Consider the following 56,584-nt stretch of genomic DNA (forward strand, 5'->3'; position numbering starts at 1 on the left):
GCCTCAGCGAGCGCTTCGATGAGCGCGAACGCGCGGCCCTGGCCTGGGCGGAGTGCCTGACGTACGTGGCCGACAAGGGCGCGCCCGACGAATGCTACGAGCCGTTGAAGGCGCACTTCTCGGACGCGCAGATCAGCGACCTGACCATGGCCGTGTCGCTGATGAACGCCTTCAACCGCCTAGCGGTGGGCATGAAGCTGTAAGCGCCGGTCGGACCGCTCGCCCCTGCAGCCGGTCCGGGCCGTTCAGGGGCGCTGGCCGATTTCCACGCTCTGTGCCGTCCAGCCGGCCACCCGCTCGCTCAGCGACAGGCCCAGGCCGGGGCGGGTAGGCACCAGCATGCGCCCATCACGGGTTTCCAGGCGTTCGTTGAACAGCGGTTCCAGCCATTCGAAGTGTTCCACCCACGGCTCGGTGGGGTAGGTGGCGGCCAGGTGCACGTGCAGCTCCATGGCGAAATGCGGCGCCATCATCAGCCCGGCCTGCTCGGCCATGCCGGCAACCTTGAGGAACGGCGTGATACCGCCGACCCGTGGCGCATCGGGCATCAGGTAGTCGGCGCCGCGCAGCTTGATGAACTCGGCGTGCTCGGCGACGCTGGTGAGCATCTCGCCGGTGGCGATCGGCGTGTCGAACTGGCGGGCCAGTTCGGCATGGCCCTCGGCGTCATAGCAGTCCAGCGGTTCTTCGATCCACACCAGGTTATGCGCTTCGAACTGCCGGCACATGCGCTGCGCGGTGGGGCGGTCCCACTGCTGGTTGGCGTCGACCATCAACGGAAAGTTATCCCCAAGGTGCTGGCGCACCGTGCTGACCCGATGGATATCCACAGCGCAGTCCGGCTGGCCGACCTTGAGCTTGATGCCGCCGATGCCCTTTTCCCGCGACAGATCGGTGTTCTTCAGCAGTTGCTCCAGCGGCGTGTGCAGGAAGCCTCCGGAGGTGTTGTAGCAGCGTACCGAATCGCGCTGCGCGCCGAGCAGCCGCGCCAGTGACAGGTTGGCGCGCTTGGCCTTGAGGTCCCACAGGGCAACGTCGAAGGCGCCGATGGCCTGGGTCGACAGGCCGCTGCGGCCCACCGAGGCACCGGCCCAGCAGAGTTTTGTCCACAGCCTGGCGATGTCGCTGGGGTTCTCGCCGATCAGCGCCGGGGCGATTTCCTGGGCGTGGGCGAACTGGCCGGGGCCGCCGGCACGCTTGGAATAGCTGAAGCCCAGGCCGCTGTGGCCGTCGCGGGTCTGCACCTCGACGAACAGCATGGCGATTTCGGTCATGGGTTTCTGCCGCCCGGTGAGCACCTTGGCGTCACTGATCGGGTTGGCCAGCGGCAGGAACACCGAGGACACCTTGATCCAGGCGATCTGGTCGTGGTCGGCGGACGGGCGGTCTTGTGCTTGTGTGCTCATGTCACTCTCCTAGAGGGTGTGGATGACTTTTCAGGATTTGGCGGGGGCCGGTTCGGCGGCCGGGGCGTCATGCAGGGCTTCATCAAGTTCCATGCGCTTGAGCGGGCCGACGATGAACAGGTAGGCGAAGGCACCCAGCAGGCCCATGGCGGCGACATACACCAGCGCCATGTCGAACGAGCCCTTGCCGACCAGCAGGCCGATGGCGATGGGGGTGACGATGCTGGCGATGTTGCCGCAGAAGTTGAACATCGCGCCGCTGATGCCCATGGCCTGCTTGGGCGAGACGTCGCCGACGATGCACCAGCCCAGGTTGCCGACGCCTTTGGCGAAGAAGGCGATGGACATCACCAGAATCACCAGGGACACCGACTGGGTGTAGTTGGCGACCACGATGCTGCTCGATAGCAGCAGGCCGCAGATGATCGGGGTCTTGCGTGCCGCCGTGAGGCTGAAGCCCTTCTTGAGCATCCAGTCCGACCACAGGCCGCCGACCATGCCGCCGACGAAACCGGCCAGCGGCGGGATGGCGGCCACCAGGCCGACCTTGAGCATGGTCATGCCCTTGGCTTCGACCAGGTAAGTGGGGAACCAGGTGAGGAAGAACCAGGTGATCGAGGTCAGGCAGAACTGCCCCAGGTACACGCCGAGCATCATGCGGTTGGCGCCGATGGCCCGGGCGCGCTGCCAGCTGAACGGGGTCTTGGTATCGCCGATGTTCGGCATGCCGCCACCGCTTTCGATGTATTCGATTTCCGCCGGGTTGACCCGCTTGTCCTTGCGCGGCTCGTGGACCATGCGAAACCACAGCAGGCCGACCAGGATGCCGGCCGCACCGGTCCAGAAGAACACGTGCTGCCAGCCGAAGGCATTGAGCAGCAGCACCATCAGCGGCGTGAAGGCGGCCAGGGCGAAATACTGCGCCGACTGGAAGATCGCCGTGGCCAGGCCGCGTTCGTGGCGCGGGAACCACATCACCGTCAGCCGGTTGTTGGCCGGGAAGGCCGGCGACTCGGCCACGCCCATCAGAAAGCGCAGCACGAACAGCGCCAGGAACGCCGAGCTGAACAGGTCGACGTAGCCCTGCAGGAAGGTCAGGGTCGACCACAGGATCAGGCTGACGCCCAGCACCAGGCGCGAGCCGTAGCGGTCGAGCACGATACCGCCGGGAATCTGCATGCTGGTGTAGGCCCAGCCGAACGCGGAAAAGGCGATGCCCATGGTCACCGCATCGAAGCCCAGGTCGCTGCGCATCGCCGGGGCGGCGATGGACAGGGTGGCGCGGTCGACGTAGTTGAACACGGTGACGATGAAGATCATCGCCAGGATGAGGTAGCGGACGTTGGTCCTGGCTACCGAGGGGTTGGTCTGGCTCACTGTTGTTGTCTTCCTTATGAGTGATCGGTGTCGGGCAACGTGAGCGAAGTGCCCGGCAGCCCGTCCGGGCGAGAAATGATTGCGCAATCATTTCTCGCCCAAAAAAATCAGGCTGGCGGATTACGGCCAAGGCCTGATGAGCTGGATCATACAATGATTGCGCAATCATTCAAGCGCTGAGCTACGTACGGCAGGGGGCGGGGTCAGGTGGTCTGACGGTCGATCAGGGTAAATCCGCTGTCGATGCGCAGGGGTTCGACGCTGTTGTCGGCATGATCGAAGCGCTCCAGTAGCGCTTCGGCGACCTGCAGGCCAATCGCCTGGCCGTTGACGCTGACCGTGGACAGCGCCGGGTAGACCTGGGCGGCGCTGCTCAAGTCGCCAAACCCCATCACCGCCAGATCCTCGGGCACTCGCAGGCCACGGCTGGCGGCTTCGGCCAGCACGCCTTGGGCGATGGTGTCGGAGCTGCACACCACCACCTCGGGTCTGTCGTGCTGCTCCAGCAGTGCCTGCAAGCCGTCTCGCCCGGTCTTGAGAGTGGCCGGTGGGGTCATCACCTGCAGCGGCACCTGGTCGATGCCATGTCGACCCAGCTCGGCGATCAGGCTGTTGCAGCGTCGCAAACCGCGAGGGTCGCCCAGGCTGACGATGGAGAAGCGCCGATAGCCCTTGCCCAGCAGGTGCCGGGCAATGGCTTCGCCGACTTTCTCGTGGGAGAACCCCACCAGCATGTCCAGCGGGTCGTCGGAAAGGTCCCAGGCCTCGACCACCGGAATGCCGGACTGGGCCAGGCGCAGCCGGCTGGACTCGGTGTGCAGCGTGCCGGTCAGCACGATACCGTCGGGGCGGCGGCCGAGGATGGCCTCCAGCAGCTTTTCTTCCTGTTCGGCGGAATAGCCCGTCAATCCCAGCAGGGTCTGGTAACCGGCCTGGGTCAGGCGGTCCATCAGCGCCTGCACGGTGTCGGCGAAGATCGAGTTGGCGATGGTGGGCAGGAAGATCGCCACCAGTCGGCTGCGATTGCTGGCCAGGCTGCCGGCCAGCATGTTGGACACGTAGCCGGTCTGGCGTACGGCTTCGATGACTTTCTGCCGGGTCTTCTCGCTGACCACTTCCGGTCGACTCAAGGCCCGCGACACGGTGATCGGCGACACCCCTGCCACCTTGGCGACATCGATCAGGGTCGGCTGGGTCGGCTTGTGGCCCGACTGCGACAGGGCGGCCTTGGCAGGTTTCTTCGGCATGGGAGTTCCGGGTTACGCGGCGGGCCGCCAATGTATCAATGCCCGTGGCTTCTGCCTACATGGGAGGGTTCGCCTTCCGGGGTCGCCACTGCGCCGGTCACTTCCAGGCGCTCAAGGATCGCGCAGTGGCTCGGGTCGGCGTCGTTGCAACGCTGGCGCAGCTCACGCAGTTGCTGTTGCAGGGCCTGCAGGCTGGCGACTCGCGCATCGACATGGGCGATGTGTTCTTCGATCAGCGCGTTGACGCTTTCGCACTGGTCCTGGGGGCTGTCACGCAGGCTGAGCAGGCGACGGATTTCGTCCAGGGTCATGTCCAGGCTGCGGCAGTTGCGGATGAAGGTCAGGCGTTCGACATGCGCCTGGGTATAGAAGCGGTAGTTGCCTTCGGTGCGCGACGGCGCAGGCAGCAGACCCTCGCGTTCGTAGTAGCGCACGGTTTCGACCTGGGTATCGGTCAGTCTGGCCAGTTCACCAATCTTCATGGCAGTGATTTCCGAGAGGGTGCTTGACCCTATAGTGGCTACAGGGTGTTCACTTGGCAACATCACGACTCGGAGGCTCGACAGATGGGGCAGATCACCCGGCTCACGCCTGTGCAGGACGCACATTCACACGCTCACCCGGCCGCTTCTGGCCACGCGCATGGCCATGGCGGCTGCTGCTCGGCAGGTGCTGCGCCATCGGAGGTGGTTTTTGACCAGGCTGCTTCTGCCGAGGCACGCCTGAGCCAGTTCCGCATCGAAGCCATGGACTGTCCCACCGAGCAAACCCTGATCCAGGACAAGCTCGGCAAGTTGGCCGGTGTGCAAAAGCTGGAGTTCAACCTGATCCAGCGCCGCCTCGGGGTCTGGCACGTGCTGCCCGACACCGCTGCGATTCGTGATGCCATCGGTGCCTTGGGCATGGACGCTCAACCTCTGGACGCCGGTGCCACGCCCGAACCGGCAGCGACGGCGAAGAAGAGTGGCTGGAAGCTGCTGACCCTCTCTGGCCTGACCGCCCTGGGGGCCGAGCTGGTGCATTTCAGCGCCGGTCCCGAGTGGCTGGTGGCGGCGTTGGCGCTGCTGTCGATCCTCAGTTGTGGCCTGGGCACCTACAAGAAGGGCTGGATCGCCCTGCGCAACCGCAACCTGAACATCAACGCGCTGATGAGCATCGCCGTGACCGGCGCGGTGCTGATCGGCCAGTGGCCGGAAGCGGCGATGGTGATGTTCCTGTTCACCGTCGCGGAATTGATCGAAGCCCGGTCCCTGGACCGCGCGCGCAACGCCATCGGTGGGCTGATGCAACTCACCCCTGACCGCGCCACCATACGCCAGGCTGATGGCAGCTGGCTGGAGGTCGAGGCCGAGGCCGTCGAGCCCGGTGCAGTCGTTCGGGTCAGGCCCGGCGAGCGTATTGCCCTGGATGGCGAAGTGCTGAGCGGGCAGTCAACGGTCGACCAGGCGCCGATCACCGGCGAGAGCCTGCCGGTGGAGAAGGGCGTGGGCGACAAGCTGTTCGCTGGCACCATCAACCAGGCCGGTGCCCTGGAGTTCCGCGTCACCGCCGCGGCCAACCAGTCGACCCTGGCGCGCATCATCCATGCCGTCGAAGAGGCCCAGGGCGCTCGCGCACCGACCCAGCGCTTCGTCGACCGCTTCTCGCGCATCTACACCCCGGCGGTGTTCGCCATTGCCCTGGCCGTGGCCGTGGTGGCGCCGCTGTTCTTCGACGGGGCCTGGTTCGACTGGATCTACCGTGCCCTGGTGCTGCTGGTCGTGGCCTGCCCTTGCGCCCTGGTGATTTCCACCCCGGTGACCATCGTCAGTGGCCTGGCGGCGGCAGCGCGCAAGGGCATCTTGGTCAAGGGCGGTGTGTACCTGGAAATGGGCCGCCAGCTCGACTACCTAGCCTTGGACAAGACCGGCACCCTGACCCACGGCAAGCCGGTGCAGACTGACTGCGTGGTGCTGCAGGAACGCCCCGAAGGCGTCGCGGCCCTGGCTGTCAGCCTGGCGGCACGTTCCGATCACCCGGTGTCACTGGCCATCGCCCAGGCCGCCGAGCCCGGCCTGGCCCGCCATGAGGTCAAGGACTTCGAGGCCCTGGGCGGGCGGGGTGTGGCTGGCCGCATCGATGGCCGCCGCTATCATCTGGGTAACCACCGCCTAGTCGAGGAACTGGGGCTGTGCTCGCCAGCGCTGGAGGCCCGGCTCGACGCGCTGGAATCGCAGGGCAAGACCGTGGTCCTGCTGCTCGATGAAAGCGGCCCGCTGGCACTGTTCGCGGTGGCCGATACGGTGAAGGACAGCAGCCGCGAAGCGGTCGCCCAGTTGCATGAGCTGGGCATCAAGACCCTGATGCTGACCGGTGACAACCCGCACACCGCCAGGGCGATTGCCGATCAGGTGGGCATCGATGAAGCGCAGGGCAACCTGCTGCCAGCCGACAAGCTGCAGGCCATCGAAGCGCTGTACGGACGCCAGCATCGCGTCGGTATGGTCGGTGACGGCATCAATGACGCCCCGGCGCTGGCCCGAGCGGAGATCGGGTTCGCCATGGCGGCGGCGGGCACCGATACCGCGATCGAGACCGCCGACGTGGCGCTGATGGACGACGACCTGCGCAAGATTCCGGCGTTCATCCGCCTGTCTCGGCAGACCGCTGCGGTTTTGCGGCAGAACATCGCCCTGGCGCTGCTCACCAAGCTGCTGTTCCTCGGCATTACCTTCGCCGGCATGGCGACCATGTGGATGGCGGTGTTCGCCGACATGGGGGTTAGCCTGCTGGTGGTGTTCAACGGCCTGCGCCTGCTGCGGGCCTGAGCGGACAACCGGGTAGGGCCGGCCGGTCCTTCAGCCTTGCTGCTTGCCCAACCGCGGCTTGACGCCAATCTGGTAGGCCACCACCAGCAGCGCCACCCACACCGCGCCGACGATCAAGGCTGCGCGGCTGTCCGGGAACCAGCCCAGTACCGCGAAGATGAACAGCATGAAGACGATCGCCGCCGCCGGCGCCCACGGCCAGAACGGTACCGGGAACTGCAGCTGGCGCGCCTGCTCGGCGCTCATCTGCCGGCGCATCGCCACTTGGGTGAGCAGAATCATCAGCCAGACCCAGACCGTGGCGAAGGTTGCCAGCGAAGCGATGAGCAGGAATACGTTCTGCGGAATCAGGTAGTTGAGCAGCACGCCCAGCAGCAGGGTCACGCCCATCACCACTACGGTCATCCACGGCACCCCATGGCGGGACAGGCGGGCGAAGGCTTTTGGCGCCTGACCGTCCTGGGCCATGCCATACATCATTCGCCCGGCGCCGAAGATATCGCTGTTGATTGCCGATACCGCCGCCGAGATCACCACGATATTGAGCACCGTGGCGGCCGCCGGCATGCCCAGGTTGCTGAAGATCTGCACGAAGGGGCTGCCCTGGGTGCCGATCTGCGTCCAGGGGAACAGGCACATCACCACGAACAGGGTCAGCACGTAGAACAACAGAATGCGCAGCGGCACGGCATTGATCGCCTGCGGCAGGGTGCGCTTGGGATCCTTGGCCTCGCCGGCGGTGATGCCGATGATCTCGATGCCGCCGAAGGCGAACATCACCACCGCCAGCGAGGCGACCAGGCCGCCGATGCCGTTGGGCATGAAGCCGCCATGCGCCCACAGGTTGCTGATGCCAGAGGTCAACTCGCCGCCGCTGCTGCTGCCGACGCCGAACAGCATGATGGCCGCGCCGCCGATGATCATCGCCACGATGGCACTGACCTTGAGCAGCGACAGCCAGAACTCGGTTTCACCGAAGACCTTGACGTTGCACAGGTTCAGCGCACCGATGAACAGCACGATGGACAGCACCCAGATCCAGCGTGGTGTATCCGGAAACCAGAAGCCCATGTACATGCCGAAGGCCGTGACGTCGGCCAGGCACACGATGATCATCTCGAAGGCGTAGGTCCAGCCCAGGATGAAGCCCGACAACGGGCCCAGGTAGCGGCTGGCGTAATGGCTGAAGGACCCGGCGACCGGATCGTGGACGGCCATTTCGCCGAGGGCGCGCATGACCATGAATACGGCGGCGCCGCCGATCAGGTAGGCCAGCAGCACGGCCGGGCCGGCTTGCTGGATGGCGGCGGCCGAGCCGTAGAACAGGCCTGTGCCGATGGCAGAACCCAGGGCCATGAAACGGATGTGACGGGCCGAGAGCCCGCGTTTCAAACCATCTTTTGACGTCATTACTGGTCCAATCATTACTGGTGTGGCGAATGGCAGTGCGAGCCGGCACGCGACCGGACCTCGCAGGCAAGCCCGCCATTCTACGGCAAGATGTTGCATAGCGTTTCGCGGGATTTCACGAGGGGGGCGGTGGCGACCCTCAGATCACCTTCACGGCGCGACCGATGAACTGGATCGGCCCGGTGGGCTTGCCGGTAGGGGAGCCGCTGGGCGGTTCCAGGGTCAGCTCGAACAGCTGGTTGGGCTGCAGCGGCGGCAGGCGGTCCAGGGGAATCTCGATCACCTGGCCCGGCTTGACCAGGCCCAGGGAGACCGGCGCCTGCCAGTCATCACCCTTGGTCCAGAACTCAAGCGCCTTGTCGGCCGGTACCGAGGTGGTACCCATGGGAATCAGCTGCAGCTGGCGGCTGTCGCGTGCCTGGATCACCCAGCCAGGGGCCCGGTCCTGCGGCGCGACCAGTACCACCAAGTAGCTGGGCGGGGCTGAAGCCGGACCTGTTGCCAGCAGGCTGGCCAGCAGCAGCGAGGCGGCCAGCCCGGCCCCGGCCAGGCCGCGCCACAGGTTCAGGTTGTTCCACCAGCCGCTTCTGGCGGGGGCGGTGGCGCCGAGGCTGCGTTCGATACGCGGCCACAATTGCATCGACGGCTCTACAGCTGCGGCCTGTGCCGTGAGCGGCAGCAGGCGCGCCTCCCAGGCATCCACCGCCGCTTGCAAGGCCGGGTCGTTGACCAGGCGTCGTTCGACCTCCCGCTGCTGCTCGGCAGACAGGGTGCCGAGCACGTATTCACCGGCCAGTTCGTCGCGTTCGGCCTCGCTCAGCGGATTCATCCGATGCACTCCTTGAGGGCCGCCAGGCTGCGCTTGATCCAGGCCTTGACCGTACCCAGTGGCGCGCCGACCTTCTGGGCAATCTGCTGGTGACTGTAGCCGTCCACATAGGCGTGGCAGATGCAATTGCGCCGTACCGGTTCGAGCTGTTCCAGGCACTGATGAATGCGCCCTGGGTGGACCTGCCAGTCGAAACTGTCGATCGTTGCCGTCGTTGCCAGATCGTGCTCGACCAAAGGGGCCTCGCGGGCATGATCGCGCATGTGATTGAGCGCCAGACGGCGGGTGAGGGTGAACACCCAGCCGCGTGCCGAACCGCGCTGCGGATCGAAACGGCTCGCCTGGGTCCAGATTCTGAGAAAGGCGTCGTGCACGATGTCTTCTGCCTGGGCGCGATCACGCACGATGCGCAGGACCACGCCGAGCAGTCGCGCGCTTTCCTGGCGGTAAAGGCCCTGCAGGGCGCCCCGCTCGCCGCGGGCGCAGGCCTGCAAGGCCGTTTCGTAGTCAAACTGCGCTTCGAAGGAGGTCAAGTCGATCCGCCATCCCTGGGTTGTCGCGACCTCGGGCGAGGCTGCCAGTCAGCAGCATAGCTGATTGCCATGCCGTCAGTTGCTGGCCCAGAAAATGTAGTCGGCCTGGTACTTGACCACTTCTTTCCGGCCCTTGCTGGCTTCATCGCAGGTCTTGGCCGGTGCCACGCCACCCTTGAGCGCCACGCGCTGGATATAGCTCACGCCGCTGAGCACGCCCTTGCCTTCGGCCGGGTTGGCCTTGACCAGCTGGTACGGCAGATTGCCCGCGCTGGAAGGCGCCACGGCTACCTGTGTACCGGTGAGTTTCGAACCATCCTTGGCCTCCCAGGTGGCGGGCGGGCCGTAGTAGCTGCCGATGGTGCGACCGCTGCGGTCGTTGAGCTCGGCCTTGGGGCCGATGAAGGTCCATTCCAGCTGGTTTTCGGTGCCGGCCTTGGCCTTGCATTCGTAGGTGATTTCGCCAACCCCGGTGGTTTGCAGGCTGACCTTGTGACCCGCCGGTACCCGCACGCTCTCAGGCAGATCGGCCTGGGCGAAGGCTGTGGTGGCCAGGCAGGTGAATGCCAGGGTGGTTCCGGTCAGGCAGAGCAAGCGTTTTGCGTTCATGCAGACATCTCCAGAAAGTGGAATCGCGCTCAGCAACCCGGTGGCTGCTGTTGGTACTACACGCGAGGTTGGAGTCTGGATGCAGGCTGGATGAAATTTTCTTGTTTGGTGCGGGTTAACGCACCGGCTCGTGAAGGCCGTGTGCTTCTGAAGCATTCCGCCTGGCGGTTCGAGCGTAGAACGCCCAGGCGGTGAACGCCGTGCACCACCAGACGATCAGCCCGGCCCAGAAGGTATGCGACATGTAGTGCCAGCCCTGCAGCACCCGGGTGGTGCCGAACAGCAGCCCCAGACCGAGGGTCAGCCACAGCACCTGACGCGCATGTCGCCATTGGTAGCGCAGAGCGATGAAGTACAGCGCCATGAGGCTGAACGCCCCTGATGCATGGCCGCCCGGCCAGCAGCGCCCGGCACCGGGCTTGCTGAAGGCGTTGAAGTTTTCGAACCAGCGCACGTGCGCCTGGCTGCCGCCGTAGAGCGTGGTTTCCACCGGGCAATACACACTGGTGTGGCTCTTGAGGTAATGCACGGCCGTGGCGCTCAGGGCGAAGGCGACCAGAAAGAACAGCGCGTCGCGCACGTGCCGATGGGCCAGGGCCAGCAGCGGCAGGATGCGCGCCCGCTGCGCCAGGCTGCGCAGTGCTTGCGCGCCGCGCAGTTCCAGCAGCGCGGCTACGCCGGCCAGCATGGCGGTGGCCAGCGCCAGGCTGGTGAACAGGCCGGGGATCATCCGTGCCCACTGATGGGTGACGCGTTCGAACAGCCGGTCATGTTCGAGCACGAAACTCTGAGAGGCCGGGTTGTAGAACAGGTCGCTGATGGCCCGGTCCAGCTCGGTCAGGTCGAAGGTCAGGAAGGTGATGACCGCCAGCAGGCATGAGATGCCCAATGAGCGGCGCAGCAGGGCGTTATCGAGCGCGTTGGGCATGGCGTCATTCCTGGATCTTGTGCCATTGGTCGGCTTTCAGCGAGCCCAGCAGATGCGGCTGGCCCTGGTCGTTCACTGACACCATCACCGCCTCGGCGTAATCGGTCTCGCGCTCGCCAGGCTGCACGTTGAGCTTGCGCAGCAAGTGATCGATGCAGCCGCTGTGGGTGACCAGCACCAGGTTGCGATGCCGCAGCTTGTTGGCCAGCAGGCTGCCGGCGAAGTCGGCGTCGCAACTGCCGGCCCAGGCCGCACTGGCGACTTCCTTGCCGAACACGAAGTTAGCGGTCTGGCGTGTGCGGGTCAGCGGGCTGGCCAGCAGCAGCGCATCGGAAAGTCCCAGTTGCGCCAACCCATCGCCCACACCCTGAGCGACCTGGGTGCCAGCGACGGTAATGCCGTCGGCCGGGCCCAGGCAGGCGTTGCTGGATTGGTCGCAGCGCTCGGCGTGGCGCATCAGCACGATGACGTTGCCCTGCTGCCACTGGGCATAGGCGCCCGATTGCAGCCAGGCGTTGCGCTGGCCCAGGTCCACGACATGGCCGCGGCTGAAGAACCAGGCGGCCGCCAGGGCTGTCAGCAGCAGTACGCCGAAGGCCAGGCCACGCAAGAGCTTGCGCAGCGTGGGGGACGGTCGCAGCACGGGAGTGAATACGGTGTCGAGGGGCAAGGCCACGATAAGGCTCCAGGCGAGGGATCGAAGGGCTGGCTTGAGAGTGATGGCACTTTAGGAACGGGCGAGTCCTGGCCGAGTGAAGCCTTTGTGAAAAAAACATCACTCGGCGCTGCTGCGCCGCATCACAGCTTGCGCAATACGTAGATGCAGCGGCTTGACAGGAACGCCAGCGGTTGCAAGCGCTGCTGGATGCTGAAGCCGGCCGCGACGAACTCGCGCTCGACGCGGCTGCCGGGCAGCGGCAATGGGGCTTGCTGGTCTTGCTCGTGCATCCAGCGTCGGCTCAGGGCCGCCAGGTTGCCGTCGGTGCGCAGCGCGACGATGGCGGTTTCGCGGCTGACGCGATGAAATTCCTGAAGCAGTTCCATGCGCAGCATCGAGTCACGAATGTCCGAGATCAGGTCGAGACTGAAAATGCAGTCCACGCAGTTGTCCGGCAGGTCGATGTCCAGCAGCGTGGTGTGCAGCGGCTGCACGCGGCGGCTGATGGCCGGGTGCTGGAGCGCGCTGGCTTCACGCAGGGCCTCGGCGCTCGGGTCGGCGGCGACGATGATGCGTGACGGCTTTTCCGCCAGCAGCGGCCAGAACCGCCCGTTGCCGCTGGGCAGGTCGAGTACCAGGCCCGGCTCGTCGGCCAGATGCAGGGCCTTGCGCAGGGTCTGTTCTTCGCGCCAGGCCAGCAGGCGGGCTGCCAGGCCAGGCTGGGCAAGGGGCAGGCAGCGCCTGGCCGAAGGCTGTTCGAGAGGTAAGTGGGCGCTCATGACGGTCTCCGCGAGAGGGCATGAGCGCTACATTAGGCAGGCCGCCGTTGCGGCCAGGTCAGGCAATGGTGAAAAGCGTGTCAGTCTGCGGGTTTCGTGGCGCTGCGCAGCAACAGGGCGCCCAGCACCGCCGACAGTCCTGAACCGAGCAGTACGCCGATCTTCACTTCATCCACCAGGTGCGGTGCGCCGGGGAACGCCAGGTTGCCGATGAACAGGCTCATGGTGAAACCGATACCGCAGAGGATCGCCACGCCGTACAGCTGCAGCCAATTGCTGCCCTTGGGCAGTACCGCCAGGCCGGTACGAATGGCCAGTACCGCTGCCAGGAACACGCCAACCTGCTTGCCGACGAACAGTCCCAGGGCGACGCCCAAAGGCACCGGGTCGCTGAGACTGTCGACCGAGATGCCGGCCAGGGATACGCCGGCATTGGCGAAACCGAAGATCGGCACGATGGCGAACGCGACCCAGCCGTGCAGCTTTTCTTCGAGCAACAGCAGCGGTGAAGTGGCCTCGTCTTTCTCGCTGTTGAGCGGGATGCACAGCGCCAGCGCCACGCCGGCCAGGGTCGCATGCACCCCGGACTTGAGCACGAACACCCACAGCAGCGCACCGAGCAGCAGGTAGGGCAGCAGCCGGTTGACCTTGAGGCGGTTCATCAGCACCAGCACCGCGAGGGTGGCAAACGCGGCCAGCAGCATGCTGACGTTCAGGCCCGAGCTGTAGAACAGCGCGATGATGGTCACCGCACCCAGGTCATCGAGAATCGCCAGGGCGGCAAGGAAGACTTTCAGCGAGGTCGGCACGCGCTTGCCCAGCAGTGACAGCACGCCGAGGGCGAAGGCGATGTCGGTGGCTGCCGGGATGGCCCAGCCGCTCTGGGTCTGCGCATGACTCCAGTTCACCGCCAGGTAGATCAGTGCCGGTACCAGCATGCCGCCGAGGGCCGCGAAGCCGGGCAGGGCGCGCTGTTCCCAGCTGGCCAGGCCGCCGGCGAGGACTTCGCGCTTGATTTCCAGGCCGACCATCAGAAAGAAGATCGCCATCAGCCCATCGTTGACCCACAGCTCGACCGAAAGACCCAGCCAGACGGTGTGCAGTCCGGCGAAGTAGGCGTCCGCCAGGGGGCTGTTGGCGACGATCAGGGCGGCCAGGGCGGCGAGCATCAGGACGATGCCGCCGGACGCTTCAGAGGCAAGAAGGTTTTTCAGCAAGGCGACGGCACGGGGGGATTCCTGGCGAGGGAAATGAGTCATGACACTCCTATTTATTCTTCAGGGGGAGCTTCAAGGCTCGCCGCGGGCGGACAGTTCGATCAGGCAGCAGCGGCTGGCGGACGGCGCCTGCAGTTCGATCTCCAGCAGGCCGCCGGGGTTGTCGGTACGCAGGCAGTCGTAGTGACCGAGGATTTCCCACAGCCCTTCGTCGATGCTGACCGCCATCTGCTGAGCGACGCTGAACACCAGCAGCGTGCTGGCCGAACTGAATACCCGCTGCGGCTGGCGCACGTCCAGCCATTGCAGGCGGGCGTCGTAGCACTGTGCGTCGTAGATCAGGTTGAAGTCGCGCACCGGACCGTCGCTGAGGTGGCAGATGACCTCGCTGTCACCGCTGAAGGCCATGGGATCGGAAACCGGGAGTGCGCGGCTGGGCTGGCCGTCGATCTCCAGGGCCATGCCGGCGCCCTGCAGCACGGTGATGATGCGCTGGTAGCCAGTGAACGCGGAAAAGGCCCCGCCTTTCTCTACGTCGACCATCGACAGCCGCCAGCCGAAGTCGTCGAGGGCCTGGCCGGCATCACGGGTGATTTCATGGCTGGTGCCACCGCCGTTCTTCCAGGGCGTGCTGGGGTAGTCGGCGGCGCGGAGCAGGGTGGTACGTTTCATGGGCCGGACATCCTTGAGGGCGTTACAGCGGCAGGGCCGCCGGGGTGCCCGGCATGTTACCAGTTGGCCAGCTACAGCTGAACCGATTCGAGGGAATCAGTCCTGCGCCTTGGCGATCGCCGAGTCTGGTGTACGCCAGATCAACCGGCTGGTGTCATAACCCTGCTGGCGCGCCTTGCCGAGCAGTTCCTGCTTGACCCACTCGGGAACATCCGGGGTGCGCGACAGCAGCCACAGGTACTTGCGGTTCGGGTTGCCGACCACGGCGGTCTTGTAGTGGTCATCCACGTACAGCACCCAGTAGTCGCCCTTGGTGAACCAGGGCAGCAGGCGCGAGAACCAGTTGTCGAAGCGCACCCAGAGCTTGTCGGTCTTGCCGGCTACCTGCGGGGTGGCGGTGCCGGTGGCCTCCTTCCATTCGCCCTCCAGGGTCCGGCAGCGGTTGCTCACCGCGACGCTGCCGTCGTCCTGCAGCAGGTAGCGCGCCTGTGCCTGGGCGCAGTCGCGCTGGAAGTACATCGGCAGGCGGGCCAGCTCGTACCAGGTGCCCTGGTAGCGCTTGAGGTCGACGTTGCCGACGGTCTTGGGGTCAAGGTTGTCGGCCGAGTGGGCGAAGCCAATGGCCAGGAAACCGGCCAGTACGATCAGGGCAAAGCGCAGTAGTCGGATGGCCATGGGTTACTTGAGGCCCTGCCCGGAAAACAGCACCACTTTGTCACCGGCGTACTGCACGCTGATAAAGGCTTTCTCGTTGCCCCAGGTGCAGCTGGACATGCCCAGCGCGCCGGAGCATTCGGTAGGCTTGCCAAGCAGCTCTTCGACCTGCGCCTTCGGCATGCCGGCGGAGAGTTTCGAGTAATTTTCCTGATTGATCTTGTTGCAAGCGCTCAGGAAGACGAGCGACGCCAGTAACGCGATATAACGCAAAGGCATGAATGGGGGCTCCTGGTGTTGATGAAGGCCAGTATTCGAGCGATACCGTACCCTGAGCTTGGATGGGCAAAATTCGATCTGGTTCCCAAGCCCTGAAAGGATTTGTAATGGATATCAGAAGCTTGAGCCGGGTGTTTCGAGAAAGGCGAGTTCTTCGGCCGTGCTGGCGCGGCCCAGGGGCGCATTGCGGTGCGGGAAGCGCCCGAAGCGGGCAATGATGCGCTGGTGGCGTTCGGCGTAGTCGAGGCTGCGCCGCAAGTCGTCGCGCTCGGCATCCGAAGCGGCATCGAGCAGGGCCTTGAAGCGTTCGATGGCGTGGTTCTGGTCGGCGAGGTCTTCGCTGTGCTCCAGCACCAGATAGATGAAGGTGCGCTGCAGTGGCAGCAACTGCAGGTCGCGGCCCTGGGCCAGGCCGTCACGCACCAGGGCCTGGGCGCGGGCATCGCCGCTCCAGGCCTGGGCGGTATCGCGGTGGATCATGCGCGGCAACTGGTCGAGCAACAGCACCAGGGCCAGCCAGCCTTGCGGCTCGACCAGCCAGTCCTGCAGCCCGCCGTGCAGCGCTTGCTGCATCTGTTCGCCGAAGCGCTCGCGGGCCTCGCGGTCATTGGCCGGGTGCTTGCCAAACCACAAGGCGTTCCTGGGCTTGAGCACGCCAGCAGGCGATTCGGCCGGGCCGAACCACCATTCCAGCAATGTCAGCCAGGGGCGCGACACGTTTTACGCCTGGTGGTAGCCGGTGATGCGCTCGACTTCCTGCTTGGAGCCGAGGAATACCGCCACACGCTCGTGCAGACCCTCAGGCTGGATGTCGAGAATGCGCTGCTTGCCGTTGGTGGAGGCGCCGCCAGCCTGCTCGATCAGGAACGACATCGGGTTGGCTTCGTACATCAGGCGCAGCTTGCCCGGCTTGGAAGGCTCGCGGGCGTCGCGTGGATACATGAACAGGCCGCCACGGGTCAGGATGCGGTGCACGTCGGCGACCATCGCAGCCACCCAGCGCATGTTGTAGTTCTTCTGCAGCGGGCCTTCCTCACCGGCCAGCAGTTCGCCCACATAACGCTGCACCGGAGCTTCCCAGTGGCGCTGGTTGGACATGTTGATGGCGAATTCCTGGGTGGTTTCCGGAATGCTGATGTTCTCGTGGGTGAGGACGAAACTGCCCATTTCACGGTCCAGGGTGAAGCCCTTGACGCCGTTGCCCAGGGTCAGGATCAGCATGGTCTGCGGACCATAGATCGCGTAGCCGGCGGCAACCTGCTGCGAACCTGGCTGCAGGAACGCCTTCTCGTTCAGCGCTTCGTTCTGGCTCAGGTACTCGTTCGGGCAACGCAGTACCGAGAAGATGGTGCCCACTGGTGCGTTGATGTCGATGTTCGACGAGCCGTCCAGCGGGTCGAAAACCAGCAGGTAGGCACCCTTGGGGTACTTGCCGGGGATCTGGTAGGCGTTGTCCATTTCTTCGGACGCCATGCCGGCCAGGTGGCCGCCCCATTCGTTGGCTTCGAGCAGGATCTCGTTGGAGATCACGTCGAGCTTCTTCTGCACTTCACCTTGTACGTTCTCGGTGCCCATGCTGCCCAGTACACCACCCAGGGCGCCTTTGGATACCGCGTGGCTGATTTCCTTGCACGCACGCGCCACCACTTCGATCAGGAAACGCAGATCGGCAGGGGTGTTGTTGCTGCGGGTCTGCTCAATCAGAAAGCGACTCAGGGTAACGCGGGACATGGATAGCTCCGAACAAAGGGGGAGTGGAAAACCCGCGCAGTTTAGCGCGAGTCGCAAGGTAATACTGCCCTGTCAGACTGGAACTGCGTCGTCGAGTTCAGGAACGGCCCCCGGCTGGCGGCTCAGAGCCGTCTGCCGCGCGGTTTGGCCGGCGGGGCAGGCGGGTCTGTTCACGTTAGCTGCAAAATCTGCCGGCGGGCTGCCGCAGGTCAGGGTTTCTGCCGTGCGGCGCGCAGCGTGCCCCAGGCCATCCAGGCCAGCAGCAGGGCGCCCAGCACCAGCACCCCCCACAGGCCCAGACGCTTGTAATCCACGCCAGGCTCGGCCGCCGGCAGCGCAGTGGCCAGGCTGGGCACCTGCGGGCTGGCCGGCTGCGCGCGGCCCAGGGTGGTCAGGGTCGTCGGGCCCAGCTCGGGAATCAGGGTGGCCAGCGGCAGGTTGGCGGCTTGCGCGGTGGGGTTGCCCACGGCGAGCACGAACGGCCCCTTGTCACGGGCCAGGAACACCACCTGGGTGGCCTGCACTGCGAAGCGCAGGCGCGGTGCCTGCTGGCCCAGCCCGCCGCCGCGTTCGTCGACTTCCAGCTTCAGTTCGCGCACCACCTGGCCGTCGAGCTGGATCTCGTTCTGCTGCACCTCGCCACCGTTCTGAGTCAGGCGGTAGAGCAGGCCGCTGCCGATGACCTGCCATGGCTGGCGGCTGTCAGTGCGACCATACAGCACGCCGGGCGCCAGGCTGTTGGGTTGTTCGATGACCAGGCTGACGCGCTGCAGCGGCATGCTGACCGGCAACTGCCAGACATAGCGCCCTGGCTGTTCCTGCTGGCCGTTCATTTCCGGCGACCAGGTCAGTGGCAGCGCCGGGCTGTCCGGGCCGGCGCTGAGCACCTGGGCGGCGGTGAGGGTCGGCGCGCCCTGGGGCGACCGCCACAGCAGGCGCAGGTAGCGGGCAGTGAGCCCCGGCAGGCCGACTTCGCGCTGCTCGACCACTTCGTCGGCGAACGACAGGCGTGCCACCTGGCCTTCACCCCAGGGCTGCCAGGTCTGCAGGTCATCGCTGGCTTCGATGGTGAACTGCTGGAAGCCCTCGCGCTCGGTGCTCCAATCGATGATCAGCTGTTCCAGCGGTGCCTTGACCAGGCTGGTGTCGAGCAGCCAGCCGCGCAGTACTTCTTCGCCGGCCTCGATGGCGGCCTGCGGCTGAACTTCCACCAGTGTGCCGTTGCTGGAGCGTTCGATGCGCACCCTCGGCACGCTGTCGTCGGCGTCGGCGGTGCTGTACAGCGGGAACCACTTCACCGCCACCGGCGGCGGATCCTGCTCGGTCACCTGTGGCTCGCGGGCGAAGGCATAGGCCATGGGCTGGCCCTGGGCGTTGAAGATCCGCAGGTCGCCAAGGTCTGCCTGGCGGGCATGCAGCTGCACGGCCAGGGGCAGTTCGAGCCGATACCAGGGCCCTTCGCCGCTCAGGGTCAGCGGAGTCTGGCTGGCGAAGTCGCTTTGGCTGTCTTGCGCCTGGGCAGCCAGGGCTACCCAGGCCATGCCCAGGGCGGCGATTTTCATGATCAGCGGACGACTCAAAAGCAGATTTCCTCAGGATTGGACCGGGGGTTGCACGGGCTCTGCGCCGGGCGTCTGATGGTTCTCTCGGGAACCCGGCTTCGGCGGTAGTGGTGCGAAATATCCTACTACCAATAGCAATATGCCAACACCTATGAACGACACAATGCGCTCCAGCGATCCACGGTCGCTCAGTTCGACGAAGAACAGCTTGACCACCACCACACCGATCAGCGCAGCGCCGGCCAGCCAGATTTCACGCTGCGATTTCAGGTGGCCGCCGATCATCAGCGCCAGGGCCATCAGGGTCCAAACGATGGACAATGCCGCCTGTACGCGCATCGAATCCAGCAACTCCGTGGTGTCCCAGGCCACCCCGGTCCAGTGATGGGCGCTGCGCATGACCATGGCGGTGACCAGCGCGAACAGCGAGGCGCCGGCCATGAGCCGCACCCCTCGTTGCACGTCGGTGGCGCGGAGGCCCAGCGTCGGCAAATGGCGGTGTGCCCATAGCAGCGCGCCGCCCAGTGCCAGCAGCAGGCCCAGTTCCAGCGGGTTGAGCAGCGGCAGGTAGGGCAGGGGCGCGGCGCTGCCATCGCTCAGGGCATTGGCCAGCCAGAACCAGACCAGCATCAGCGCCGCCAGCGGTGCCGCCGCCCACAGGCGATAGGCGGCCGGGCGTTCGGACACCGGCCACGGCCAGTCGCGCTGTGCGGCCATGGCCCAGAGGAACAGGCTTGGCAGCAGCGCCCAGCCCAGCCAGCGCCAGGCATTGTGTTGTTCGGCCAGTTGCATGAGCGCGTAGCGCAGCTCCGCCGCCAGCACGCCGAGGATCACCCAGCAGCCCAGAGCATGCAGGGCATCGAGCACCCAGTTCGGCAACCAGTTGGCCAGGCGGCGCAGGCTCAGCAGGTGTACGCCGACCACCGCCCCCCAGCCCAGCCAGCCGCCTTCGGCCGCCGGGTGATACTGGCTGTCCAGGGCACCGAGCAGCAGCAAGGCAGCGAGCGGCATCAGGGCCCCGCACAGCTGCGCCAGGCCCGGCCAGCGCAGACGCACCGCCACCAGGGTCCACAGCGCCACGCTGGCAGCGGCGGCGAGCAGCGCCCAGGTCAACTGCCAGCTAGGGGGCGCGAAACGGGTGATGACGATGCCCAGCGACCACGCCCACCAGGCACCGCTCCATACCAGCAGGGCCATGCCCTGCGTCTGTTGGTCGACATGCAGTGCGGTGCCCAGGCGGTGTACGCAGAATGCGCTGGTCAGGCCAGCCAGTGCCACGATCATCGGCGTCCAGAAATCCTGCTGCGCCGCCTGGTCGAAGCCGAGCAGCGCATTCAGGCAGGTCAGGCCGGCGGCGATCTGCAACAGCAGCCCGAAGCCGCGGGCCAGTACCCGCTGCTGGCGCAGGCCCAGCCAGAACACTGCGGCACCTTCCACCGCCCAGGCACAACTGGTCCAGCGCGCATCCAGGCCCAGCGGAATGGCCAGCGAGGCGAACACCACGCCCAGTGCCAGGCAGCCTTCCATCAGCAGCCGCGTGCGTTCACTGGCCTGGCTGGCCAGCCCGCGAGCGATGCCCATGTAAATCAGGCCGAGGAACAGGGCACTGAACGCCGCGCCGAACTCCAGGTGCTGGACTACCGCGTATTGCAGGCCGAAGCCCACCAATGGGGTGCCGAACAGCAGCGAGCCGTCCACGTAGTCGCTCTGCCGCACCGACCACAGCAGCCAGGCTGCCTGGCTGTCGTCCTGCGGGCGGCTGGGCGCCTCCTGCAGTTTGCGCCGGGCGAACAGCAGGCCGATGGCCAGGTACATCATGAAGAACGCCACCAGGAACGGCTCGGTGCTCCAGAACAGCTCCGGCGTGTAGCTGTTCAGGCCCCAGGCGCAGCCGATGCCGAAGGTGCCGACGAAGCCGATCAGATTGAGCAGGCGCCAGGCCTTGAACCAGGCGATGGCGAAGATGCCGACGTTGAGCAGCAGGAAGTAGCTGAACAGCGCGACATGGCTGCCTTGTCCGGTGGAGGCCAGGATGGGCGCGGCGAAGCCGCCGAGGGTCGCGGCGCAGGCCAGGGCCAGAGAGTCCTGGGTCACGGCAAGGACCGCCGAACAGGCCATGATGCTCACCAACAGGGCGAAGCCCAGGGTCGGGTCGAGCAGCGGGTGAAGTTTCATCGCCGCGAATACGGTCAGGTACAGCACGCCGATACCGGCGCCCTGCACCATCAGGGCGAAGCCCGGCTTGCGCTCGCGCAGCCACCAGCCCAGGCCCAGCAAGGCCAGGGCGCTGGCCGCGACACCGGCATAGCGGGCTTCGAGGGGAATCACCAGATCTTCCGTGGCGTAGCACAGCAGGAAGGCCAGGCCGAGGAACAGCAGCACCAGGCCCACCCGCAGCACGGTGTTGCCGCCCAGCAGCCAGTCGCGGGCGCCGCCGGCCAGGCGATCGAGCAGGTCCGGCTCGCGCGGGGCGGCCGCTGCCGCTGGCTGGGCGGGTTCGGTGGTTGCCGGCTGAGCCAGCGCGGCGGGCAGATCCCAGGTCAGTTCAGGTTCGGCAGACCGCTGGCCCCAGGCATCGGCTGCCGGCGCGGGGGCCGCTTGCGGTGGCGGCATCGCTGCCGCTGCTGTTTCTGCTGGGGCGGCCTTGGGCAGCACCACCGGCTGCGGACGGTCAGGAGTGGATTCGAGCCGATCCAGGCGTTTTTGCAAGGCCTCGAGCAATCGTTCCTGATCTTGCGCGCGGCGCCCGAGCGACTTGAGCTGCGCGGCCTGGCAGACCAGCCAGACCACCAGCAGGCTGGCAGCCAGACCGACGTCGGATTCGATATAGGGAAAACCCAGAAACAGCCAGAGCAGCACCGCTATTCCGGCAAACAGCGCAAACCATGGCATGGGCCAGCATCCTTCCAGGGGCGGGGGAGAAAGTATTGCAAAAGTATACTGGCCGCTTGGACAGATGCCGCTGGGGATTAGTGTCAGGCTGGTAGGAATTTTTTCACAGGCCGGACACACCCCGGCGGGTGTGCCCGGTGTGAACGGTCAATCCAGGGCTTTCCAGATTTCCGTGGCGTACTCGCGAATGGTGCGGTCCGAAGAGAACCAGCCCATGCGCGCGGTGTTGAGCACCGCCGAGCGCCACCACTTCTTGGAGTCGTGCCAGGTTTCCTCGACCTTCAACTGGGCGTTCCAGTACGAGTCGAAGTCGGCGCAGACCAGGAAGCGGTCATAGGCCAGCAACTGGTCGACCAGGCCCACGTAGCGGTTCGGATCATCCGGCGAGAAAACCCCGCCACGGATCGCCTGCAACACGTCGCCCAGGCGCGGCGAAGCGGCCACGTCGGCGTGGGCGTTGAAGTCGCCGGCGCGCTTGCGGGCCTCGACCTGCTGCGAGGTCATGCCGAAGATGAACATGTTGTCCAGGCCGATGCGTTCGCTCATCTCCACGTTGGCGCCGTCGAGGGTGCCGATGGTCAGGGCGCCGTTGAGGCCGAACTTCATGTTGCTGGTGCCGGAGGCTTCCAGGCCGGCGGTAGAGATCTGCTCGGACAGGTCGGCCGCCGGGATGATGCTCTCGGCGAGGCTGACGTTGTAGTTGGGCAGGAACACCACCTTGAGCAGGCCGCGTACCGTCGGGTCGTTGTTGACCACGCGGGCGATGTCGTTGGCCAACTTGATGATCAGCTTGGCCGAGTGGTAGCTGGCGGCGGCCTTGCCGGCGAAGATCTTCACCCGCGGCACCCAGTCGGTGCCCGGCTCGGCGCGAATCGCCTGGTACAGCGCCACGGTGTGGAACAGGTTGAGCAGCTGGCGCTTGTACTCGTGGATACGCTTGACCTGCACGTCGAACATCGCCGCCGGGTTGACGGTGATGCCCAGGCGGTCCTGGATGATCGCCGCCAGGGCGCGCTTGTTGTGCAGTCGCTGGTCAGCGAACTGCTTGCGCAGCGAACTCTTCTCGGCGAAGGGTTCCAGGTCGGTCAGGCGCGTCTCGGCATTGTCCAGCACGTCCTCGCCCAGGGTCTCGACGAGAATCTGGGTCAGGCGCGGGTTGGCCTGGAACAGCCAGCGGCGGAAGGTGATGCCGTTGGTCTTGTTGTTGATGCGCTCCGGGTAGAGCTTGTGCAGCTCGGCGAACACGGTCTTGCGCATCAGCTGGGTGTGCAGCGCCGATACGCCGTTGACGCTGCTTGAACCCAGGAACGCCAGGTTGCCCATGCGTACCCGGCGACCGTTGTCTTCTTCGATCAGCGACACGGCGCGCAGCACGTCGAAGTCGTGGATGCCCTTGGCGCGCAGGTCGTCGATGTGCTGGGCGTTGATCAGGTAGATGATCTGCATGTGGCGCGGCAGCATGCGCTCCATCAGTCCCACGGACCAGGTTTCCAGCGCTTCTGGCAGCAGGGTGTGGTTGGTGTAGGCCAGGGTGCCGACGGTGATCTTCCAGGCCTGGTCCCATGGAATGCCATGGGTGTCGATGAGCAGGCGCATCAGTTCGGCCACGGCGATCGACGGATGGGTGTCGTTCATCTGGATCGAGGCATGCTCGGGCAGGTCGATCAGCGTGGCATGCATGTTCAGGTGGCGGCGCAACAGGTCCTGCAGCGAGGCGGAAACGAAGAAGTATTCCTGGCGCAGGCGCAGTTCCTGGCCGGCCTCGGTGGCATCGTTGGGGTACAGCACCCGCGAAATGCTCTCGGCACGCACCACCTCGGCCACGGCACCGAAGTGGTCACCGGCATTGAAACGCTCCAGGTGCAGGTCTTCCATGGCCCGGGCGCGCCACAGGCGCAGGGTGTTGACGCTGGCGCCGCGCCAGCCGACTACCGGCGTGTCGTAGGCGATGGCCCGCACGGTCTCGCCGGGGCGCCAGACCTGGTGAGCCTGTCCGGCGTCATCCTGCACGCTTTCGACATAGCCGCCGAAGCCCACCGGGTAGACCACTTCGGGGCGTTCGAACTCCCAGGGATTGCCGAAGTCCAGCCAGTTCTCGGTCTGCTCCTGCTGCCAGCCGTCCACCACGGCCTGGCGGAACAGCCCGTGCTCGTAACGGATGCCATAGCCATGGCCGGCGATGCCCAGGGTCGACATGCTTTCCATGAAGCAGGCGGCCAGGCGCCCCAGGCCGCCGTTGCCCAGCGCGGCGTCCGGCTCCAGCAGGCGGATCCGTTCGATGTCCACGCCCAGCTCGGTCAATGCTTCGCGGGCGATTTCCAGCAGGCCGAGGTTGCTCAGGCTGTCGTACAGCAGGCGGCCGATGAGAAATTCCAGCGACAGGTAGTACACGCGCTTCTGCACCGTGCGGTAGATCTGCCGGGTATGGTCCATCCAGTGCTCGACCATGTGATCACGGGCAGCCAGGGCCACGGCTTCGAACCAGTCATGCTCAAACGCATGGTCAGGGTCCTTGCCCACCGCATAGGTGAGCTTGGCGAGAACGGCGGCACGGAACGCGGCCACCTCTGCGTCACGAACAAGTGGTTCCTGAGACATCGTTACGACCTCAAGTAGTCAGTCGATTGAAGACAAGGTTTATCAGTATCTGCTCCCGTTTCATCACGAAGCGTGACGAAACGGGAGCAGACCTCTGAAACTTTAGGCGTACTGGCAGTTATTTCCTGAAAAAAATCGCAATGGCCCGCCGTCCGTCCCTGCCTGTGACCCGAGGCAGGCGCTCTGGTTCGCTGCTTCTGGTTGGCAGCCGGGGCTGGCGCTAAAGTGCAGCATGCTCATCATCCGTTTCGGGTTTATGATGGCCCTCGGCAATTGATGACGCCCTCGAACCGGACCATGGAGCCGCTATGCAGACTTTGTACCCACAGATCAAACCCTACGCCCGGCACGATCTGGCCGTGGAAGCTCCGCATGTGCTCTATGTCGATGAAAGCGGCTCGCCGGAAGGCCTGCCGGTGGTGTTCATACATGGCGGCCCCGGCGCTGGCTGCGACGCCGCCAGCCGCTGCTACTTCGATCCCACGCTGTACCGCATCATCACCTTCGATCAGCGCGGCTGTGGCCGTTCCACGCCGCATGCGAGCCTGGAAAACAACACCACCTGGCACCTGGTCGAAGACCTGGAGCGCATTCGCGAGCACCTGGGCATCGACAAATGGGTGCTGTTCGGTGGCTCCTGGGGCTCGACCCTGGCCCTGGCCTACGCCCAGACCCACCCCGAAAGAGTGCACGCGATGATCCTGCGTGGCATCTTTTTGTGCCGCCCGCAGGAAATCCAGTGGTTCTACCAGAGTGGCGCCAGCCGTCTGTTCCCCGACTACTGGCAGGATTACCTGGCGCCGATCCCTGCCGAAGAGCGGCACGACCTGCTCGGCGCCTACTACCGGCGCCTGACCGGCAGCGACCAGATCGCCCAGATGCACGCTGCCAAGGCGTGGTCCGGCTGGGAAGGGCGCACCGCCACCCTGAGGCCCAACCCGCAGGTGGTCGAGCGCTTCTGCGAACCCCAGCGTGCGCTGTCGATCGCCCGTATCGAGACGCACTACTTCGTCAACAATGCCTTCCTCGAAGAAAACCAGTTGCTGCGCGACATGCACAAGATCGCTCACGTGCCGGGCATCATCATCCATGGCCGCTACGACGTGATCTGCCCGCTGGACAACGCCTGGGACCTGCACCAGGCCTGGCCGGGCAGTGAACTGCAGATCGTCCGCGAGGCCGGCCACTCGGCGGCCGAGCCGGGGATCGCCGACGCTTTGGTGCGTGCTGCGGCCCAGGTGGCCCGGCAACTGCTTGACCTCGCGCCTGAAGAAGCCTGATCCGGAGAACGGCGGGCTTTTTTGCAGGCCCGCATGACCGGCTTCGGCCGGAAAGCCCTGGGCGGCTGACGTCGCCTCTACCAAGGAGAGTTATGAAAGCATTGCTGCAACGGGTGCGCGGCGCCCGTGTCGAGGTCGGTGGGGAGGTGGTCGGTGCCATCGACCAGGGCCTGTTGGTGCTGGTGGGCGTCGAGCCTCAAGACACCCCGGCCAGTGCCGATAAGTTGCTGCACAAGTTGCTCAATTACCGAGTGTTCAGCGATGCCGAGGGCAAGATGAACCTGTCGTTGCGCGACGTTCAGGGTGGTTTGTTGCTGGTTTCCCAGTTCACCCTGGCGGCCGATACCCGCAGCGGCATGCGGCCGAGTTTCTCCAAAGCCGCGCCGCCGGCGCTGGGCGCCGAACTTTTCGACTATCTTCTGCAACAGGCTAGAACGCTTCACCCGGCAGTAGGTTCAGGGGTTTTCGGGGCTGACATGCAAGTGCATCTAGTGAATGATGGCCCCGTGACGTTTCTGCTTGAAGTCTGACTGTACGGTCACTTCAGCAAGCCTTGTGTAGCGACAGGTATCCGGACGATAAAAACTTTGTCACAGCTGATGCGTTGTTGCGCGCGCTACAGGATAATCGCGCGCTAAATGGCCATCATGGGGTGGCTGGCCGGTGCGGCGGGCAAAAAAACGGTTCGGCAGCGACTTGGGGAATCATTGAGTCCTTTCGGAGTCCGAACAATGCTCGCCAACCGGCACTGGATAGCTGGCCGTTGGTTTTTTCATCTGTTTTCGGCGAGGGTTGCTCGTGATTGTAAGTCCCTGTGATGCTCCAAAGACACCTGTCAAGCGGCTGCGCACTGCGCTGTTGGCAAGCACGGCGATGCTGTGCCTGTTCGGTTCCGGCCAGTTGTGGGCATTCAACCTTGATGATGTAGCGGCCAAAGCCAAGGAATTGGCCGGGCAGAAGTTCGAAGCTCCGAAGAGCAACTTGCCCAGCGAATTCCGTGACATGAAGTTCGCGGACTATCAGAAGATCCGCTTCCGTGAAAGCAAGGCCGAATGGGCGGACGACAAGACCCCGTTCAAGTTGTCCTTCTATCACCAGGGCATGCACTTCGATACGCCGGTGAAGATCAACGAAGTCACCGCCACGACCGTCGAAGAGATCAAGTACGACCCGGCGCGTTTCGATTTCGGCGAACTGAAGTTCGACCCCAAATCCACCGAGAAGCTGGGCTACGCCGGTTTCCGCGTGCTGTACCCGATCAACAAAGACGACAAGCTCGACGAAGTCATGACCATGCTCGGCGCGAGCTACTTCCGCGCCGTCGGCAAGGGCCAGGTCTATGGCCTGTCCGCCCGCGGCCTGGCCATCGATACCGCCGTGTCGTCGGGTGAAGAATTCCCGCGCTTCAAGGAATACTGGATCGAGAAGCCCGGTCCGGATGACAACCACCTGGTGATCTACGCGCTGCTCGACTCGCCGCGTGCGACCGGTGCCTACCAGTTCATCCTGCGCCCGGGCAGCGATACCCGGATCGACGTGCGTTCGCGCGTGTTCCTGCGTGACAAGGTCACCAAGCTCGGCATCGCGCCGCTGACCAGCATGTTCCTGTTCGGCACCCACCAGCCGCCGCGCATGTCCAACTACCGCCGTGAACTGCACGACTCCAGCGGCCTGTCGATCCAGGCAGCCAATGGGGAGTGGGTGTGGCGTCCGCTGAACAACCCGAAACACCTCTCCGTCAGCAGCTTCTCGGTGGAAAACCCGCGCGGTTTCGGCCTGCTGCAACGGGGTCGTGACTTCAGCCAGTACGAAGACCTCGACGATCGCTACGACAAGCGTCCAAGCGCCTGGATCGAGCCTCGCGGTGACTGGGGCAAGGGTGCGGTCGAGCTGGTCGAGATCCCGACTGCGGACGAAACCAACGACAACATCGTCGCCTTCTGGCGTCCGGAAAGTCTGCCAGAACCCGGCCAGCCGCTGGAGTTCAGCTACCGCATTCACTGGACCATGGATGAAAACTCCATCCACTCGCCAGACCTGGGCTGGGTCAAGCAGACCCTGCGCTCCATGGGCGACGTGCGCCAGGCCAACCTGATTCGCCAGCCTGACGGCAGCCTGGCCTTCCAGGTCGACTTCGTCGGCCCGGTACTGGCCGCTCAGCCGGAAGACAAGAGCATCCGCAGCCAGGTGACCACCGACGACAACACCGAGCTGGTCGAAAACAGCCTGCGCTACAACCCGGTGACCAAGGGCTACCGCCTGAGCCTGCGTATCAAGGTCAAGGACGCCAGCAAGCCGGTCGAGATGCGTGCCTACCTGCTGCGTGAAGTACCGGCCGAACCGGGCAAGGAACCTGCACTGCTGGTTTCCGAGAAGGACGAGAAGAAGGCTCCGGCCAAGTCCGCTGCCAAGGAAACGGTCAAGGACGAGAAAGCCGTGGCCAAGGCCGAGGCCGTGAAGAGCGCCGAGACCAAGCCTGAAGCGGCCAAGCCTGAAGCGGCCAAGCCCGAAGTCGCCAAGCAGGAAGCTGGCAAGCCGGAAGCGGGCAAGCCCGAAGCCGCCAAGCCTGAAGCCGGCAAGCCGGAAGTGGCCAAGGCCGAGGCGGGCAAAGACGCCAATGCCGCCGGTAAAGAGACCCAGCAACCAGCAGCCGAGGCTGCGCCCACCCATCCAGAGCCGGCCAAGACCCTGCAAGTCCTGACCGAGACCTGGAGCTACCAGTTGCCAAGCGATGAGTAATTCCGTATCGGTGCCAGAGTCGCTCAACGAGTACCTGGCACATCTGCCCATGAGTGACGAGCAGCGGGCCGAACTGGCCAGCTGCAAGTCTTTCGCCGAACTGCACCAGCGTCTGGCCGCGCATTCGGACGGCGTTTCCAGCGAGGCCGCCCAGGCCTCGGTGGGCACGCGCCTGACGTTGGCGACCGCCGACGAGCTGCGCGAAGCCGAAATGCTCGACGTCGACGCCAACGGGCGCATTCGCCTCAAGGTCGCTCCGCCGATCAACCGTACTCGTGTGGTGCCTGAACCCTGGCGCACCAACATTCTGGTGCGCGGCTGGCGACGCCTGACCGGTCGCAGCAACCCGCCCAAGCCGGACCGTAGCGACCTGCCGCGGGACCTGCCCAAGTCGCGCTGGCGTACTGTCGGCTCGATCCGCCGCTATATCCTGCTGTTGCTGATGCTTGGCCAGACCGCCGTGGCCGGCTGGTACATGAAAGGCATCCTGCCGTATCAGGGCTGGTCGCTGGTTTCGCTGGATGAAATCACCCGCCAGACCTTCGTGCAGACAGCCTGGCAAGTGCTGCCCTATGCACTGCAGACCACCATTCTGCTGATGTTCGGCATTCTGTTCTGCTGGGTATCGGCGGGCTTCTGGACTGCCCTGATGGGCTTTCTGGAGCTGCTCACCGGGCGTGACAAGTACCGCATTTCCGGCGCCAGCGCCGGCAACGAGCCGATCGAGCCGGGTGCCCGCACCGCGCTGGTCATGCCAATCTGCAACGAAGATGTGCCACGGGTGTTCGCCGGTTTGCGGGCCACCTTCGAATCGGTGGCCGCCACGGGCGACCTGGACCGTTTCGACTTCTTCGTGCTCAGTGACACCAACGACACCGACATCGCCGTGGCCGAGCAACAGGCCTGGCTGGACGTGTGCCGTGAGACCAACGGTTTCGGCAAGATCTTCTATCGTCGCCGTCGCCGTCGTGTGAAGCGCAAGAGCGGCAACCTCGATGACTTCTGCCGCCGTTGGGGCAGCGACTACCGCTACATGGTGGTGCTGGACGCCGACAGCGTGATGAGTGGCGAGTGCCTGACCAGCCTGGTGCGCCTGATGGAGGCCACGCCAGACGCCGGGATCATCCAGACCGCGCCCAAGGCGTCGGGCATGGACACGCTTTATGCACGCCTGCAGCAGTTCGCCACCCGTGTCTACGGTCCGTTGTTCACCGCCGGCCTGCACTTCTGGCAGCTGGGGGAATCCCACTACTGGGGGCACAACGCGATCATCCGCATGAAGCCGTTCATCGAGCACTGCGCCCTGGCGCCATTGCCGGGCAAGGGTGCATTCGCCGGTGCAATCCTGTCTCACGACTTCGTCGAAGCCGCGCTGATGCGCCGTGCCGGCTGGGGCGTGTGGATTGCCTACGACCTGCCGGGCAGCTACGAAGAACTGCCGCCGAACCTGCTCGACGAACTCAAGCGTGACCGTCGCTGGTGCCACGGCAACCTGATGAACTTCCGCCTGTTCCTGGTCAAGGGCATGCACCCGGTGCACCGTGCGGTGTTCCTCACCGGGGTCATGTCGTACCTGTCGGCGCCGCTGTGGTTCCTGTTCCTGGTGTTGTCCACCGCGCTGCTGGCGGTCAACACCCTGATGGAGCCGACCTACTTCCTGGAGCCGCGCCAGCTGTATCCGCTGTGGCCGCAGTGGCACCCGGAAAAGGCCATCGCGCTGTTCTCCACCACCATCGTGCTGCTGTTCCTGCCCAAGCTGCTCAGCGTCATCCTGATCTGGGCGCAGGGCGCCAAGTCGTTCGGTGGCAAGTTCAAGGTCACCGTGTCGATGCTCATGGAGATGCTCTTCTCGATGCTGCTGGCACCGGTGCGCATGCTGTTCCACACGCGCTTCGTACTGGCCGCGTTCCTTGGCTGGGCCGCGACCTGGAACTCGCCGCAGCGTGACGACGACTCCACCCCGTGGTCCGAAGCCATCAAGCGCCACGGCCCGCAGACCCTGTTGGGTGTGCTGTGGACCGCCCTGGTAGCCTGGCTGAACCCGAGCTTCCTGTGGTGGCTGGCGCCGATCGTGGTGTCGCTGATGCTGTCCATTCCGGTGTCGGTGATTTCCAGCCGTACCGGCCTGGGGCTCAAGGCGCGTGACGAGAAGCTGTTCCTGATTCCGGAGGAGTACGACACCCCGCAGGAGCTGGTTTCCACCGACCAGTACACCCACGAGAACCGCTGGCATGCGCTCAAGGACGGTTTCGTGCGCGCCGTGGTCGACCCGCAGCAGAACGCCCTGGCCTGCGCCATGGCGACCTCGCGGCATCGCCAGGCCGAGCCTATCGAGGCGCTGCGCGCCGAGCGGGTGGAGCATGCGCTGAAAGTCGGCCCGGACAAGCTGGGTAACCATGAGCGGCTGATGCTGCTCAGCGACCCGGTGGCCCTGTCGCGCCTGCACGAGCAGGTCTGGAACCAGCGGCATCCGGACTGGATGGCGGCCTGGCAGGCTTCGATCAAGGCCGACCCGCATGCGCCGCTGTTGCCGCTGCAACCGGCCAAGGCCGACCCGATACCGCTGCCGGCCTGATGCGTCACCTGAAACGCCCCTGGAGTCGATCCAGGGGCGTTTTGCTTATGGCTGCGCGATTGCCTACACCCGGAAACGCCCCACCAGCTCACGCAGGTGGGTGCTCAGGCGTGCCAGCTCGACGCTCGACGCGGCCGTTTCTTCACTGGCAGTGGCGGTCTGTTCCGAGATTTCGCGAACGTTGACCACGTTGCGGTTGATCTGCTCGGCCACCACGCTCTGCTGCTCGCTGGCCGTGGCGATCTGCCGGTTCATGTCTTGGATGCCATTCACCGTGTGGGTGATGCGCTCCAGGGCCTGGCCGGCCTTGCGGCTCAGCTCCACGCTCTGCTCGGTCAACTGGCGGCTGCTGTCCAGGGTGTTGGCCACCTGCTGGGTGCCGGTCTGCAAGGCGGCGATCAGTTCCTCGATTTCTTCGGTGGATTCCTGGGTGCGTTGCGCCAGGCTGCGCACTTCATCGGCGACTACCGCGAAGCCGCGCCCGGCCTCGCCGGCACGTGCGGCCTCGATGGCGGCATTGAGCGCCAGCAGGTTGGTCTGTTGCGACACCGACTTGATCACGTCCAGTACCCCGACGATCTTCTGGCTTTCCTGTTTCAGGCGCCCCATCGCCGCGCTGGCATTGAGCATTTCCGCCGCCAGGTGTTCGATCTGGGTGATCGCCTCGCCCACCACCTGGTCACCGTTGCGCGCCTGCTGGTCGGCCTCAGTGGCGGCTTGCGAGGCGTCCTGGGCATTGCTGGCGACCTGTTGCACAGTGGTGGCCATTTCATTGATGGCGGTGGCGACCTGATCGGTCTCGACCTTCTGGCTGTTGACCCCGGCGCTGGTCTGCCCGGTGACCGTCGACAGCTGTTCTGCCGCGCTGGCCAGCTGGCTGACGCCGTCGCCGATACCGCTGACCAGGCCGCGCAGGTTCTGGGTCATGGTCTGGATGCTGGCCTGGAGCTGACCCATCTCGTCGCGCCGGGCGGTATCCAGGTCGCGGCTCAGGTCGCCCTGGGCGATGCGCTGTGCCGCTGACAGCGCGTGGCGCAAGGGCAAGAGAATCTGCCGGGTCATGACCCAGGCTGCCAGTAGGCCGAGCAGCATCGCCAGGCCGGCCACGCCGGCCAGCAGGGTGCGTGAAGCGGTGGCCTCGTGGTCGCGCAGGGTGCCTTGCTGACGTACCAGGCTGTCCACCGAATCGAGCATCTGGTCGCCCAGCGCATCCATGTTCTGCCGACTCTGTTCGACCTGCTCCTGTAGGGCGCGAAACTCGCCGAGCAGCGTCTTGTAGTGCTGCAAGGCCGTTTCGGCCGGCTTGAGTGCCTGGATGTTCTCGTCGGCCTGGTCCTGGGAGATCTGCGCGAGTTCCTTGATCGACTCGTCGATGGCCGCCATGGCGGCGACCTCATCCTGCGCCTTGCGGCTCAGGGTGTAGGCCTGGACCTGAAAGCGCGCCAGCTGGATCTGCTGGCGCAACTGGCTGAGGTTGGTCAGCTCTTGCAGGCGCTCGCCGTTGTCCTGCTCTTCGCTGACCGCCTTGAGCACTTCACCTTCGAGCTGCCGCACCGCTTCCAGGGCCTGCACCGACTGCTCCTGCAGGCGCTGCGCACTCTGATCGCGGCTCTCGCGCTGCTTGCCCATCGCCTCGAAGGTCCGGGTCATGTCGCTCAGCAGGCGATTTTGCGTGTTCAGCAGGGTCAGGCTGTCTTCGCTGTCGATCGCCTGGCGCAGCGGGGCCAGTTGGCCTTGCAGCTCGGCCAGGCGCTTTTCGACTTGCCTGGCGGTTTCCGGCGAACTGTTCAGGCGATAGAGAATGCGCTCGCTGCGCAGGTCCTTGGTCAGGCTGCCGAGTCCGGCGATGGACGACATGGATTCCGAGCGTTCGATCATGGTGTCCAGGCCATGCCAGCCGGTGAGGGTAATGGCCAGGGTCAGGCTCAGCACCAGGCCGAAGCCCAGCGACAGTTTGGCTTTGACGCTCAGGTTATCGAGCGAGCGTTGAGGGTGTGAAAACATCGGGATTCTCCTGCTTATGAATGCGTCATGAGCGCATCGGCAGGAGGGGGGAGCGGGTGACCTGAACAGGTCGTAGGGCATTTCCGAACGCGGCGCGAGTGTGATACCGCTCGCGTTATGCCGCCCGGTGGCCCGGGCGGCACGCAGGTTCAGACCTTGAAGCGGCCGACCAGGTTCTGCAGATGGTTGCCCAGGCGCGCCAGCTCGACGCTGGAGGCGGCGGTTTCCTCGCTGGCGGCGGAGGTCTGCTGGGAGATGTCGCGCACGTTGATCACGCTGCGGTTGATCTCTTCGGCGGTCGCGCTCTGCTCTTCAGCCGCGGCGGCAATCTGCTGGTTCATCGACTGGATGGCCGACACGGTGCGGGTGATGTTTTCCAGCGAGGAGCCGACACGGCGGGTCAGTTCAACGCTGCTGCCGGTCAGGCCCAGGCTGCTGTCCATGATGTTGGCCACCTGCTGGGTACCGCTCTGCAGGCCGGCGATCAGGGCTTCGATCTCTTCGGTGGACTTCTGCGTGCGCTGCGCCAGGCTGCGCACCTCGTCGGCCACCACGGCAAAGCCACGCCCGGCTTCGCCGGCCCGCGCCGCCTCGATGGCGGCGTTGAGGGCCAGCAGGTTGGTCTGTTCGGCCACCGACTTGATGACGTCCAGCACGCTGCCGATCTTGTCGCTTTCCTGCTTCAGTTCGCTCATCGCCTGGCTGGAGTTGCCCATGGCCGACGACAGGCGCTCGATCTGGCTGATCGCCTCATTGACCACCCGGTCGCCCTCGCGGGCCTGCTGGTCGGCAGCACCGGCCGCTTCCGAGGCCTCTTCGGCGTTGCGCGCCACTTCCTGAACGGTAGCGGTCATCTCGTGCATGGCGGTGGCCACCTGGTCGGTTTCGACCCGCTGGCTGTTGACCCCGGCGCTGGTCTGTTCAGTGACCGCCGAGAGCTGTTCGGCAGCGCTGGCGATCTGTGTCACGCCATCGCGGATACCGCCCACCAGGTCGCGCAAGCCCAAGGTCATGCGCTGGATGCTGCCCTGCAGCTTGCCCAGTTCATCGCGACGCTCCACTTTCAGGTCGCGGCTGAGGTCGCCGGAGGCCACGCGCTCGACCACTTCCAGGGTGTCTTCCAGGGGCTTGGTGATCTGCCGGGTGATGACCCAGGCGGCGAGGATGCTGAACAGTACGGCCAGGACGGTGGCGATCAGGATCTTGTTCACCGCGTCGGCACTTTCCTGGTCGCGGTTGCGGTTCTGTTCCGCCATCAGTTCGTCGTTGGTCTTGATCAGACGTTCACCCAGTACCGCCATCTTCTCCATGGCCGCCTTGCTCAGGGCCTGGGCGTCACGGTACTGGCCGACGGCGGCACGGTAGCCTTTCAGGCCTTCCAGTGCCTTCTGCAAGGTCGGCAGGAAAGACACCGGAATATCGCCAGCCAGGGTGTTGATGCCGGTCATCGCTTCATCGATGGCGGCATTGGCGTTGGCCTCGAATTCCGCCCGACCGCTGTAGGTGTAGCCGCGCACCTGGAAGCGTGCCTGCTGGATCTGCTTGCTGACGCCAACGATGTTGTTGAACGCCAGGATGTCGAAGTTCTTCAACAGTTCGGCCTCGATCGCGTTGACCTCGGCCACGGCCCTGTCGGCGGCGTCGCCCATCAGGCTGCGCGTGCCTTCGCGGGTCTCGATGGCCTTGCGCATCTCTTCGAAGACCTGGCGGTATTCGACGATGGTCTGCAACTGGGCATCCAGCGCCTTTTGCGGCCCCGGGCTGCGCGCCAGCGAGCGCGACTTCTTCATCGAGTTGTCCATGTCGTTGATGGACGCTTCGACAGCCTTGGCGGCTTCCGGTGTCGCCTGGGTCTCGTAGCGCTGGCGAGCGATGCGCAGCTCCAGGGTACGCTGGTTGACCATGGACATCGCGGCGATGCGCTCGGCGCGCTGGATCAGGGACTGAATGCCCAGCCAGGCGGTCAGGCTGATCGCCAAGGTCATCAGCACGACCAGGCCGAAACCGATGGCCAGCTTCATACGGACACTTGCGTTGGCGAGACTCTCGCTGATCCAGCGTTGCATGGGAACTCCTTGGGCGTAGGCAGGAACGTCTCAGGCCATCGGCCGTTTCCCCGCAAACTGTAGTCTCTCAGTCAATTAAATGACGGCTGGCGCCGTCGAAAAACCGCTGCCGCTCGCTGGCGTGGCGTTGCGCAGGGAGATGGGCGGGCAGGGCACGGGGCATCCGGTTGCAGGGGCCTCAGGCGCGACAAGGTCAGCACTGTCGCCGCCTCTACAGTGGGCATGAGGTGGTCCTGCGGCTCAAGCCGCGCCAGGAACGGCGCTAGAACAGCCGCGACAGCAGGGCGGTCACCGCCGTTTCCACTCGCAGGATGCGTTCACCCATCTGCACCGGCGCCAGACCGGCCTTGCCCAGCAGCTCGACCTCGTAGGGAATCCAGCCGCCTTCGGGGCCGATGGCCAGGGTTACCGGATGTTCCACGGCGCGCGGGCAGACCGGAAAGTCCCCGGGGTGGGCGACCAGGCCCAGGGTGTCGCGGGCCAGGTCGGGCAGGCGGTCTTCGACGAAGGGCTTGAAGCGCTTTTCGATCAGCACTTCGGGCAGCACGCTGTCACGGGCCTGTTCCAGGCCGAGAATCAGGTTTTCGCGAATGCTCTCGGGCTGCAGAAAGGGGGTTTGCCAGAAGCTCTTTTCCACCCGGTAGCTGTTGACCAGGATCAACCGCGGTACGCCCATGGTCGCCACGGTCTGGAACACCCGGCGCAGCATCTTCGGGCGCGGTACGGCCAGTACCAGGGTCAGTGGTAGCTTGGCCGGCGGCGGGTTGCCGAGGGTGACGCGCAGTTCGGCCTCACGCGGTTCCAGGCGCAGCACCTCGGCCTGGCCGAGCAGGCCGCCGATGCGCCCGACACGCAGGCTGTCGCCGACTTCGACGCGCTGCACGTCCTGCATGTGGGTCAGGCGGCGATCACGCAGGATCACCCGGTCGGCCGCGATGAAGTCGGCCTCCTCGAGCAGCAGCAGGTTCACGACAGCGGCGCTGGCGGCTGGTCTTGCTTGGGGTCGTCCGGATGTTCGCCGCGCTTGCTGATCATGCCGCTGCACAGCACGCCCAGCTCGAAGAGCAGCCACATCGGCACCGCCAGCAGGGTCTGGGAGAAGATGTCCGGTGGGGTGAGGATCATGCCGACCACGAAGCAGCCGATGATCACATAGGGGCGGATCTTCTTCAGGTAGATGACGTCGACCACGCCGATCCACACCAGCAGCACCACGGCCACCGGAATCTCGAAGGCCACGCCGAAGGCGAAGAACAGGGTCATGACGAAGTCCAGGTAGCTGGCGATGTCAGTCATCATGGCCACGCCTTCGGGCGTCACACTGGCGAAGAAGTGGAAGATCAGCGGAAACACCAGGAAGTAGGCGAAGGCCATGCCGGTGTAGAACAGGATGATGCTGGAGATCAGCAGCGGTACGGCGATGCGCTTCTCGTGCTTGTACAGCCCCGGCGCGATGAAGCCCCACACCTGATGGAGGATGATCGGCATCGCGGCGAACAGTGCGACCATCATGGTCAGCTTGAACGGGGTCAGGAACGGCGAAGCCACATCGGTGGCGATCATCGTCGCGCCTTCTGGCAGGTAGGCGCGCAGCGGTGCCGACACCAGGGTGTAGATCTTCTGGGCGAAGTAGAACAGGCAGGCGAAGATCAGAAACACGGCCGCGACACAGCGCAGCAGGCGGGTGCGTAGTTCGGTGAGGTGCGAGACCAGCGGCATGGGCTGGTCGTGTTCCGGAATGTCGCTCATGGGGCTCGCGAAGGCTGTGACGATTCGGTGGACGCCGCCGGGGTCGCCGGGCTGATCGGCGCCTGGGGCTTGGGCTGTTTTTCCAGGGTCAGGCGCGGCCTGGCCGGTGCTTCGGGCTCTGCTGCCGGGGTTTGCGGTTGCAGTTCGACCGGTTGCGGGTTCGGCTCGGCGGCGGCAGCGTCACGGTTCAGCGCCTCTTCCTGGGGCGGGTTGAACAGCTTGCGGGCCTCTTCTTCCAGCGACAGGATGTGCTCGTTGTGCAGTTGCCGACGGATCTCGTCGGCGCCGATCTCGCGTTCGACTTCCTGCTTGATGGCGTTGAAGCTACGACGCAGGCGGCCGATCCACAACCCGGCGGTGCGTGCAGCCCCCGGCAGGCGCTCGGGACCCAGCACGAGCAGCGCCACGAGGCCGACCAGCAGCAGTTCGGAGAAGCTGATGCCGAACATGGATCAGACCTGATCCTTGCGCTGCGGCTCCTGAACCCTCTGCGCCTGGGCGTCGATGGTGTGCGGCGGGGTCTGCGGGTTGCCCTGGGGAGCACTTTGCGCCTGCTGTGGCTGGGCGCTGTCCTGGCCAGGCTGTTTCTCTTCGTCGTTCATGGCCTTGCGGAAGCCCTTGATCGACTCGCCCACGTCGGTGCCGAGGTTCTTGAGCTTCTTGGTACCGAACACCAGTACCACGACGATCAGGATGACGAGCCAGTGTTTCCAGTCAAAAATACCCATTTCGAGCAATCCTCTTGAAGTTTCAGACGTCGGCTCAGGCCTGGCCCGTGCCGCGTGCAGCCTTTTCCTCGTGGCCGGACAAGCCGAAGCGGCGGTCCAGTTCGTCGAGTACCGCCTGCGGGTGCTGGCCCAGGGCCGCGAGCATGACCATGCTGTGGAACCACAGGTCGGCGGTTTCATAGATGACATCGCTGCAGTCGCCACTGACGGCGGCATCCTTGGCGGCGATGATGGTTTCGACCGACTCTTCGCCGACCTTCTCCAGAATCTTGTTCAGCCCCTTGTGGTACAGGCTGGCCACGTAGGAGGTGTCGGCTGCCGCGCCCTTGCGCGATTCCAGTACTTCCGCCAGGCGGGACAGGGTATCGGTCATGTTCAGTGTCCAGAGTGATAGATGGCGTCCGGGTCCTTGAGCACCGGGTCGACGGTTTTCCAGTCGCCGTTCTCGAAGACGCGGTAGAAGCAGCTTTCCCGGCCAGTGTGGCAGGCGATGCCGCCCAGTTGCTCGACCATCAGGATGATGACGTCGGCGTCGCAGTCCAGGCGCAGCTCGTGGAGCTTCTGCACATGGCCCGATTCCTCGCCCTTGCGCCACAGTTTGCCGCGCGAACGTGACCAGTAGATGGCGCGGTTCTCGGCGGCGGTGAGGGCCAGCGATTCGCGGTTCATCCAGGCCATCATCAATACACGGCCGGTCTTGTGGTCCTGCGCGATCGCAGGCACCAGGCCATCGCTGTTCCAGTGAATCTCGTCCAGCCAGTCTTTCATATCTACTCCACAGCCGGGCTTGGGGCCCGGCGGATTGAACAGTGTGCCAGCGACAGGCGCGGCTGGCTATCGGCGCACGATCAGATACAGCCCCGCCACCAGCATGATGCCGGCCGGAACGCCGGTCAGCCCTGGCAGTGCCGTGCCGGCCGCACTCAACGCCCAGCTCTGGATCGCGCCACCGGCCAGCAGCGCCGCGCCGAGCAGGCGCAGGGTCCAGCTGTCGCGGCCTTCCTGCCGGGGCGGTGGCGGGTCCTTGGCATGCGGGTGCGACAGGCGTTCGAGCAGGTCGCGGGTCATGTTGGCGATGTGCGGCAGCTGTTCGACCTGCGACTGCAGGTTGCCCAGCAGCGTGCGCGGGCTGACCCGTTCGCGCATCCAGCGCTCCAGGAAAGGCTGTGCGGTGGTCCACAGGTCGAGGTCCGGGTACAGCTGGCGGCCCAGGCCCTCGATGTTCAGCAGGGTCTTCTGCAGCAGCACCAGCTGCGGCTGGACTTCCATGTTGAAGCGCCGGGCCGTCTGGAACAGGCGCATCAGCACCTGGCCGAAGGAAATGTCCTTGAGCGGTTTCTCGAAGATCGGCTCGCACACGGTACGGATCGCCGCCTCGAACTCGTTGAGCTTGGTCTCGGCCGGCACCCAGCCCGAGTCGATGTGCAGCTGCGCCACCCGACGATAATCGCGCTTGAAGAAGGCAAACAGGTTACGGGCCAGATAATCCTGGTCTTCCGGGGTCAGGCTGCCGACGATGCCGCAGTCGATGGCGATGTAGCGCGGGCTCCATGGCGTGACGGTGCTGACGAAGATGTTGCCGGGGTGCATGTCGGCATGGAAGAAGCTGTCGCGGAACACCTGGGTGAAGAAGATCTCCACGCCGCGCTCGGCGAGCAGCTTCATGTCGGTGCGCTGGTCGGCCAGGGTCGCCAGGTCGGTGACCTGCACGCCGTAGATGCGCTCCATCACCAGCACCTTGGGGCGGCACCAGTCCCAGTAGACCTGCGGCACGTAGAGCAGGTCGGAGCCTTCGAAGTTGCGCCGCAGCTGGCTGGCGTTGGCCGCCTCGCGCAGCAGGTCGAGTTCGTCGTAGATGGTCTTTTCGTAGTCGTCGACCACCTGCACCGGATGCAGCAGGCGCGCGTCGGCAGACACGCGCTCGGCGATGCGCGCCAGCAGGAACAGCCAGGCCATATCCTGGCTGATCACCGGGCGCAGGCCCGGGCGTACCACCTTGACCACCACTTCCTCGCCGCTCTTGAGGCGCGCGGCATGCACCTGGGCCACCGAGGCCGAGGCCAGCGGCTCGACATCGAAGCGGCTGAACACTTCGCTGACCTTCGCGCCAAGCTGGGCCTCGATCAGTTGCACGGACAGTTTCGGGTCGAAGGGCGGCACGCGGTCCTGCAGCAGCATCAGCTCGTCGGCGATGTCTTCGGGCAGCAGGTCGCGGCGCGTGGAGAGCAACTGGCCGAACTTGATGAAGATCGGTCCCAGGTCCTGCAGGGCCAGGCGCAGGCGTGCGCCCCGGCTCAGCGCCGAAGCCTTGCGCGGCAGCCAGCGCCACGGCAGCAGGAAGCGTGTAGCCAGTAGCCACCAGGGCAGTGGCAGGGCGTACAGCAGGTCATCGAGGCGGTAGCGGATTACGACACGCTGGATGCGGAACAGGCGGCGGACGGCAAGCAACTTCATGCGTTATCGCTATCGCTGGGGTTTGTGGGGCGAGCGAGACGGGCCACGCGGGCTTCCAGGCGTTCCAGATCCAGCTTGATGCGGTCCAGTTCGCTGAAATGCGCTTCGGCCTCATGCCGACCCACCAGGGTGCGGGATTCTTCGCTCAGGTAATCGGCCAGATTCTGCCCCAGGCTGCCCAGGGCATCGCGGGTCCAGCTGGCCCGGCTGCGCAGGTGGCTGCCCAGCAACTGGCCAGCCACCGGGCCCAGCCAACGTGAGAGTTCATATTCCCAGTCCAGTTCCAGGTCCTGGAGAATCCCGGCCAGTTCCAGCAGTACGCCACTGTCGCCGTCGAGCACTACATCGGGGCCGTGCAGCACGGCGGTCTTGTCGCGGCTCAGGGCCAGGCGCAGCAAACTGGAGGCCGGCGCACGCAGGGTGCAGTCGGCCGGCGCGGCCCAGTCGGCGGCAAGCATCAGCCCTTCGTCACCGGGCAGGATGAACAGCCTGAATGTCGGGTCGCGGCTTTCCACGGCGATCACCGAACCCGCCAGCGCACCAAGGCGCGGCAGGGCGGTGGCGTCGAGACGCAGCACGCGGTTGATGCCGTGCTCGGTGCTGGCCAGCAAGCCTCGCAGCAGCATCAGGGCTTGATGCCCCGGTGCAGCGCGACGATACCGGAGGTCATGTTGTGGTAGGTAACCCGGTCGAAACCGGCCTGGACCATCATGGACTTGAGGGTCTCCTGGTCAGGGTGCATGCGGATCGACTCGGCCAGGTAGCGGTAGCTTTCGGCGTCGTTGGTGACCAGCTTGCCCATCATCGGCATGAAGGCGAAGGAATAGGCGTCATAGGCCTTGGACATCAGCTTGTTGGTCGGCTTGGAGAACTCCAGTACCAGCAGGCGGCCACCCGGCTTGAGCACGCGCAGCATCGAGCGCAGGGCGTCTTCCTTGTGGGTCACGTTGCGCAGGCCGAAGGCGATGGTCACGCAGTCGAAGTGGTTGTCGGGGAAGGGCAGCTTCTCGGCGTCGGCCTGGACGAACTCGATGTTGCCCGACACGCCCTTGTCGAGCAGGCGGTCACGACCGACCTTGAGCATCGAGGCGTTGATGTCGGCCAGTACCACCTGGCCGGTCGGGCCGACCAGTTGCGAGAACTTGCGCGCCAGGTCACCGGTGCCACCGGCGATGTCCAGCACGCGGTTGCCCGGGCGTACACCGGACAGCTCGATGGTGAAGCGCTTCCACAGCCGGTGCATGCCACCGGAGAGAAGGTCGTTCATCAGGTCGTAGCGGGCGGCCACGGAGTGGAAAACCTCAGCGACTTTCTCCGCCTTCTGGCTTTCCGGCACGTTCTGGTAACCGAAGTGGGTGGTGGGTTCGGCATCGCTGCCTTTGCGCTGATCGTTCATATCGCCTCACCGGAATGGAATGCGGCCATTCTAATCATCGGTGCGGGCTTTGTCTTGACGAGCCGCATGCCAGGCGGTCGCCGGCTGCTATAGTGGCGCGACGATTGGTCACCCTGACGAGGAACACCGGCATGTCGAAGATCACCGTGGAACGCGCTCATCACCTGGGCCGCGACAAGGCCCGAGCGCGGGCCGAGCAACTGGTCCAGAAGCTGACCAGCAAGTATGGACTGGAGCATGACTGGGAAGGCGATACCGTGCAGCTCAGCGGCAAGGGCGCCAAGGGCCGCCTGGAAGTGGGCGACGACCTGGTGCGTATCGTGCTGGAGCTGAGTTTCTTCCTGTCGCCGATGAGCGGCGCGATCCAGAGCGAGATCGAGCGGGTGCTGGACCGCGAGCTGGCGGCCTGAAGGCCGATTGCAGGCGTTGTGGCTGTAAGCGGCTTCAGCCGCGACAGCTTCCCGCTGACGCCGGTCCTGCCAGCGCTCTGCTGCCCGTCTCTAGGGTGTGCTTTCTAATTTTTCCGCCTACCGTGGTCCTCATCTTTCCGAAGGATGTTCTCTTCAACCTTTCCAGCGTGAGGTGAACCATGGTCAAAGCAAACCTGAAGAAAAAGATCGAAGACGAAGCCGAAGGCACCTTCACCGAGGTGCGGCGCTATGCCCGCAAGATCTGGCTGGCGGGCCTCGGGGCCTACACCAAGGTCAATCATGAGGGCTCCGAGTATGTGAAGGAGCTGATCCGCACCGGCGAGCGTGCCGAGAAGGATGCCAAGAAGGCCGTCGACGAGACCCTCGATGCCGCCAACAGCGAGATCGACTCGCTCAAGGGCGAGGTGTCGGGTGTGAAGGGACGCATCGAAGCTCAGCTGGATCGCATCGAGGGCGCCTTCGATCGACGTGTGGCACGAGGCCTGAATCGCATCGGCATTCCCTCCCGCCATGACGTCGAGACACTCTCTGCTAAGCTCGATGAACTGACGGCATTGCTCGAACGCGTCGGACCCAAGAAGCTCGAACGCCATGAGCCCAAGCAGCTCGAGCGGGTCGAGTCTGATCAATGAAGGAGAGCGGGATGGCTGGCAAGAAAAAAACCGAGAAAGAAGGCAGCTCCTGGATCGGCGAGATCGAGAAGTACTCGCGACAGATCTGGCTGGCTGGTTTGGGTGCTTACTCCAAGATCAGCAATGACGGCAGCAAGCTGTTCGAAACGCTGGTGAAGGATGGCGAAAAGGCCGAGAAGGAAAGCAAGGCCGAAGTCGAACAGAAACTCGAGAATGCCAAGGGCAGCGTACGCGCCGGCAAGTCCCGGGTCGGTGATGTCAAGGACATGGCCGTTGGCAAGTGGAACGAGCTGGAAGGTGCGTTCGACAAGCGCCTGAACAGCGCCATCTCGCGTCTCGGTGTGCCCAGCCGCCATGAAGTGCAGAGCCTGCACGACAAGGTCGACCAGCTGACCCGGCAGATCGAGCAACTGACCGGTGCCAAGGCCCGCCCGGTGTCCGACAAGGCCGCACCGCGCAGTGTCGCCAAGCCGCTGGTCAAGGCCGCCGCCAAAGGCGTGGCCAAGACCGCCGACAAGGCTGCCGAGAAAACCGCAGCGGCCAAGCCCGCCGTGAAGAAAGCCGCCGCCAAGCCGGTCGAGGCAGCCAGCAAAGCGGCTGCCAGCACCGCGAGCAAGGCCAAGTCGACCGCCGCCAAGGCCTCGACGGCGAAGAAACCGGCGGCGCGCAAGGCGCCTGCCAAGCCTGCGGCGAAGGCCGATGCACAGGACAACAAGGCCGCCAGCACTCCTGCGGCGCCACCGGCACCTGCCACAGGTTCTTCGGCCCCGGCCAGCCAGTCCTGAGTCATGTGGCCCCGACCTGCCTTTCGCAGGTCGGGGCCATGCGGGTCAGCGCTCCAGGTAGTGCATGGCCAGCCGCTCCACGCTCTGTCGTGACCCCGCAACCAGATGCGGGGCGACCAGCATCATGATCTGGTAGACCACCACCCGTACTTCTCCGTCACGCCCCAGAATCCGCTGGTAATCCAGGGAAAACAGCACTGTCAGGGTGATCTGCTCCACTAGGTTGCCGAGTGCCTGGGTATCACTGACCAGCTGTCCTTCGGATTTCAGCCGCGCCAGCAGCGACGCCAGGGTGCGTTTCAGGGCGTTGAGCAGGTTGCGGATTCCACGCGCCAGCTTCGGCAGGCGCCCGGCCAGGTTGGACAGGTCCTGGAACAGGAAGCGGTAGTGGGCCAGCCGTTCGATGATCAGGTGCAGAAACAGCCAGTAATCCTCGGCGTTCAGGCGAGCATCGGCCGGCGGGTCGAGCAGCGGCGCCAGCTCGGCCTGGAAACGCTCGAACAGGCCAAGTACCAGCGGCTCCTTGCCGTGGAAGTGGTAATACAGGTTGCCGGGGCTGATCCCCAGTTCGTTGGCGATTTCCAGTGTCGAGACATTCGGTTCGCCGTTGCGGTTGAACAGCGCCAAGGCGCATTCGAGTATGCGGTCGCGGGTTTTCATCCGGTCTACTTGTTCGGGTCGTTTTTCTGGCCGGGACGGCTTCTGCTTCAGCGCACATGCACATAGGTACCGGGCGCGGCTTCCATCGGGGGATAGCGGTCGCTGCCCAGGGTCATGCTGGTTTCGCGTTGGGTGCCCGAACGCTCCTGGACCCAGGCCAGCCAGGTCGGCCACCAGCTACCGTCATGATGCTGGGCGTCGTAGTACCAGGCGCGTGGGTCACCGCTGAGGCTGCTGCCCTCGATGAAGCTGGACTTGGGATTGCCCGGCGGGTTGAGGATGCTCTGCACATGGCCGCTGGTCGACAGCAGGAAGCGCCGGTCGCCGCCCAGCAGCAGCGTGGAGCGGTACACCGCATCCCAGGGCGTGATGTGGTCGTTGATACCGGCCACGCTGAAACTGTCGACCGTGACCTTTTGCAGGTCGATGGGCGTTCCGCACACTTCCAGGCCGCCGGGGTGGTTGAGCGGGTTGTGCTTGAAGAAGTCCAGCAGGTCGCCGTGCAAAGCAGCCGGTAGGCGCGTGGTGTCGTTGTTCCAGTACAGAATGTCGAAGGGCGGCGGTGTCTTGCCCAGCAGGTAGTTGTTGATCCAGTAGGTCCAGATCAGGTCGTTGGGGCGCATCCAGGCGAACACCCGGCTCATTTCGCTGCCATCCAGTACGCCGCGCTGGTAGGAGCGCCGCTTGGCCGCCTCCAGGGCTTCTTCGTCGATGAACAGCGTAGCCGGGCTGTCGATCTGGCTGTCGAGCAGGCTCACCATGTAGGTGGCGCTCGCCACCCGGCGCATCTGCCGCTTGGCCTGCAGGTGACCTTGCAGCGCAGCGATGGTCAGGCCGCCGGCGCAGGCGCCGACCAGGTTGACCTCGCGGGCGCCGGTAATGGCCCGGCATACGTTCAGCGCCTCCTCGGTGGCCTCCACATAGCTGGACAGGCCCCATTCCCGGTGCCGCACGTCGGGGTTGCGCCAACTGATCGCGAACGTCTGCAGGCCATTCTTCAGCGCGTACTGCACGAAGCTGTTGGTCGGGCTGAGGTCGAAGACATAGAACTTGTTGATCTGCGGCGGCACGATCAGCAGCGGGCGGGCGTACTGCTTTTCGCTCATCGGCTTGTACTGGATCAGCTCCAGCAGTTCATTGCGAAACACTACCGCACCGGTGGTGGTGGCCAGGGTCCGGCCGATCTCGAAGGCATCCTTGGTGGTCTGGCTGGGCAAGCCGTTGTTGTGCAGCAGGTCGTTGGCCATGTGGCTCAGGCCCTTGAGCACACTGCTGCCACCGGTGTTGAACAGCTCCTTGACCGCCAGCGGGTTGAGCAGGGTGTTGGAGGGCGACAGGGCATCGTTGATCAGGCTGAACAGAAAATGCGCACGGGCCCGGTCGTCGCTGTGCAGGTCGCTGTCGTCGATCCAGTGCCGGACCTGCTGCTGCCAGCTCAGGTAGGCCTGCAGGCCGCGGCGGTAGAAGGGGTTGAGGCTCCAGGTCGGGTCACTGAAGCGGCTGTCCTTGGGGTTGTGGGCGTGCGGGGTGTCACCCAGCAGCATGATTCGCCCCAACTGGTTGCCCAGGGCTACGGCGTGGCGCGCGCTGCGCCACGGGTGCCGCCAGCCCTGCGCTGCCACGCTGCGCAGGGTGGACAGCAGGTCCCTGCCGCGCATGCCGGTAATCGCGCTTTGTGCATTGATGTAGGTTGCCGGAGTGCTCTCGGCAATCTTCGCTGGTTTTTCTCGCATGAGGGCAACACTCCTTCGTCAAGCCTTCAGTGGATGGGCGGCGCGCGCATGCGGCGCCGGCCTGTGCCGGTCGACGGTCCTGTCAGGGCACACGGCGGGTAAGACGGGTCTGGCGGCGCGCGCGTCGCCGCTGGCTCAGTGCGTGTCGGGTGTGGGGTGCGGATGCATGACCGCACGCTGACGTTCCTGCTGCAGAAAACTCATGATGATGGGGGCAACGGCTTCAGCCCGGGTGATCAGGAACAAATGACCGTCATCAATTATGTGTAGCTGGGCATTGGGTATACGCCAGGCCAGCAGCCGCATATTTACCAGCGGGATCAACGGGTCGTCGTCGCCGGCCAGTACCAGTGTCGGCTGGCGGATCTTGTGCAGCCAGTGGAAGCTGGTCCAGCCCATGCCGGCGAACAGCTGCCAGTAGTAACCCAGTTTGCCGGACGAGCGGACCTTGGCTGCGTGGCTGGCTGCCAGGTGCGGATCACGGCGAAACGCCCCGCCGTAGATTTCCGGGGCGATACGGATGACGTGCGAGGGCTGGATGTAGCGTCGCGGGCTGGCCATCAGCATCAGCACCCGCGGCTTGCCCGGGACCATCACCATGCCCGCCGCAGTGGCCGCCAGCACCAGTTTCTTGCAGCGCTCCGGGTAGTCGTGGGCGAACTGCTGGGCCAGCGCGCCGCCCCACGACACGCCGATGGCATTGACCTGCCCGTAGTCGAGGTAGTCGAGCATGCGCGCCGCCAGCTTGGCCAGGCCGGGAAAGCGATAGGGGCGGCTGGGTGTCGACGAGCCGCCGACACCCGGCACGTCGAAGGCGATGACTTCCATGTCCGGGTCCAGCGCCGCGACGAACGGAAAGACCAGCTCCAGGTTGGCGCCGATGCCGTTGAAGATCAGCAAGGGCGTCATATGGCGCTTGCCGGGCCGCACGGCGGTACGGATCGTATGGCCGTCCAGGTCGATCGAGCGGAATACAAAGGGTTGTGGCATGCCGGAGCCCTGTTGGTTAATGCGCTGGAAAGCCGCGCTGCGCGTTTCCCAGACTGACCGAGGCCTAGCCTCTGGCGTGCGACTGACATTCATGGCGCGAACCGCACGCCGGCGGTGACCCGGCGGCGGCCCTTGCATTCAAGTCTAGCGTTCGTGGACGTATGTGCCCGGCGATGCCTCGCCGGCCGGATAAGCCTTGCTACCCAGGCTGGCCGGGGCTTTCTTCAGCTCGCCGGAGCGTTCGCCCAGCCATTTCTGCCAGTGCAGCCACCATGAATCGGTGTGCTTGGTGGCATTTTCCTGCCAGGCGACCGGGTCCAGCGGCAGTTCCTCGTTGGTCATGTAGCGCGCCTTGGGGTTGCCGGGCGGGTTGAGGATGCTCTGGATGTGTCCGCTGCTGGACAGTACGAACTCGGTCTTGCCGCCGAACAGCCGCGCCGAGCGGTAGCAGGATTGCCAGGGGGTGATGTGATCGTTGGTACCGGCCAGGCAGAAGATGTCGTTGTCCACCTGTTTGAGGTCGATGGGTGTGCCGCACACTTCCAGGGCGTTGGGCCGGGTCAGCGGGTTGTTCTTGAACATTTCGATCAGGTCGCCGTGGAAGGCGGCCGGCAGGCGCGTGGTGTCGTTGTTCCAGAACAGGATGTCGAAGGCTGGCGGTTCGTTGCCCAGCAGGTAGTTGTTGACCCAGTAGTTCCAGATCAGGTCATTGGGGCGCATCCAGGCGAATACCTTGGCCATGTCGCGACCTTCCAGCACGCCGGACTGGTAGGAGTGGCGCTTGGCGGCTTCGAGGGTCTGCTCGTCGACGAACAGCGCCACGTCGTTCTCCAGGGTGGTGTCCAGCACGCTGACCATCAGGGTCATGGCGTTGATCTTGCGGTCGCCCAGTGCCGCGTAGTGGCCCAGCAATGCTGTGCAGGTAATACCGCCCGAACAGGCCCCCAGCATGTTGATGTCCGGGCTGCCGGTGATGGCGGTGATGACCTCCACGGCTTCCTTCAGCGCCTCGATGTAAGTGGACAGCCCCCACTCGCGCTGCGCCTTGGTGGGGTTGCGCCAGCTGATGATGAAGGTCTGCACCTTGCTGCTCAGGCAGAAGCGCGCCAGGCTCTTGTCCGGGCTGAGGTCGAACACGTAGAACTTGTTGATCTGCGGCGGAATGACCAGCAGCGGCCGTTCGTGGGTCTGTTCGGTGATGGGCTTGTACTGGATCAGTTCCAGCACCTCGTTGCGAAACACCACGGCGCCTTCGGTGGTGCCGAGGTTCTTGCCCACTTCGAAGGCATCCATGTTGACCTGGCTGGGCATGCCGCCGTTGTGCACCAGGTCCTTGGCCAGGTGCGACAGGCCGTCGAGCAGGCTCTTGCCGCCGGTCTCGAAGAAGCGCTTGACCGCCGCCGGGTTGGCGGCGGTGTTGGTGGGTGCCATGGCTTCGGTCATCAGGTTGACGACGAAGTGCCCGCGGCTGATGTCCAGCGGCGTCATGCTGCTGCCGTCGATCCAGTCGTGCAGCTCCTTGCGCCAGGCCAGGTAGACCCCCAGGTAGCGGCGGTACAGCGGGTTCTGGCTCCAGGCGGGGTCCTGGAAGCGCCGGTCGTCCGGAGTCGGTTGCAGGCTGGAACGGCCGAGCATCACGTTTTTCAGTTCCAGGCCCAGGTGGGCGACATGCTTGAGGCTGTGGACCGGCTGCCGCAGTGCCAGGCGCATGACCATGCGCGCGGTGCTCAGCAGGTCCTTGCGACGCAGGCCCACCACCGGGTTCAGACCCAGCGTGTGTTCAGAAGCCTGACGCGGCAGGTCATCGTTGCTCTTGTTACTCATCTACGACGCTCCGTTGTCCTGAGACGAGCATCGGCGTGGCTGTGGGGCACAGGCACGAAGCCGATACTGCTGCTCTTGTGACCGATGATGGCTGGTGTGCCGAATGCCGATGGGCATGCCGAACGACACGAAGGCGTCTGAACTGCTGCACTCCGTGCCACTGCAGTATTGGCTTCCCTCTTCCCGCTGCGTCGAAACGATGCAGTGAACGTGCCGAAAATCATGGTTACGCGAGATTGCATGGTGGCGAGCGGCCCATGCGTGGGCCGCTGCGCGGCACATTCAAGCAAAACAAGTTAGAAACCGCTTACTAATACGGCAAACGGTGGAAGGAAGGATAGACGCAGATTATGAAAGTGCGTGGTCAGCGCCAGGGGATCAAAGCATCAGCCGGACGGCCTGCTCGTTCGGGTCGCGGCTCTTGCCGGCGCGGTTCAGTTCCTGCAGGTAGTCGTCCCACAGCTCGGCCTGGCGCTGGCCCAGCTGGTAGAGGTAATCCCAGGTGAACAGACCGCTGTCGTGGCCATCGTCGAAGGTCAGCTTGAGGGCGTAGTTGCCAGCGGGTTCGACCTTGGTCAGGCCGACCCCCAGCTTGCCGAACTGCAGTACCGGCTTGCCGTGGCCTTGGACCTCGGCGGAGGGGGAGTGCACACGCAGGAATTCGGCGGGCAGGTCGAATTGCTCGCCGCTGGCGTATTTGAGCGTCAACGTTCTGGACGCCTTGTGCAGCTGGATGGCGGTGGGGATCTTGGTCATGGCGCCAGCTTAAGCGGGGCAGTCAGAAGCGACAAGCCTCAAGCGGCAGGAAGATCCGCTTGAGGCTTGAGGCTGGCCATCTGAGGCTGTGTCAGAGGATATAGCGCGACAGGTCTTCGTCGTTGGCCAGTTCGCCCAGATGGCTGTTGACGTACTCGGCGTCGATGGCGATCGGCGCGGCGTCCGGGCTGCTGGCCAGGTCGCCGGCGCTGAACGACAGCTCTTCGAGCAGGCGTTCGAGCAGGGTGTGCAGGCGGCGCGCACCGATGTTCTCGGTCTTCTCGTTGACCTGCCAGGCGATTTCCGCCAGGCGCTTGATGCCCTCGGGCTTGAACTCGATGTTCAGGCCTTCGGTCTTGAGCAGCTCGCGATATTGCTCGGTCAGCGAGGCGTGTGGCTCGCTGAGGATGCGCTCGAAGTCCTGTGGCGACAGCGCCTTGAGTTCCACGCGGATCGGCAGACGGCCCTGCAGCTCGGGGACCAGGTCGCTCGGCTTGCTCAGATGGAAGGCACCGGAGGCGATGAACAGGATGTGGTCGGTCTTGACCATGCCCAGCTTGGTGTTCACCGTGCAGCCTTCGATCAGCGGCAGCAGGTCGCGCTGCACGCCCTCGCGGGACACATCGGCACCGCCGACGTTGCCGCGCTTGGCAACCTTGTCGATCTCGTCGATGAACACGATACCGTGCTGCTCGACCGCTTCGAGGGCCTTGGCCTTGAGTTCGTCGTCGTTGACCAGGCGGCTGGCTTCTTCATCGCGGACCATCTTCAGCGCTTCGCGGACCTTGAGCTTGCGGGTCTTGCGGCGGCCCTTGCCCATGTTGGCGAACAGGTTCTGCAGCTGGCTGGTCATTTCTTCCATGCCCGGCGGTGCGGAAATGTCGACGCCCACCGACTCGCTGACTTCGATCTCGATTTCCTTGTCGTCCAGCTGGCCTTCGCGCAGGCGCTTGCGGAACAGCTGGCGGGTGTTGGAATCGCTGGTCGATGCCGCCTCTTCGGCGAAACCGGTGCGTGCCTGGGGCAGCAGAGCGTCGAGAATGCGGTCTTCGGCGGCGTCTTCGGCGCGGTGGCGAACCTTGATGATCTCCTGCTCGCGCAGCAGCTTCATGGCCGCATCGGCCAGGTCGCGGATGATCGATTCGACGTCACGGCCGACATAGCCGACCTCGGTGAACTTGGTCGCCTCGACCTTGATGAACGGCGCGTTGGCCAGTTTGGCCAGGCGACGGGCGATTTCGGTCTTGCCGACGCCAGTCGGGCCGATCATCAGGATGTTCTTGGGGGTCACTTCGACACGCAGCTCTTCAGGCAGCTGCATGCGCCGCCAGCGGTTGCGCAGGGCAATGGCCACGGCGCGCTTGGCGTCGTCCTGGCCGATGATGTGGCGGTTGAGTTCGTGGACGATTTCGCGGGGAGTCATGGACATGGTGGTAATGGGTCCTCAGGCGGAGATGGCCGGCAAGGCTCACTCGGCGAGGTCCTGCTCCTCAATGGTGATGTTGTGGTTGGTGAACACGCAAATATCGCCAGCGATGTGCAATGCGGTTTCGGTAATCTCGCGGGCCGACAGTTCGGTCTTCTGCAGCAGGGCGCGGGCGGCGGCCTGGGCGAAGGCGCCGCCGGAACCCATGGCGATCAGGCCGTCTTCGGGTTCGACCACGTCGCCGTTACCGGTGATGATCAGCGAGGCGTCCTTGTTGGCCACCGCCAGCATGGCTTCCAGACGGCTCAGCGAGCGGTCGGTCCGCCAGTCCTTGGCCAGCTCGACGGCGGCGCGGATCAGGTGGCCCTGGTGTTTTTCCAGCTGGGCTTCGAAGCGTTCGAACAGCGTGAAGGCGTCGGCGGTGGCACCGGCGAAACCGGCGATGACCTGACCGTGGTACAGGCGGCGCACTTTCTTGGCGTTGCCTTTCATCACGGTGTTGCCCAGGGAAACCTGGCCGTCACCGGCCATGACGACTTTGCCGTGGCGGCGTACTGAAACGATGGTGGTCAAGGGGAAAGTCTCCACGCAGCGGGGCGAAAATGCCCAGATGGAAACTGATATGGGGGTGGTGACGGTGATTTCAACCGTAGGTCCTTGCTTGCGAATGGCGTGCTATCTGGACCGAGTACACCCGTCACAGCATCAGTGCATTTGAGTCACCTTTCCGCCCTGACGGCGGGTTACTTTTGGTTTCCAGGTGCCCTGCGCGCCAAAATTAACCAAAAGGCATTGCTCCTGGCTTGGGTCTGCCCTGCGGGCAGACTTCCCTCCTTCCGGCGCCATTCCAGGGGGCCGGCGCAATGGGCCGTCCCTGGCCCAGTGCGCCTAAGCCGGCTTCCCTGCCGGCTTACCCCCTTCCATGACACCTGCACTCGGCCTGCACCGAAGTCGCTTTTGGCGGCGTCTGTAAGTTCTGTGCTTGAAAAGCCAAAGCGACGCCAGATCAGATTGCTCTGATATAAAAGATCAGTATTGCGGCTGAAGCCGGTCCTACAGGCCCAAGCCGCTCCACCGGATTGGAAGCGGCTTGGCCGGACAGTGTCGCCGGTGCCTCAGGTTCAGCGGCTCTGGCTCTGGCGCTGTTGCAGCAGCAGGTTGCTGAAGCCGCCACCGGCCAGCTGCTTCTGCGCGGTGGTCAGCTGGTCGCGGTTGCTGAACGGGCCGACCAGCACGCGGTACCAGGTCTCTTCCTTGACCGTGCCGGACTCCACGGTAGCCGCCTGGCCCAGCAGGATGATCTGCGCACGCACCTTCTCGGCATCTGCCTGCTTGCGGAACGAACCGGCCTGCAGGAAGAACTGCGTCACCGGTGCCGGCTTGGCAGTGGCGACCGGCGGCGCGGGCGGCGGGGTCAGGCCACTGAGCGCGGCCTGGGCGCGGGCGGTGTCGATCTTCGCCGCCTGTTCAGGGCTGACCGGGGTCATGGGTGCCACCGCAGGCGCTGGCGGAGTCTTCTCCGGCACGGCTTCCTTGGGCACGATGACTTCCGATTCCGGCAGCAGCGTGTAGAAGTCGTACTTGGGCTTGACCACGGCCGGGCTGGGTGGGGTCTTGTTGGCTTCGGCGATCTTCGCGGCGGCCTTGGCCTCGGCCTTCTCGCGCTTGATCTCGCTGCCACCGGGTTCCAGTTTCATCAGGAACACGATGAAAGCGCCGACCGTCAGGCCGACGGCCAGCCATACCCATCCAGGGATCGGCTTCTTCGCAGGTGCTTCGTAACGGCTGGCACCGCGCTTGGGAGGCGCCTTCTTTTTTGCAACGGCCAACTTACATTCGCTCCAGAGTTTCCAGGCCCAGCAGGTCCAGGCCTTGCTTGAGGGTGCGACCGGTCAGGGCCGCCAGGCGCAGGCGGCTCTGTTGTTGTTCCGGATTCTGTGCACCGAGGATCGGGCAGTTCTCGTAGAAACTGGAGAACAGGCCCGCCAGATCGTAAAGGTAGGCACACAGTACGTGCGGCGTACCTTTGTCGGCAACATTGTTGAGGGTTTCGCCGAACTGCGCGAGTTTCGCCGCCAGTTCCTGCTCCTGCGGCGCCTCCAGGACGATACGGCCCTGGCTGGCGTCGAACGGCGTGCCCAGCTTGCGGAATACTCCGGCCACGCGGGTGTAGGCGTACAGCAGGTAGGGCGCGGTGTTGCCTTCGAAGCTGAGCATCAGGTCGAAGTTGAAGCTGTAGTCGCTGGTGCGGTGCTTGGACAGGTCGGCGTATTTCACCGCGCTGATACCCACCGCCTTGGCGATGCGGCGCAGCTCGCTCTCTTCCAGGCTCGGGTTCTTGTCCTTGACCAGTGCGTAGGCGCGCTGTTCGGCTTCGTCGAGCAGGTCGATCAGCTTCACGGTGCCGCCGTCACGGGTCTTGAACGGCCGGCCATCGGCGCCGTTCATGGTGCCGAAGCCCATGTGCTCGAGCTGCATGCCGTCATGGGTGAAACCGGCGCGCCGCGCCACTTCGAAGACCTGCTGGAAGTGCAGGGCCTGGCGCTGGTCGACGAAGTACAGCACGCGGTCGGCGTGCAGCACCTTGCTGCGGTAGCGCACCGCAGCCAGGTCGGTGGTGGCGTACAGGTAGCCGCCGCCGGCCTTCTGTACGATCACCGGCAGCGGGGTGTCGTCGGCGGTACGGAATTCTTCGAGGAACACGCACTGCGCGCCTTCGCTCTCGACCAGCAGGCCGGCGCTGCGCAGATCGCTGACCACATTGGCCAGGTCGTCGTTGTAGGCGCTTTCGCCTTTCACGTCGGCTGGGGTCAGGTTGACGTTCAGGCGCTCGTAGGTCTTCTGGCAATGCGACAGCGAGATGTCGTTGAAGCGTTGCCACAGGGTCAGGCACTCGGCATCGCCGGCCTGCAGCTTGACCACCAGGGCGCGGGCGCGGTCAGCGAACTCCTCGGACTCGTCGAAGCGCTTCTTGGCCGCACGGTAGAACTCTTCCAGGTCGGACAGCTCGTCACTGGTAGCGGGCTTTTCCTGCAGGTAGGCCAGCAGCATGCCGAACTGGGTGCCCCAGTCGCCGACGTGGTTCTGGCGGATCACGGTGTCGCCCAGGTAACCCAGAACGTTGGCCACCGCGTCGCCGATGATGGTCGAGCGCAGGTGGCCGACGTGCATTTCCTTGGCCAGGTTCGGGGCCGAAAGATCGACCACCACGCGCTGTGCCGGGCCGGCCTTGCGTACCGACAACCGCTCGTCGGACAACGCGGCGTCCAGGCGCCCGGCCAGGGCCTGGGTGTTCTGGAAGAAGTTCAGGAATCCGGGACCGGCGATCTCCACCTTGCTCACCTGTTCGTCGGCGGGCAGGGCGGCGACCAGCTTCTCGGCCAGTTCGCGCGGCTTCAGGCCGGCCGGCTTGGCCAGCATCATGGCGATGTTGCTGGCGAAGTCGCCGTGGGTCTTGTCCCTGGCGTTCTCCACCTGGATCGCCGGCGTCAGCCCGGCTGGCAAGACGCCCTCGCTTTCGAGGCGGGTCAGGGCTTGTTGGATCAGCTGGCGAATGGTGTCTTTCATGAGGTTCTCTTCAACAACCGCAAGCGCGGCAGCGCCTGGATGCGCGGGTGGAAAAACTGCACATTATCCGTGGCCCGGGCAAGCTTGCCAACCTTGGCGCATGCCCGCAGTGGGCGCCTATCAATAGAGGTCGACCGGGTCGACGTCCAGCGACCAGCGCACCTGGCGCCCGCCGGGCATCTGCTCCAGTAGCGGGAGCCAGGCGTGCAACAGCTTGTGCAACGGTGCCCGTGCACTGGATTGCAGCAGCAGTTGCGCACGAAAGCGCCCGGCGCGGCGCTCCATGGGAGCCGGAACCGGGCCCAGAAGTTCGATGCCGCCGGCATCGAGTGCTGCGATCAACTGCTCGGCCTCGCTGCACGCCTGGTCGAGAAATTCCTCGGCCTGCCCCGGCTTGTGCGCTTCGGCACGCAGCAGCGCCAGGTGCGAGAACGGCGGCAGGCCGGCGGCGCGGCGCTCGCTCAGGGCCTGTTCGGCGAAGGCGAAGTAGCCCTGCTCGGTAAGCTGGATCAGCAGCGGGTGCTCGGCCAAATGGGTCTGGATGATCACCTTGCCGGGCTCTTCGGCCCGTCCGGCCCGCCCGGCAACCTGCACGATCAGCTGCGCCATGCGTTCGCTGGCGCGGAAGTCGCCGGAGAACAGCCCGCCATCGGCGTCGAGGATCGCCACCAGGGTCACCCGTGGGAAATGATGCCCCTTGGCGAGCATCTGGGTGCCGACCAGGATGCACGGCTGGCCGCGCTGGATGGTCGCAAACAGCTGGTTCATGGCGTCCTTGCGCGAGGTGCTGTCGCGGTCGACGCGCAGCACCGGGTAGTCCGGGAACAGAATCGCCAGGCGTTCCTCGGCGCGCTCGGTGCCGGCGCCGATGGGTCGCAGGTCGACCTTCGAGCACGACGGGCACTGGTGCGGCACGCGCTCGACGTGCCCGCAATGGTGGCAGCGCAGTTCGCCGGAACGTTGGTGCACGGTCATCCGTGCGTCGCAGCGCGGGCAGCCCGACAGCCAGCCGCAGTCGTGGCACAGCAGCGTCGGGGCGAAGCCGCGGCGATTGAGGAACACCAGCACCTGTTGCCCGGCCGCCAGGGTCTGGCCGATGGCTTGCTGCATGGGGCCGGAGATGCCGCTGTCCAGGGGCCGGCTCTTCACGTCCAGGCGCAAAAAGCGCGGTTGCTGAGCGCCGCCGGCGCGCTGGGTGAGGCGCAGCAGGCCGTAGCGGCCGCTGTGGGCGTTGTGCAGGCTTTCCATCGATGGGGTGGCCGAGCCCAGCACGATGGGCACGTTTTCCTGGCGTGCGCGTACCACGGCCAGGTCGCGGGCGTGATAGCGCAGGCCTTCCTGCTGTTTATAGGAGCCGTCGTGCTCTTCGTCGATGATGATCAGCCCGGGGTTCTTCATGGGCGTGAACAGCGCCGAGCGGGTGCCGATGATGATGTCGGCATCGCCATCCCGGGCGGCCAGCCAATGGTCAAGGCGCTCGCGGTCGTTGACCGCGGAGTGCAGCAGGGCGATGCGCGCATTGAAGCGCTGCTCGAAGCGCGCCAGGGTCTGCGGGCCGAGGTTGATCTCGGGAATCAGCACCAGTGCCTGCTTGCCGGCCTCCAGGGTCTGGCGGATCAGTTGCAGGTAGACCTCGGTCTTGCCGCTGCCGGTGACGCCGGCCAGCAGAAAGGCATGGAAGCTGCCGAAACCGGCACGCACCGCCTCGCAGGCGGCGCGCTGCTCGGCATTGAGCGGCAGTTCCGGTTGCGCCAGCCAGTGCTCATGGCGGGCACTGGGGGCATGGCTGCGTACTTCGACCTCTACCAGCCCCTTGGCCAGCAGCAGGTTGAGGCTGTCGCGGTTGAGTTCTAGGCTGCCGAGCAGTTGATGGGCCACGCCATGCGGATGTTGGGCCAGGGTCGCCAGGGCTTCGCGCTGCTTGGGCGCGCGGGCGATGCGCGGGTCGTCGAGGCTGGCCCCTGGTGCGGCCTGCCAGAAGCGCTCCTGACGAGCTTCGGCCGGCTCGCCCTGGCGCAACAGCACCGGCAGCGCCCAGCTCAGCGTGTCCCCGAGGCTGTGCTGGTAGTACTGAGCGGTCCACAGGCACAGCTTGAACAGCGACGGTGGCAGCGGCGAGTGGCTGTCGAGCAGAGCCGTGGCGGGCTTGAGCTTGTCGGCCGGCACCTCGCTGTGGTCGGTGATTTCGATCAGCACGCCGATCATCTCCCGGCGGCCGAACGGCACCTTCAGGCGCATGCCCGGTTGCAGCGCGTTGCGCGGCACGCCAGCCGGGGCGCGGTAGTCGAACAGGCGACGCAGCGGCGAGGGCAGGGCAAGGCGCAGGATGACGTCGGGCACGCGAGGACTTCCCAGTGGCGGAGAGGGCGGAGGCGCGATCTTAGCAGACCGTCGGTACAAGGGTTCGTTTGCGTAATGGCAATTGTCTGGTAATATCCCCCGCCTATTTTGCGTGCGGTATCCGACAATCGTGTCGGGTGGCGGCCCGCCAGTCCGAGGAAGTAATCATGAAAGCCGATATCCATCCAGTTTACGAAGCGATCGACGCCACCTGCAGCTGCGGCAACGTCATCAAGACCCGTTCCACCCTGGCCAAGCCTC

At 65.0% G+C, this 56,584-nt stretch carries 51 protein-coding genes and 1 pseudogene (2 of these 52 cut by a window edge); 10 read left to right on the forward strand and 42 right to left on the reverse strand.

Translation table 11 applies throughout. From position 1 onward, the window contains the following. Positions 1 to 203 carry the final stretch of a carboxymuconolactone decarboxylase family protein gene (locus RRX38_RS17915; RefSeq protein WP_295471752.1) on the forward strand. The gene continues 229 nt to the left of window position 1, outside the view, so the window shows 203 of its 432 coding nt (coding positions 230–432); its start codon lies off the left edge, out of view; its stop codon occupies positions 201 to 203. A 42-nt stretch (positions 204 to 245) separates the two neighbouring features. Here RRX38_RS17915 and RRX38_RS17920 read toward each other — a convergent pair whose 3' ends face one another. The 4 genes from RRX38_RS17920 to cadR all read right to left on the reverse strand — a co-directional run bounded on the left by RRX38_RS17920 (position 246) and on the right by cadR (position 4,512). Then, entirely contained in the window at positions 246 to 1,406 is a 1,161-nt protein-coding gene (locus RRX38_RS17920; RefSeq protein WP_315960124.1) for an L-talarate/galactarate dehydratase, read from the reverse strand. 30 nt (positions 1,407 to 1,436) lie between these two features. Beyond that, complete coding sequence (locus RRX38_RS17925) at positions 1,437 to 2,726, reverse strand: MFS transporter (protein WP_315962700.1); 1,290 nt, start codon at positions 2,724 to 2,726, stop codon at positions 1,437 to 1,439. Between the two features lie 260 nt (positions 2,727 to 2,986). Beyond that, positions 2,987 to 4,030 (reverse strand): LacI family DNA-binding transcriptional regulator, encoded by a 1,044-nt coding sequence (locus tag RRX38_RS17930; RefSeq protein ID WP_315960125.1) that lies wholly within the window; start codon positions 4,028 to 4,030, stop codon positions 2,987 to 2,989. A 35-nt stretch (positions 4,031 to 4,065) separates the two neighbouring features. Then, on the reverse strand, positions 4,066 to 4,512 hold the full coding sequence (gene cadR, locus RRX38_RS17935; protein ID WP_315960126.1) for a Cd(II)/Pb(II)-responsive transcriptional regulator: 447 nt from the start codon (positions 4,510 to 4,512) through the stop codon (positions 4,066 to 4,068). An 84-nt stretch (positions 4,513 to 4,596) separates the two neighbouring features. Between cadR and RRX38_RS17940 the strand changes: the two genes are divergently transcribed. Next, positions 4,597 to 6,837: a heavy metal translocating P-type ATPase gene (locus tag RRX38_RS17940; protein ID WP_315960127.1), complete on the forward strand. Its 2,241-nt coding sequence runs from the start codon at positions 4,597 to 4,599 to the stop codon at positions 6,835 to 6,837. A 30-nt stretch (positions 6,838 to 6,867) separates the two neighbouring features. Here the strand turns inward: RRX38_RS17940 and RRX38_RS17945 are convergent, their stop codons facing one another. The 16 genes from RRX38_RS17945 to RRX38_RS18020 form a co-directional block, all read right to left on the reverse strand. After that, positions 6,868 to 8,247, reverse strand: coding sequence for an amino acid permease (locus RRX38_RS17945; RefSeq protein WP_315960128.1), 1,380 nt, complete (start codon positions 8,245 to 8,247; stop codon positions 6,868 to 6,870). A 139-nt stretch (positions 8,248 to 8,386) separates the two neighbouring features. Then, positions 8,387 to 9,076, reverse strand: a complete 690-nt coding sequence (locus RRX38_RS17950; RefSeq protein WP_315960129.1) for an anti-sigma factor domain-containing protein — start codon at positions 9,074 to 9,076, stop codon at positions 8,387 to 8,389. After that, positions 9,073 to 9,609 carry a sigma-70 family RNA polymerase sigma factor gene (locus RRX38_RS17955; protein WP_315960130.1) on the reverse strand — a complete coding sequence of 179 codons (537 nt, stop codon included), beginning with the start codon at positions 9,607 to 9,609 and terminating at the stop codon, positions 9,073 to 9,075. Before RRX38_RS17955 ends, RRX38_RS17950 begins: the two co-directional genes overlap by 4 nt. A gap of 75 nt (positions 9,610 to 9,684) precedes the next feature. Beyond that, positions 9,685 to 10,218 (reverse strand): DUF3455 domain-containing protein, encoded by a 534-nt coding sequence (locus tag RRX38_RS17960; RefSeq protein ID WP_315960131.1) that lies wholly within the window; start codon positions 10,216 to 10,218, stop codon positions 9,685 to 9,687. A 115-nt stretch (positions 10,219 to 10,333) separates the two neighbouring features. Further along, a complete protein-coding gene (locus RRX38_RS17965) occupies positions 10,334 to 11,146 on the reverse strand; it encodes a phosphatase PAP2 family protein (RefSeq protein ID WP_315960132.1) in 813 nt (270 codons plus the stop codon). A gap of 4 nt (positions 11,147 to 11,150) precedes the next feature. Further along, entirely contained in the window at positions 11,151 to 11,822 is a 672-nt protein-coding gene (locus RRX38_RS17970; RefSeq protein WP_315960133.1) for a histidine phosphatase family protein, read from the reverse strand. Between the two features lie 122 nt (positions 11,823 to 11,944). Then, positions 11,945 to 12,583 carry a class I SAM-dependent methyltransferase gene (locus RRX38_RS17975; protein ID WP_315960134.1) on the reverse strand — a complete coding sequence of 213 codons (639 nt, stop codon included), beginning with the start codon at positions 12,581 to 12,583 and terminating at the stop codon, positions 11,945 to 11,947. An 80-nt stretch (positions 12,584 to 12,663) separates the two neighbouring features. Beyond that, positions 12,664 to 13,842: a Na+/H+ antiporter NhaA gene (gene nhaA, locus RRX38_RS17980; protein ID WP_315960135.1), complete on the reverse strand. Its 1,179-nt coding sequence runs from the start codon at positions 13,840 to 13,842 to the stop codon at positions 12,664 to 12,666. Between the two features lie 30 nt (positions 13,843 to 13,872). After that, a complete protein-coding gene (locus RRX38_RS17985; RefSeq protein WP_315960136.1) occupies positions 13,873 to 14,472 on the reverse strand; it encodes a HutD family protein in 600 nt (199 codons plus the stop codon). Positions 14,473 to 14,568: 96 nt separating this feature from the next. Further along, on the reverse strand, positions 14,569 to 15,147 hold the full coding sequence (locus tag RRX38_RS17990; protein ID WP_315960137.1) for a lipocalin family protein: 579 nt from the start codon (positions 15,145 to 15,147) through the stop codon (positions 14,569 to 14,571). 3 nt (positions 15,148 to 15,150) lie between these two features. Next, positions 15,151 to 15,405, reverse strand: coding sequence for an outer membrane protein assembly factor BamE (gene bamE, locus RRX38_RS17995; RefSeq protein ID WP_315960138.1), 255 nt, complete (start codon positions 15,403 to 15,405; stop codon positions 15,151 to 15,153). A gap of 114 nt (positions 15,406 to 15,519) precedes the next feature. Continuing rightward, positions 15,520 to 16,122 carry a DUF924 family protein gene (locus RRX38_RS18000; protein ID WP_315960139.1) on the reverse strand — a complete coding sequence of 201 codons (603 nt, stop codon included), beginning with the start codon at positions 16,120 to 16,122 and terminating at the stop codon, positions 15,520 to 15,522. Positions 16,123 to 16,125: 3 nt separating this feature from the next. Continuing rightward, entirely contained in the window at positions 16,126 to 17,136 is a 1,011-nt protein-coding gene (locus RRX38_RS18005) for a class 1 fructose-bisphosphatase (RefSeq protein WP_315960140.1), read from the reverse strand. A gap of 209 nt (positions 17,137 to 17,345) precedes the next feature. Continuing rightward, a complete protein-coding gene (locus RRX38_RS18010; RefSeq protein ID WP_315962701.1) occupies positions 17,346 to 18,698 on the reverse strand; it encodes a DUF3999 domain-containing protein in 1,353 nt (450 codons plus the stop codon). Positions 18,699 to 18,728: 30 nt separating this feature from the next. Continuing rightward, a complete protein-coding gene (locus tag RRX38_RS18015) occupies positions 18,729 to 21,590 on the reverse strand; it encodes a DUF2339 domain-containing protein (RefSeq protein ID WP_315960141.1) in 2,862 nt (953 codons plus the stop codon). A gap of 147 nt (positions 21,591 to 21,737) precedes the next feature. Further along, entirely contained in the window at positions 21,738 to 24,188 is a 2,451-nt protein-coding gene (locus RRX38_RS18020; protein ID WP_315960142.1) for a glycogen/starch/alpha-glucan phosphorylase, read from the reverse strand. A 308-nt stretch (positions 24,189 to 24,496) separates the two neighbouring features. Between RRX38_RS18020 and pip the strand changes: the two genes are divergently transcribed. From pip to mdoH, 4 genes are all read left to right on the forward strand, one after another. Continuing rightward, positions 24,497 to 25,468, forward strand: coding sequence for a prolyl aminopeptidase (gene pip / locus RRX38_RS18025; protein ID WP_315960143.1), 972 nt, complete (start codon positions 24,497 to 24,499; stop codon positions 25,466 to 25,468). 92 nt (positions 25,469 to 25,560) lie between these two features. Beyond that, positions 25,561 to 25,998, forward strand: coding sequence for a D-aminoacyl-tRNA deacylase (gene dtd, locus RRX38_RS18030; RefSeq protein WP_315960144.1), 438 nt, complete (start codon positions 25,561 to 25,563; stop codon positions 25,996 to 25,998). 262 nt (positions 25,999 to 26,260) lie between these two features. Further along, positions 26,261 to 28,207, forward strand: coding sequence for a glucan biosynthesis protein (locus RRX38_RS18035; protein WP_315960145.1), 1,947 nt, complete (start codon positions 26,261 to 26,263; stop codon positions 28,205 to 28,207). Then, positions 28,200 to 30,782: a glucans biosynthesis glucosyltransferase MdoH gene (mdoH, locus tag RRX38_RS18040; protein ID WP_315960146.1), complete on the forward strand. Its 2,583-nt coding sequence runs from the start codon at positions 28,200 to 28,202 to the stop codon at positions 30,780 to 30,782. The genes RRX38_RS18035 and mdoH overlap by 8 nt, the downstream gene beginning before the upstream one ends. A 63-nt stretch (positions 30,783 to 30,845) precedes the next feature. On the opposite strand, the gene RRX38_RS25095 is transcribed toward mdoH, so the two are convergent. From RRX38_RS25095 to ubiE, 12 genes and pseudogenes are all read right to left on the reverse strand, one after another. Beyond that, positions 30,846 to 31,709, reverse strand: coding sequence for a methyl-accepting chemotaxis protein (locus RRX38_RS25095; protein ID WP_410524917.1), 864 nt, complete (start codon positions 31,707 to 31,709; stop codon positions 30,846 to 30,848). After that, positions 31,704 to 32,867, reverse strand: a pseudogene (locus tag RRX38_RS25100) (methyl-accepting chemotaxis protein); the annotation flags it as partial. The gene RRX38_RS25095 and the pseudogene RRX38_RS25100, both read right to left, overlap by 6 nt. Positions 32,868 to 32,935: 68 nt before the next feature. Beyond that, positions 32,936 to 34,852, reverse strand: a complete 1,917-nt coding sequence (locus RRX38_RS18050) for a methyl-accepting chemotaxis protein (RefSeq protein ID WP_315960148.1) — start codon at positions 34,850 to 34,852, stop codon at positions 32,936 to 32,938. 262 nt (positions 34,853 to 35,114) lie between these two features. Further along, on the reverse strand, positions 35,115 to 35,822 hold the full coding sequence (locus RRX38_RS18055) for a 16S rRNA (uracil(1498)-N(3))-methyltransferase (protein ID WP_315960149.1): 708 nt from the start codon (positions 35,820 to 35,822) through the stop codon (positions 35,115 to 35,117). Further along, positions 35,819 to 36,601 (reverse strand): twin-arginine translocase subunit TatC, encoded by a 783-nt coding sequence (tatC, locus tag RRX38_RS18060; protein ID WP_315960150.1) that lies wholly within the window; start codon positions 36,599 to 36,601, stop codon positions 35,819 to 35,821. The genes RRX38_RS18055 and tatC overlap by 4 nt, the downstream gene beginning before the upstream one ends. Continuing rightward, positions 36,598 to 37,050 carry a Sec-independent protein translocase protein TatB gene (tatB, locus tag RRX38_RS18065; RefSeq protein ID WP_315960151.1) on the reverse strand — a complete coding sequence of 151 codons (453 nt, stop codon included), beginning with the start codon at positions 37,048 to 37,050 and terminating at the stop codon, positions 36,598 to 36,600. The genes tatC and tatB overlap by 4 nt, the downstream gene beginning before the upstream one ends. A gap of 3 nt (positions 37,051 to 37,053) precedes the next feature. Next, positions 37,054 to 37,329, reverse strand: a complete 276-nt coding sequence (locus RRX38_RS18070) for a twin-arginine translocase TatA/TatE family subunit (RefSeq protein WP_315960152.1) — start codon at positions 37,327 to 37,329, stop codon at positions 37,054 to 37,056. Positions 37,330 to 37,363: 34 nt separating this feature from the next. After that, a complete protein-coding gene (locus tag RRX38_RS18075) occupies positions 37,364 to 37,702 on the reverse strand; it encodes a phosphoribosyl-ATP diphosphatase (protein WP_315960153.1) in 339 nt (112 codons plus the stop codon). Between the two features lie 2 nt (positions 37,703 to 37,704). Continuing rightward, positions 37,705 to 38,097 (reverse strand): phosphoribosyl-AMP cyclohydrolase, encoded by a 393-nt coding sequence (gene hisI, locus RRX38_RS18080; RefSeq protein WP_315960154.1) that lies wholly within the window; start codon positions 38,095 to 38,097, stop codon positions 37,705 to 37,707. 66 nt (positions 38,098 to 38,163) lie between these two features. Next, entirely contained in the window at positions 38,164 to 39,783 is a 1,620-nt protein-coding gene (gene ubiB / locus RRX38_RS18085) for a ubiquinone biosynthesis regulatory protein kinase UbiB (RefSeq protein ID WP_315960155.1), read from the reverse strand. Next, entirely contained in the window at positions 39,780 to 40,409 is a 630-nt protein-coding gene (locus RRX38_RS18090; RefSeq protein WP_315960156.1) for an SCP2 domain-containing protein, read from the reverse strand. Before RRX38_RS18090 ends, ubiB begins: the two co-directional genes overlap by 4 nt. Next, positions 40,409 to 41,179 carry a bifunctional demethylmenaquinone methyltransferase/2-methoxy-6-polyprenyl-1,4-benzoquinol methylase UbiE gene (gene ubiE / locus RRX38_RS18095; RefSeq protein ID WP_315960157.1) on the reverse strand — a complete coding sequence of 257 codons (771 nt, stop codon included), beginning with the start codon at positions 41,177 to 41,179 and terminating at the stop codon, positions 40,409 to 40,411. The genes RRX38_RS18090 and ubiE overlap by 1 nt, the downstream gene beginning before the upstream one ends. 131 nt (positions 41,180 to 41,310) lie before the next feature. Here ubiE and RRX38_RS18100 point away from each other — a divergent pair, with 131 nt between their 5' ends. The 3 genes from RRX38_RS18100 (at position 41,311) to RRX38_RS18110 (ending at position 43,027) form a co-directional block, all read left to right on the forward strand. Beyond that, on the forward strand, positions 41,311 to 41,589 hold the full coding sequence (locus RRX38_RS18100) for a polyhydroxyalkanoic acid system family protein (protein ID WP_315960158.1): 279 nt from the start codon (positions 41,311 to 41,313) through the stop codon (positions 41,587 to 41,589). Positions 41,590 to 41,768: 179 nt separating this feature from the next. Continuing rightward, positions 41,769 to 42,242: a phasin family protein gene (locus RRX38_RS18105; protein WP_295471723.1), complete on the forward strand. Its 474-nt coding sequence runs from the start codon at positions 41,769 to 41,771 to the stop codon at positions 42,240 to 42,242. A gap of 11 nt (positions 42,243 to 42,253) precedes the next feature. Then, positions 42,254 to 43,027, forward strand: coding sequence for a phasin family protein (locus RRX38_RS18110; protein WP_315960159.1), 774 nt, complete (start codon positions 42,254 to 42,256; stop codon positions 43,025 to 43,027). Between the two features lie 45 nt (positions 43,028 to 43,072). Here RRX38_RS18110 and RRX38_RS18115 read toward each other — a convergent pair whose 3' ends face one another. The 10 genes from RRX38_RS18115 to RRX38_RS18160 all read right to left on the reverse strand — a co-directional run bounded on the left by RRX38_RS18115 (position 43,073) and on the right by RRX38_RS18160 (position 56,323). After that, positions 43,073 to 43,687, reverse strand: a complete 615-nt coding sequence (locus RRX38_RS18115; RefSeq protein WP_315960160.1) for a TetR/AcrR family transcriptional regulator — start codon at positions 43,685 to 43,687, stop codon at positions 43,073 to 43,075. 47 nt (positions 43,688 to 43,734) lie between these two features. Then, positions 43,735 to 45,420 (reverse strand): class II poly(R)-hydroxyalkanoic acid synthase, encoded by a 1,686-nt coding sequence (phaC, locus tag RRX38_RS18120; protein WP_315960161.1) that lies wholly within the window; start codon positions 45,418 to 45,420, stop codon positions 43,735 to 43,737. A 135-nt stretch (positions 45,421 to 45,555) separates the two neighbouring features. Then, on the reverse strand, positions 45,556 to 46,410 hold the full coding sequence (phaZ, locus tag RRX38_RS18125; protein ID WP_295471716.1) for a poly(3-hydroxyalkanoate) depolymerase: 855 nt from the start codon (positions 46,408 to 46,410) through the stop codon (positions 45,556 to 45,558). Between the two features lie 144 nt (positions 46,411 to 46,554). Further along, a complete protein-coding gene (phaC, locus tag RRX38_RS18130; RefSeq protein WP_315960162.1) occupies positions 46,555 to 48,234 on the reverse strand; it encodes a class II poly(R)-hydroxyalkanoic acid synthase in 1,680 nt (559 codons plus the stop codon). Positions 48,235 to 48,612: 378 nt separating this feature from the next. Next, on the reverse strand, positions 48,613 to 48,990 hold the full coding sequence (locus RRX38_RS18135; protein WP_295471713.1) for a DUF971 domain-containing protein: 378 nt from the start codon (positions 48,988 to 48,990) through the stop codon (positions 48,613 to 48,615). 91 nt (positions 48,991 to 49,081) lie between these two features. Further along, complete coding sequence (gene hslU / locus RRX38_RS18140; protein ID WP_295471711.1) at positions 49,082 to 50,419, reverse strand: ATP-dependent protease ATPase subunit HslU; 1,338 nt, start codon at positions 50,417 to 50,419, stop codon at positions 49,082 to 49,084. 39 nt (positions 50,420 to 50,458) lie between these two features. Further along, positions 50,459 to 50,989 (reverse strand): ATP-dependent protease subunit HslV, encoded by a 531-nt coding sequence (gene hslV / locus RRX38_RS18145; protein ID WP_295471709.1) that lies wholly within the window; start codon positions 50,987 to 50,989, stop codon positions 50,459 to 50,461. 548 nt (positions 50,990 to 51,537) lie between these two features. After that, the gene (locus tag RRX38_RS18150) at positions 51,538 to 52,245 is read right to left on the reverse strand and encodes an SPOR domain-containing protein (RefSeq protein ID WP_315960163.1); all 708 of its coding nucleotides are present in this window, start codon (positions 52,243 to 52,245) and stop codon (positions 51,538 to 51,540) included. A gap of 1 nt (position 52,246) precedes the next feature. Beyond that, positions 52,247 to 53,983 (reverse strand): arginine--tRNA ligase, encoded by a 1,737-nt coding sequence (argS, locus tag RRX38_RS18155; RefSeq protein ID WP_295471705.1) that lies wholly within the window; start codon positions 53,981 to 53,983, stop codon positions 52,247 to 52,249. A gap of 120 nt (positions 53,984 to 54,103) precedes the next feature. Then, the gene (locus RRX38_RS18160; RefSeq protein ID WP_295471703.1) at positions 54,104 to 56,323 is read right to left on the reverse strand and encodes a primosomal protein N'; all 2,220 of its coding nucleotides are present in this window, start codon (positions 56,321 to 56,323) and stop codon (positions 54,104 to 54,106) included. Positions 56,324 to 56,490: 167 nt separating this feature from the next. On the opposite strand from RRX38_RS18160, the gene rpmE reads away from it, so the two are divergent. Next, positions 56,491 to 56,584, forward strand: the 5' portion of a protein-coding gene (gene rpmE / locus RRX38_RS18165) for a 50S ribosomal protein L31 (RefSeq protein WP_295471701.1). It continues 128 nt past the right edge of the window; the window shows 94 of its 222 coding nt (coding positions 1–94); its start codon is at positions 56,491 to 56,493; its stop codon lies beyond the right edge, outside the window.

It is taken from the genome of Pseudomonas sp. DTU_2021_1001937_2_SI_NGA_ILE_001, assembly GCF_032463525.1.
Taxonomy (GTDB): domain Bacteria; phylum Pseudomonadota; class Gammaproteobacteria; order Pseudomonadales; family Pseudomonadaceae; genus Aquipseudomonas.

Coding starts and splice junctions, on each gene's coding strand:
- RRX38_RS17920 (WP_315960124.1), bottom strand. CDS start 1,406: ATGAGCACACAAGCACAAGACCGCCCGTCCGCCGACCACGACCAGATC.
- RRX38_RS17925 (WP_315962700.1), bottom strand. CDS start 2,726: ATGATCTTCATCGTCACCGTGTTCAACTACGTCGACCGCGCCACCCTG.
- RRX38_RS17930 (WP_315960125.1), bottom strand. CDS start 4,030: ATGCCGAAGAAACCTGCCAAGGCCGCCCTGTCGCAGTCGGGCCACAAG.
- cadR (WP_315960126.1), bottom strand. CDS start 4,512: ATGAAGATTGGTGAACTGGCCAGACTGACCGATACCCAGGTCGAAACC.
- RRX38_RS17940 (WP_315960127.1), top strand. CDS start 4,597: ATGGGGCAGATCACCCGGCTCACGCCTGTGCAGGACGCACATTCACAC.
- RRX38_RS17945 (WP_315960128.1), bottom strand. CDS start 8,247: ATGACGTCAAAAGATGGTTTGAAACGCGGGCTCTCGGCCCGTCACATC.
- RRX38_RS17950 (WP_315960129.1), bottom strand. CDS start 9,076: ATGAATCCGCTGAGCGAGGCCGAACGCGACGAACTGGCCGGTGAATAC.
- RRX38_RS17960 (WP_315960131.1), bottom strand. CDS start 10,218: ATGAACGCAAAACGCTTGCTCTGCCTGACCGGAACCACCCTGGCATTC.
- RRX38_RS17965 (WP_315960132.1), bottom strand. CDS start 11,146: ATGCCCAACGCGCTCGATAACGCCCTGCTGCGCCGCTCATTGGGCATC.
- RRX38_RS17975 (WP_315960134.1), bottom strand. CDS start 12,583: ATGAGCGCCCACTTACCTCTCGAACAGCCTTCGGCCAGGCGCTGCCTG.
- nhaA (WP_315960135.1), bottom strand. CDS start 13,842: ATGACTCATTTCCCTCGCCAGGAATCCCCCCGTGCCGTCGCCTTGCTG.
- RRX38_RS17985 (WP_315960136.1), bottom strand. CDS start 14,472: ATGAAACGTACCACCCTGCTCCGCGCCGCCGACTACCCCAGCACGCCC.
- RRX38_RS17990 (WP_315960137.1), bottom strand. CDS start 15,147: ATGGCCATCCGACTACTGCGCTTTGCCCTGATCGTACTGGCCGGTTTC.
- bamE (WP_315960138.1), bottom strand. CDS start 15,405: ATGCCTTTGCGTTATATCGCGTTACTGGCGTCGCTCGTCTTCCTGAGC.
- RRX38_RS18005 (WP_315960140.1), bottom strand. CDS start 17,136: ATGTCCCGCGTTACCCTGAGTCGCTTTCTGATTGAGCAGACCCGCAGC.
- RRX38_RS18010 (WP_315962701.1), bottom strand. CDS start 18,698: ATGAAAATCGCCGCCCTGGGCATGGCCTGGGTAGCCCTGGCTGCCCAG.
- RRX38_RS18015 (WP_315960141.1), bottom strand. CDS start 21,590: ATGCCATGGTTTGCGCTGTTTGCCGGAATAGCGGTGCTGCTCTGGCTG.
- RRX38_RS18020 (WP_315960142.1), bottom strand. CDS start 24,188: ATGTCTCAGGAACCACTTGTTCGTGACGCAGAGGTGGCCGCGTTCCGT.
- pip (WP_315960143.1), top strand. CDS start 24,497: ATGCAGACTTTGTACCCACAGATCAAACCCTACGCCCGGCACGATCTG.
- dtd (WP_315960144.1), top strand. CDS start 25,561: ATGAAAGCATTGCTGCAACGGGTGCGCGGCGCCCGTGTCGAGGTCGGT.
- mdoH (WP_315960146.1), top strand. CDS start 28,200: ATGAGTAATTCCGTATCGGTGCCAGAGTCGCTCAACGAGTACCTGGCA.
- RRX38_RS25095 (WP_410524917.1), bottom strand. CDS start 31,709: ATGACCCAGAACCTGCGCGGCCTGGTCAGCGGTATCGGCGACGGCGTC.
- RRX38_RS18050 (WP_315960148.1), bottom strand. CDS start 34,852: ATGCAACGCTGGATCAGCGAGAGTCTCGCCAACGCAAGTGTCCGTATG.
- tatC (WP_315960150.1), bottom strand. CDS start 36,601: ATGAGCGACATTCCGGAACACGACCAGCCCATGCCGCTGGTCTCGCAC.
- tatB (WP_315960151.1), bottom strand. CDS start 37,050: ATGTTCGGCATCAGCTTCTCCGAACTGCTGCTGGTCGGCCTCGTGGCG.
- RRX38_RS18070 (WP_315960152.1), bottom strand. CDS start 37,329: ATGGGTATTTTTGACTGGAAACACTGGCTCGTCATCCTGATCGTCGTG.
- RRX38_RS18075 (WP_315960153.1), bottom strand. CDS start 37,702: ATGACCGATACCCTGTCCCGCCTGGCGGAAGTACTGGAATCGCGCAAG.
- hisI (WP_315960154.1), bottom strand. CDS start 38,097: ATGAAAGACTGGCTGGACGAGATTCACTGGAACAGCGATGGCCTGGTG.
- ubiB (WP_315960155.1), bottom strand. CDS start 39,783: ATGAAGTTGCTTGCCGTCCGCCGCCTGTTCCGCATCCAGCGTGTCGTA.
- RRX38_RS18090 (WP_315960156.1), bottom strand. CDS start 40,409: ATGCTGCTGCGAGGCTTGCTGGCCAGCACCGAGCACGGCATCAACCGC.
- ubiE (WP_315960157.1), bottom strand. CDS start 41,179: ATGAACGATCAGCGCAAAGGCAGCGATGCCGAACCCACCACCCACTTC.
- RRX38_RS18100 (WP_315960158.1), top strand. CDS start 41,311: ATGTCGAAGATCACCGTGGAACGCGCTCATCACCTGGGCCGCGACAAG.
- RRX38_RS18105 (WP_295471723.1), top strand. CDS start 41,769: ATGGTCAAAGCAAACCTGAAGAAAAAGATCGAAGACGAAGCCGAAGGC.
- RRX38_RS18110 (WP_315960159.1), top strand. CDS start 42,254: ATGGCTGGCAAGAAAAAAACCGAGAAAGAAGGCAGCTCCTGGATCGGC.
- RRX38_RS18115 (WP_315960160.1), bottom strand. CDS start 43,687: ATGAAAACCCGCGACCGCATACTCGAATGCGCCTTGGCGCTGTTCAAC.
- phaC (WP_315960161.1), bottom strand. CDS start 45,420: ATGCGAGAAAAACCAGCGAAGATTGCCGAGAGCACTCCGGCAACCTAC.
- phaZ (WP_295471716.1), bottom strand. CDS start 46,410: ATGCCACAACCCTTTGTATTCCGCTCGATCGACCTGGACGGCCATACG.
- phaC (WP_315960162.1), bottom strand. CDS start 48,234: ATGAGTAACAAGAGCAACGATGACCTGCCGCGTCAGGCTTCTGAACAC.
- RRX38_RS18135 (WP_295471713.1), bottom strand. CDS start 48,990: ATGACCAAGATCCCCACCGCCATCCAGCTGCACAAGGCGTCCAGAACG.
- hslU (WP_295471711.1), bottom strand. CDS start 50,419: ATGTCCATGACTCCCCGCGAAATCGTCCACGAACTCAACCGCCACATC.
- argS (WP_295471705.1), bottom strand. CDS start 53,983: ATGAAAGACACCATTCGCCAGCTGATCCAACAAGCCCTGACCCGCCTC.